Consider the following 56,063-nt stretch of genomic DNA (forward strand, 5'->3'; position numbering starts at 1 on the left):
CGCTCAGCGCGCGGGCGAGGTTTTCCACCTCGGCCTCTTCCACCATCAGCTCGCTGTTGCGGGTGACGCGGAACTGGTAAGACCCGGCTACCTTGAAGCCGGGGAACATCAGATCGACGAAACCCTGCAGCAGTTCGGCCAGGAAAATGTAGTGCTCGCCGCCGTCGCACACTTCGCTGGGCAGGCGGATGATGCGCGGCAAGGAGCGCGGCGCGCGCACGAGTGCCATATGGCCTTCGCGACCGAATGCATCGCGGCCCTTCAGCACCACGGCGATATTGAGCGTCTTGTTGAGGATGCGCGGGAACGGATGCGCCGGATCCAGGCCCAGCGGCGACAGCACCGGCATCACTTCATTCTCGAAGTAGCCCTGCAGCCACAAGCGTTGGCGCGGCGTCCAGCGATCGCGCGTTAGAAAGTGGATGTTCTCGGCATCGAGCGCGGGGCGCAGTTCGGCCTGCCAGGTTTCGTACTGCAGGTCGACCAGATCCAGCACGCGCTTGCGGATGCAGGTGAGCAATTCGCCGGAGGAGATGCCGTCCGGGCCGGGCGCGGCCGAGCCGAACATGTGGTGGTGCTTGAGCATGGCCACGCGCACCTCGAAGAACTCGTCGAGGTTGTTCGCCACGATGCTCAGGAAGCGCAGACGTTCCAGTAGCGGAATACGCTCGTCGCGCGCCTGCGCCAGTACACGGAAATTGAATTCGAGCGCAGCCAGCTCGCGGCTGAGAAACAGCTCGGGAGCAGCGCGGTCGATGACGGGAGGAGGGGTGGCAGGCTTGCGACGCATTCGTGCATTCTGGCCGATCCCGCACTTTGTTACATGGCGCAGTGCCGCGTAGTGTGACGGCCGTTCAGCTGAGACGCCGGGGCGCCCGCGGATACCGCTTATTCAGGGTCGCCCACGCCCGGCGCGAGCAGGCGTTCGGCGCTGAACCAGCAGGCAAAAGTCGAGCCCTGTCCCGGTTCGCTCTGGATGTCCAGGCGCGCCTGATGCAGGTTCAGCACGTGCTTGACGATGGACAGGCCCAGGCCGGTGCCGCCGCTTTCGCGTGAGCGGCTGGAGGAGACACGGTAGAAGCGTTCGGTGAGACGCGCCAGGTGCGAAGCCGGAATGCCGTAGCCGGTATCGGTGACGGAGTAGACCGCGCCCTCGGACGTGCGGCGCCAGCGGATGGTGATGCGGCCGCCGGTGGACGTGTAGCGCACGGCATTGCTCACCAGGTTGGAGAAGGCGCTGTGCAGATCCTTCACCGAGCCGAGCAAGTCGGCTTCGGCGGTGGATTCCATGGTGATCTGGTGGCGGCCCTGGCTCAGCGCCTCGGCCTCCTTGCGGATGGTGGCGAGCAGCGGGGTCATCTGCACGCGCTCGTCCTGCACGTGCTCCTGGGTTTCCAGGCGCGAGAGCGTGAGCAGGTCTTCGACGATCTGACCCATGCGCTTGGATTGCGCACGCATTTCGTTGAGCACGGGCGCGAGTTCCGGCACGTCTTCCGGATCGATCAGTTCGAGATAGCCGTGGATCACCGTCAACGGCGTGCGCAATTCGTGCGACACGTTGGCGACGAAATCGCGGCGGATCTGTTCCAGGCGCGTGAGATGGCTGATGTCGCGTGCCAGCAGCAGGCGCTGGCGACGACCGAACGGCAGCAGCGTCACGTTGATGTGGCGGTTGGGATGGCCTGGCGCGGCCACGTCGTTGAGCGGCTCGCGTGCGCCTTCCTTCAACCAGGTGGCAAGTTCGGTGGTGCTCAGGCGTTCGTCCAGATGCGCACCGCGATCCTGCGGACGGCGCAGGCCGAGCAGGTCTTCGGCAGCATGGTTGAACCAGCGGACGTGTTGCTCGTTGTCGAGCAAGACGACCGCATCCGGCAGACTGCCGGCGGCACTGCGCAGGTCGCGCAAACTGGAAGCGATTCGGCGGGAGCGCGTCATGAAACGGTCATGCTGGAGAGAGGTCAGCCTAGGATCTTGCGTCATCATGAGCTGCGCTTGATGACGGATTCGGGTCACTAAAAAGACGATTTCCACGACGGCGACCAGCGCCAAACCCGTGGCTACGTGGCCTCCCGCAAGCCAGCCGGCGACAGCGCCCAGCAGCAGTCCGGCGCTCAGCGCGGCCGGCAGCTTCCAGGGTCGGTCGAAGGTTGTTGGCATAGGGAGGATTCAGTCGTGCCGGGCTGGCGGTGCGCCAGCATCGGCAAAAGCCTGCGATCCCGCAATAGGAAAGTCAGACGCTGGCGGAGAATCGATAACCCGCTCCGCGCACGGTCTGCACCATGTCATCGAGCTTCCATGGTTCGAGCGTCTTGCGCAGGCGGCGGATATGGACGTCCACGGTGCGTTCTTCCACGTACACGCTGCCGCCCCACACATGGTCGAGCAGCTGTGCGCGCGAATATACGCGTTCGGGATGCGTCATGAAGAAATACAGCAAACGATATTCGGTGGGCCCGATGGTCACCGGCTCATCGCCGGCAAACACGCGGTGCGCCGGACCGTCGATGCGCAGGCCACCCAGCTCCACCATGCCCGAGCCGTCGTCGCCCTGGCTGCGGCGCAGTACCGCTTTGATGCGCGCCACCAGTTCGCGGGTGGAGAAAGGCTTGACGACATAATCGTCGACGCCGGCCTCCAGCCCGTTCACGCGGTCCATTTCTTCGCCGCGCGCCGTGAGCATGATGATCGGAACCTCGCGGCTCAGCTCCTCTTTGCGCAGGCGGCGGGCCAGTTCGAGGCCGCTGGTACCCGGTAGCATCCAGTCGAGCAGGATGAGGTCGGGTACCTGTTCGGCAATGGCCAGTTGTGCCGCACGCGCGTCAGCGGCGTGGATGGCGTCCATGCCGGCCTTGCGCAGGGCAAAGGCGACCATGTCGCGGATCGAAGCTTCGTCTTCGACAATCAGAATGCGCTTATGCACGCTTGAGGTCCGCTGGGGGAGGGGCTGTGACGCATTTATTGCAGCGGTCCAATGTTACGCCCGGATGACATTTCACGCGGTCGCAACAACATGGCGTGTCTAGCGTCTCAGGTTTGGCTGAAATCAGCGCACCGAATTGGTGGCGCCAAAGCAGAGCCGGCCCCGGCAATTCACGTTGTTTTGCAGCTGCTGGCTGCGGCCGTCGGGGTTGTCGTCGGTCTGCACGCGGCGCTTGCGCAGTTCCATCACCAGGGGCGTCAGGTCGTTGATGCGGGCCTGGATGCGGGCTCGGGCGTAATAGTCCAGATCGGGGCGTTTGAGCAGGTTCTTGAGCTGTTCCATGGCGTCGAAGGGGCGGCCGGACAGGTAGGAGGCATCGGCATAGGCCTCACCGGAGCGCACGCTGTCGCCGGCTTTATCCGCCGCACGAGCATAGGTGCGGTAGAGCTCGGGCTCGTCGTTGTTGTCCAGCATCGGCAGCACCATGCTGGCCGCCTGCTTGGCTTCATCCTGCGAACCGCCCTCGGTCAGTGCCTTGGCATAAGCCATGGCGATGGCTCGATTGCGTGGCGATTGCTGGTTGAGCTCGGCATACAGGGTCAGAGCCTCCGCGCGGCGGCCCGCCTGCAGCTTGGCGTCGGCCATGGCCAGGCGTACCACCTGGCTGTCGGGATGCGCGCTGAGCACCGGCTGCAGTTCGTCCACGGCTTTGGCGCCGCGATTGCTGCGGATGAGGGCCAAGGCATAGCCGTAGCGATTGGATGGCGTATCGAAGCTGCGCTCGTTCTGCAGGTTGGTGGCGTAGTAGGTGGACAGCTGGCCGGCGTCGCCGGAAAGCACGCGGACGCGCTCGCGCATCAGCAGGTACACGTCGAGACCGCCCTTGTTGTCGCGGGAGGCGATCGCGGTAGGGTCTTTGACAAAGGAGATGGGCGCCGTGCTTTTTTCCCACTGCGCCTTGTCCAGCGTGGGGCCGTTCGGCCGCTGCTTTTGCTGGGCGATCAAGGTGCCGGCGCGCGCCTTGGCGTCGCTGATGCGGTCCATGCTGACCGGATGGTCCTGCAGCAGCGCGGGTACGTCGCCGAGGTCGCCGCCGGAACCGACGCGCAAGGTGTCTTCCATGCGGCCGAAAAACGAGGCCATGGCGTTGGGGTCGTAGCCGACGTTGGCCAGCGTCTGGATGCCGGCGCGATCCGCTTCGATTTCGTCCTTGCGGGTGAAATTGATCTGGCGCTGCATCAGCAGCCCCTGGCCGCCCATCATGATCGCACCCGCCGCATCGCCCGCACCGGCGCCGGCGCCGGCCGCAATGGCGCCAAGCAGGATCAGCGCCATCAACGGCGTGTCCTTCTTGGAGGCTTCGAAGGCGCGTTGCAGGTGGTTTTGCGTGATATGGCCGATTTCGTGGGCGATCACGCCGGCCAGCTCGCTCTCGCTGTTGGTGATGATGATCAGGCCCGAGTTCACCGCGATATAGCCGCCAGGCGCGGCAAACGCGTTGATCACGTTGTCATTGGCGATGAAGAACTGGAAATGTTCCTTCGGTTTCTCGCTGCCGGAGACCAGGCGGTAGCCCAGGTCGTTGATGTAGTCGTCCAGCATGGGGTCGTCGACCACCATGTTCAGCGCACGCATCTGGCGCAGCATGGCGGCGCCGTAGTCCTGGGCTTCCTGCGGCGAGATCAGGGCGTTCGCCGAACTGCCCAGATCGGGCAGGCGCACGTCCTTGTCCTGCGCGGCGGCGCTCAGCGTCAGGCCGGCGCAGAGCAGGGCGGCCAGCAGGCGGGTGGGCGTGAAGCGGCTCATGGGCGTCCCGCCCGCGGGCTGTGCGTCGTCATTGTTCCGTTTTCGTTAGCCCGCCCTGCGGCATTCCGCCCCCGTTTTACGGGGAAACGGATTGTCTCCGGGGAGGGGCGTGGTGCCATGCGCATAGGTCAGCGACAATAGCATTAGTGACACCAGCTTACGGTGTCAGTTCACTGTTGTTTACACCCCTGGCGGACCCCATGTAGGGCTGCCGTAGGGTTCCCGGATTTTCGAGGTGTGTTGTGCCCAAAATTGAGGTCTATTCCACGGCGGTATGCCCGTACTGCGTGTCTGCCAAGAACCTGCTCAAGTCCAAGGGGCTGGAGTGGAGCGAAGTACGCATCGATACCGACCCGGCGCAGCGTGACGCCATGCTGGCCCGGAGCGGCGGTCGTCGCACCGTGCCGCAGATTTTCATCAACGACCACCATGTGGGCGGTTTCGACGATCTGGTCGCAGCTGACCGCAGCGGCAAGCTTGCCCAACTGCTGGAGATCAATGCATGAGCCACCTGAAGGACGAGGCCGGCAAGGACCGCGTTGCCGAATTCACCGCGTTTCGCCAGCGCATGAACGAGCGCATTTTGTCGGAGGACAACCAGGTCGTCCGCCGCTTCTTTGCGCTCGATACGCAGACCTACAAGCCCGGCGCGCTGGACGTGAAGACCAAGGAGCTGCTCGGCCTGGTCGCCTCCATGGTGCTGCGCTGCGACGACTGCATCAGCTACCACGTGGCCCAGTGCAAAGAAGCGGGCGTCACGCGCGAGGAATTCTTCGAAACCTTCAGCGTCGGCCTGGTGGTGGGCGGCTCCATCGTGATCCCGCACCTGCGCCGGGCGGTGGACTTCCTCGATCAGCTGGAATCGGACCAGGGCGCCACGCCGGCTGCGGACTGCGCCAGCCACGCCTGATATTGCTTCGGGGCGGCTCCCTCCTTGCCGCCCCGTTGACGCATGCGAGTTTATTCAATGCTGCGTGCGAGGATTTGCAACGGCGGCCAGGGCTTGTGCTCTGGCCGCTTGGCGACGCATCGGGGATAATCGACGGGTTTTATAACCCTGTCGTACCCCGCCACAGGGTTGCTCGATTCATATCCCAAGGAGTGTCCCCATGAGCAAGACCATTGCCGTGCTTCCGGGCGACGGTATCGGCCCCGAGATCATGAACGCCACGTTGCGCGTGCTCGACGCCCTGGACTGCGGCCTGTCCTACGAGTTCGTCGATGCCGGCATGGTCGCGCTGGAAAAGAGCGGCGACCTGCTGCCGCAGCCGACGCTCGACGCCATCGCCAAGCACAAGGTGGCCCTGAAGGGCCCGCTGACCACCCCGGTGGGCGGTGGCTTCACCTCGATCAATGTCACCCTGCGCCGTCATTTCGACCTATACGCCAACGTGCGTCCGGCGATCAGCTTCCCGGGCACCAAGGCGCGCTTCGACAACATCGACATCATCACGGTGCGCGAGAACACCGAAGGCGCATACCTGTCCGAAGGCCAGTCGATTTCCGAAGACGGCGAAACCGCCATCTCGATGATCCGCAACACGCGCAAGGGCTCCAGCCGCATCGTGCGCTACGCCTTCGACCTGGCCGTGAAAAAGGGCCGCAAGAAGGTCACGGCCGTGCACAAGGCCAACATCATCAAGACCGCCTCGGGCCTGTTCCTCAACGTGGCACGCGAGATCGCCAAGGAATACCCGCAGATCGAGTTCAACGAGATGATCGTGGACAACGCCTGCATGCAGCTGGTGATGAAGCCCGAACAGTTCGATGTGATCGTCACCACCAACCTGTTCGGCGACATCCTCTCGGATCTGTGCGCCGGTCTGGTCGGCGGCCTGGGCCTGGCCCCGGGCGACAACATCGGCACCGAAGCGGCGATCTTTGAAGCGGTGCATGGTTCGGCGCCCGACATCGCCGGCAAGGGCATCGCCAATCCGTGCGCACTGCTGCTCGCCGCGGCCGACATGCTCGATCACCTGGGCATGGTGGAGAAGGGCGACAAGGTACGCAACGCCATCCGCGACACCATGACCAACGACCGCGACAGCGTCACGCCGGACATCGGCGGCAAGGGCACCACGTCGAGCTTCGGCGACGCCATCGTCAAGCGCGTCAAGGCTTGATTGGCTTCATGCCATAAGGAAAAAGCCCCTCAGCGAGGGGCTTTTTTTGCTTCAGGCCACCTGTTTCGCCGCCGGCTTATAGCTGCCGGCCGGCGTCTGGAACGCTACGTTGATGCGGTTCCAGGTGTTGATCAGGCCTACCAGCAGGGTGAGGCTCAGCAGTTCCGCTTCGCTGAACGAGGCACGGGCGCGCTCGTAGACGGCGTCGGACACACCATGCTCGCCGAGGCGCGTGACTGCCTCGGCCCACTCGAACGCTGCGCATTCGCGCTCGCTGTAGAACGACGCTTCGCGCCAGCCCGGGAGGACGTAGAGGCGCTGCTCGGTTTCGCCGGCGGCGCGCGCATCCTTGCTGTGCATATCCATGCAATAGGCGCAGCCGTTGATCTGCGACACGCGCATCAACACCAGCTCCACCAGCGGGGCTTCCAGGCCGCTTTCATGCATCGCCGCACTGAAGTCGAGCAGCGGCTTGAGGGCCTGGGGGTACTTCATAAACGAAAGACGCTTGGACATGACGGGTTCCTTGGCATGCGGCCACCGTGGCCGCTCATGACAAAGACGTACCAGCCTGCGGATTCGTGACAGCTTCCAGGCGCGCGAGTTTGTCCGGGTTGCGCAGCGAGTGGATGCTGGTGATGCGCTCGCCGTCCGTTTCGATCCACGCGACCGTCGAGAGCTTGGTATTCACCCAGGTCAGCAGCGCGGGCGCCCCGTTGAGCCACTGCAGCCGGTGCACGATCGAATAGTCGCGATAGCGCTGGGCGATGATGGCGTACAGCCGCACGATGCGGTCAGCGCCATGCAGCGGGCGCAGCGTGGCGCGAGCCTTGCCGCCGCCATCGGCCAGGTGGACGGCGTCTTCGGCAAACAGCGCCTGCAGGGATTGGACGCTGGCGCTTTCCAGCGCATCGCGAAACTTGGCCAGCAGGCGGCGCTGCACGTCCGGCGCATGGGTGAAGCGCGGGCGTCCTTCGCGCAGGCGCTGGCGTGCGCGATGGACGCGCTGGCGGCAGGCGTCTTCGCCGATCTGCAGCATCTGGGCCGTTTCGCCGTGGCTGTAATCGAACACCTGGACCAGCAGGAAGGCGGCGCGTTCTTCCGGACTCAGGCGTTCTAGCAGGGCGAGGAAGGACAGGCTGAGACTTTCCGTGCGCTCCAGCACCGCTTCCGGCTGCTGCGTCTCTTCCACCAGCGGCTCGGGGAGCCAGGGGCCGGTGTAGTGCTGGCGTTCGGTCTTGGCGCGGCGCAGGCGGTCGAGCGACAGCCGGGTGGTCACCGTGACCAGCCACGCCTCGGCGTCGTCCAGGGCGGTGGCGTCCTGCTGGTGCCAGCGCAGCCAGGCGTCGTGCAACACGTCCTCGGCATCGGCCTGGGTGCCGAGCATGCGGTAGGCCAGGCCCAGCAGGCGCGGACGGTGGTGCTGGAAGGTGGTGGTGGCAGCGTCCATGACGTTCTCCGACAGGAAGACACCTCAAGGACGCGCGAGTATCGCGATTCGTGACCGCTCAGCGAAAGAACGGCCAGGGCGCCAGGAAGATGATCCAGATCAGCACCAGCATGCCGATGTATTTTGCCGTGCGGAACAGCTTGGGATGTTTCTTCTTGAACGCGCGATTGCGATCGCGGCTGCGCTGGTTGAGCGCAAACATGCGGTTGACGAAGCCGGTCTTTTCTTCCGGCGATTCGGTGTTGGGGGACGCGGTGATCTTGCCCATGAAGGCACCCACGCGGTGATTGATGGCATTCATGAAGCGCGTGCGCAACGGACGCTCGACGTCGGCGAACAGGATCACGCGCGTCTGGTCGGTGCGGTTCTCCGCCCAGTGCACGTAGGTTTCGTCGAACACCACGTCCTTGCCATCGCCCCAGCTGTGCATCTCGCCATCGACAAAGATGCGGCAGTCTTCGGAGTTGGGTGTGATCAGGCCCAGGTGGTAGCGCAGCGAACCGGCGAACGGGTCGCGATGCGGGTTGAGCTTGCTGCCGGGCGGGAGCAGGGCAAACATCGCCGCTTTCACGCTGGGAATGGCATTGAGCAGGGCTACTGTCCGGGGGCACAGCGTTTCGGCCGAGGCCAGCGGCTCGCCGTACCACTTCAGATAAAAGCGCTTCCAGCCCTGCTTGAAGAAGCTGTTGAAGCTGGCGTCGTTGTTCTTTTCCGCGGCGCGGATAAAGCCCTCGTCGAACAGGTGCAGTGCTTCTTCGCGTATGGCCTGCCAGTTGGCCTGCAGCAGATCGAGCTGGGGAAAGCCGCGGCGATCGAGGATGGGGGTGGCGGGCACTGCCGAGAACGCGTACATCAGCAGGTTGTACGGCGCGAACACCGCCGAGTGATCCACCAGTTGACGATCGAAGCGCAGCCTGGCGCGACCGCGCAGATGCACCAGCAGCACGCACAATGCGAACAGTGCGAACAGGATCAACAGTACGAGGCGCGGGGCAAGGATCATGGACGAGTCATGGCGGCGAGCGGAAGCCGCCATTCTACTCCCTGGGGCCGTACCCACCCGGACGCCGATTCAGCGACCGTGCGGATTGGCCGCATCAATGGCCGAGCACGTGAACCTCGCCGCCGCCCGGGCGATAGCTGCGTTCGAGCGCGCGCTGCACGTAGGCCACGGCGCGACGCACGGCCGAGCGCGGCGCATGGCCCTTGGCCAGCTCCGCCGCGATGGCCGAGGCCAGCGTGCAGCCCGTGCCATGACCTTCGATGGGGAGACGCCGATGGCGCAGCTCCATCACGCCGCTTTCGTCGTAGAAACGGTCGATCACCTGGCGTTCGTCCGAATGGCCGCCTTTGAGCAGCACGGTACGGGCGCCGAGCTTGAGCAGGGCCTTGCCGGCACGGTCGAAATCCTGCGCCTTGCGCAATTTTTTACCCAGCAAGGCTTCTGCCTCGGGCAGGTTGGGCGTGAGCACATCGGCCAGCGGAATCAGTTCTTCGACCATGGCCTCAACCGCGTCCTCATCGAGCAGTCGCGCACCGCTGGTGGAAATCATCACCGGGTCGACCACCAGCCACGCGGGTTTGCGTGCGCGCATCTCCTTCGCCACGAGCCTGGTCACCGAGGCGCTTCCCAGCATCCCGGTCTTCACGGCGCCGATGGCGAAGTCGTCGAACACGGCGTCCAGCTGACTGCGGATGTGTTTCAGCGGAACCGTGTGCACGGCGGTAACGCCTTGCGTGTTCTGCGAGGTGATCGCCGCGATCACCGAGAGGCCATGCACTTCGCGAGCGTGGAAGGTTTTGAGATCGGCCTGGATACCGGCGCCACCACCCGAATCGGAGCCGGCGATGGTGAGGGCGATGGGCGGGGCGATGTGGGGCATGGTGTGTCTTGGATTTGGATATGGGTGTCTTCGAATTCTGCTGCGCGCCAAATGACGGGCGTGTCGAAGAACAGCGCATCATAGGCGCTAATTGTGGGAGCGCACCCTGTGCGCGACAAGCCTACGGAGCGGTGACGACCGGAGTGCCGTCGCGCACAGGGTGCGCTCCCACAGTGAGGGAAGTTGCTCCGATGGTCGTCGGAGCAACTCGGTTTCTCTTACAACGCTTCCGACGCAAAATCCGCCAGGCGCGAACGCTCACCGCGACGCAAGGTGATATGCGCCGAGTGCTCCCAGTGCTTGAATCGATCCACCGCGTAAGTGAGGCCCGAAGTGGTTTCCGTGAGGTAGGGCGTGTCGATCTGCTCGACGTTGCCCAGGCAGACGATCTTGGTGCCGGGACCTGCACGCGTAATCAGCGTCTTCATCTGCTTGGGCGTGAGGTTCTGCGCTTCGTCGATGATCAGATAGCGCGAAAGGAAGGTGCGGCCGCGCATGAAGTTCAGCGAGCGGATCTTGATGCGTGAGGCGAGCAGGTCGTTGGTGGCCTGGCGTCCCCAGCTGCCGCCTTCCTCCGGATTGGCGAGCACTTCGAGGTTGTCGGTGAGCGCTCCCATCCACGGCGTCATCTTTTCTTCTTCCGTGCCGGGGAGGAAGCCGATGTCTTCGCCCACCGAGACGGTGGCGCGCGTCATGATGATTTCGCGATAGCGCTGCTGGTCCATCACCTGCGCCAGGCCGGCGGCAAGCGCGAGCAGGGTCTTGCCGGTGCCGGCGGTGCCGAGCAGGGTGACGAAGTCGACATCCGGGTCCATCAGCACATTGAGCGCGAAATTCTGCTCGCGGTTTCGCGCCGCGATGCCCCACACGGCGTGATTGGCGTGGCTGTGATCGTCCAGCAACACCAGGGTGGCCTTGGCGTCGTCCACATGCAGCACGCGCAGTTCCACGCTGTTGTCGCCAGGCAGGAACAGGCACTGATTGGGATACCAGTCTTCATCGTCGCGACGGTCGAGTTTGTAGAAGGTGCGACCGCGTTCGTTCCACGACTGCACTTCGGGGTGCTTGTCCCAGAAATCCTCGCCCAGCTCGGTGGAGCCGGTGTAAAGCAGCGCGAAGTCATCCAGCGCGCGGTCGTTTTCATAGTCTTCCGCATCGATGCCGTAGATCTTGGCCTTGATGCGCAGGTTGATGTCCTTGCTGACCAGCACGACCGAGCGGTCGGGATTCTGGTCGCGCAGTTCGATCACCGCCGACAGGATCAGGTTGTCTGCCTTGCCGTGGCCGTTGGTGGTGCGCTGCTGGAAATACAGCCTGCCTACCGCGCCGCCGCGTTTGAGATTGACCCCTTCGGGGTTGGACAACTCCAGGCCGTTGCTGATGCCGTGGCCGTTGCCACGCACGATCAGTTCATTGAGGAAGCGGCTGACTTGACGACCATTGCGCGAAACCTCGGAGGCGCCCTTTTTCTTTTCGTCCAGTTCCTCCAACACCGTCATGGGGATGAAGACATCGTGTTCTTCAAAGCGGAACAGCGAAGTCGGATCGTGCAGCAACACATTGGTGTCGAGAGCGTAGATGCGCTTGCTTCCGGTCATACGGAAGAAACCTCTTGAGAGTGCGAGGTGGAAGAACCGCGGCATGCGGCGTGCCGCGGGAAGTCGGCCGATGGGCCGGGATGCCATGCACGATAGGGAGTCGTCCCGGCGGGACGGGCAGCGGCATGGCGAAAAAGGAGATCGCGGGTCACTGGGCGGGGATGGCGTCGAGCACGGCCTGGGCGTGCCCTGGGACTTTCACGTTGCGCCATTCCTGGGCCAGCCTGCCTTCGGGATCGATCAGGAAGCTGCTTCGTACAACACCCATATGACGTTTTCCGTACAGCACCTTCTCGTGGATCACGTCGAAAGCGTTGCACCAGGTCTCATCAGGGTCGGAAACCAGAGGAAACGGCAGTTCCTGCTTGGTGGCGAAGTTGGCGTGGGATTTCACCGAATCACGCGAAACACCGATGATCTGCGCGTGACGCTTTTTGAACTTCGGGTAGAGGTCGCGGAAATCCTTGGCCTCATTGGTGCAACCGGGGGTACTGTCCTTCGGGTAGAAGTACACCACCACCCACTGGCCTTTCAGGCTGTCCAGCTTCAGTTCGCTGCCATCGCCGGTGAGGCCTTTGAGTTTGGGGACTTTCTTGCCAACTTCGGGCATAGGTTCTCCTGCGAGGCCGCGGCCGGCTTCGACTGGGTGTCGTCAATCAAGGGAAACGAGACAGCGGAGGTGGGTGCAAAGGCGGTCAGGGCTCGCCCTGCGATCGGTGCAAATCGACCCGCCTGCTGCATGCCATCTCTCCGGTACTGCTCTTGAGGTCAGAGACTAGCGCTTGCCGTGTAGGGAATGACAGTCCTTGCAGCAGGGCGCCTCAGGGAGCATGCTCAAGGACCCGGCGAGCACGCCGGAAAACCGGTTTTCCGCGCGACATCCGCCGCTCAGAATTTCACCGGATCCATGATGGCGTCGAGATTCAGGCCATCGCAGAACTCCAGGAAGTCATCGCGCAGCGCGGCAATATGCGTGGCCGCCGGAATGCCGATGGTGATCTGTGCCTGGAACATGTCCGCACCCGTCTGCATCGCCTGGTAACGCAGCGAGCTCAGCTGCTCGATGACGATGTCGCGGCGGTCGAAGAAGTCGATGATCTTCACCAGGATGCCCGGGCGATCGGCCGAGATCACCTCGATCAGATACGGAAGCAGGTGCGAGTGGTGCTCGCGCGGACCGGTGCGATAAAACGACAGGCGCAGATCTTCGTCCCGGGCCGTCTTGGCCAGCGCGGTTTCGAGTTTGGCCACGGCGTCCCATGCGCCGGTGGCGAGCAGGGTCAGCGAGGTATCGGCGCCGATCGCCGACACCCGCGCATCGGCGAGGTTGCAGCCGGCTTCGGCAATACGCTTGGCCAGCGTCAGCAAGGGCGCGCTTGTGGAGGGAGTCAGGGTCTGGATCAGCAGCTGGTTGTCGCTGCCGGTGCGCGCGGAAGAACGATTCAAGGAGTCCACCTGTGGCGCTCCCGCACGATGCGGGTCAAGAAAGCACGTCGGTTGAGCTTACTTGCCGCTGCCAGAGACTCGCAAGTAAGTCCTCTGGCCGGCTGAAAGTCGCTTTTTGACTGCCTGCCAGGCCGGGCGTAACATTTTGGCGGTCGCGCCGCCGTCCTAGGGGCTCATCAATGGGGAGCGGATTATGAAGCACGTGCATGCGTGGTTGATGGTTGCCGCCATGGCAATCCCGTTTTCGCAGGCGCTGGCGTATGCCAAAAATCCAACGCCGCCGGACGTCAAGGCAGATACCAAAGAGAAGTTCGAAGGGGTCATGGACCATGTCCATCAGGAGATGGGCGCGGGCGGACGTTTCGAGTTCCTGACCGCGGAAGAGCGCGAGACGGTCGAGCACGATATGAATGACATGCATGGCTTGTTCGACCGCTTCGGCAAGGTCGATGCGATGGACGACAAGTCCAAGATCCAGCTCTACAACGATCAGTCGGAAGTGAACGCGCTGCTCACCAGGCGCGACGGCGAACGCGAAATCTGCACGCACGAGCAGCCGACGGGATCTCATCTTCCCAAGACCACCTGCCGCAACTACGCCCAGATAGAGCGCGAGCGGCGGGACATGCTCAACATGAAGGATGCCATGCTGCATACGATGCGAGAGGCGGCTCCGTCCTCGGCGCTGGGTACGCATTGACGCATCGGGATGGCGTTTGTTTCGGCTAAGACAACCAGGGGGTTAGATCATGAAGTTGGTGCGTGCGCAGCTTGCTGTTGCGGTATTGGTGTTTCTTGTTCCTGCGACTTCGCTGCTGGCGAAGAGCCCGCCACCGCCTGACGTCAAGGCCGATACGAGGGATACATTCGCCCCTGTGGCCGACCACGTGCGCGAACAGATGCAGGCAGGCGGCCGCTTTGAGTTCGTCAACGCTGAGGAGCGCGGCACCGTCACCAAGGACCTTGGTGATATGCAGTCGCTCCTGGATCGGTTCACCAAGGTCGACGCCATGGACGACAAGTCCAAGATCCAGCTCTACAACGACCAGTCCGAGATCAATGCGATCCTTACCCGCCGCGACGGCGACAAAGAGATCTGCGTACACGAACAACCCACCGGGTCCCATCTTCCGAAGACCACCTGTCGCAAGTACAGCGATATGGAGCGCGATCGCGCGGCCACGATGCAGATGAAGGATGAGATGTTGCATACCACCATCCCGAAACCCCTGCTGATCGGTCCGAACGCCCATTGAGGGGAAATCCAGGACTGCGCCCGCTCCATGGTCTTGGGCGGGCCGTCCAGGGTGAATTCGGACGCGGGATGGCGCTGGCAGGGCCGGCCCAGGGCTCTGTATTGGCTGAACAAGCTTTTCCGGTAACATGCCGGGTTTGAGTTTCAGGCGGAGCCGGTCTTGAACATTCGCGGAAGCATCTGTGCGCTGGTCACGCCGTTCGCGGCGGACGGGGCGCTTGATCTTGCGGCTTTCGCAAAGCTGCTTGACTACCAGATCGACGGCGGAACCGAAGGCGTGGTCGTGGCCGGTTCAACCGGCGAGGCCCATATGCTCGAGCACGACGAATACGAGCGCCTGCTCGCGTTTGCCGTGGAACGGGTGGCCGGCCGCATGATGGTCCTTGCCGGTACCGGCGAGGCGGGCACGGCCAAGACCGTGGCGCTCACGCGGCGTGCGAAAGCGCTGGGTGCTGATGCGGCCCTGGTGGTGGCTCCGTATTACGTGCGACCGACCCAGGAAGGCCTGCGTCGCCATTTCCTCGAAGTGGCTGACCATGGCGGCCTGCCGGTGGTGCTGTACAACGTGCCGGCGCGCACGGGTTGCGACCTGCTGCCGGCAACGGTGGCTGAACTGCGCGACCACCCGGCCATCGTGGGCCTCAAGGAAGCGCTGGGCACCGATGAAAGGATTCGCGCCATCGCGGAACTTGCGCGGCCGGATTTCGTCTATCTGTCCGGTGACGACGGCACGGCCTGCAAGGCGATGCTCGCTGGCGCGGCGGGGACGATCTCGGTGGTAGCCAATCTGGTGCCTCGCGCGTTTCGCATGTTGTGCGATGCCGCCACGGCAGGCGATCGGGCTGAAGCACAGCGTTGCGACGCCGTGCTGGCGCCGCTGGTTTCGGCGCTCAACTGCGCGCCGAACCCGATTGCTGTGAAAGCCGGATTGCCGCCGCTGGGCTTGGGATTGGCGGCGCCACGCCTGCCTTTGGTTGAATTGGAGGATGGTCCGGACCGCGCGCGACTTCGCGAAGCGCTGGCGGGTCTGGCATCCTTGGCGAATGCGGCCTGACATTTCGGGCAACTGATACTCCTACGGAATCTGCTTACATGAAGAAATCCCCGCTTGTCGTGGCCCTGCCGGTACTGGCCCTGTCTGCCTTGCTGCTCTCCGGCTGCGGCATGTTCCGTTCGCAGAAGGCCTGGGAAACGGCCAAACAGGAGTCGCCGCTGGAAATTCCGCCGGGCCTGGATACGCCTTCCACCAGCGCCGCGCTGGTCATTCCGGAAGCGGGCGCCAACAACCCGACCTCCAATGGTGCGACCGCTCGGGTCGGCAGCAGCAGCGCCCAGATCGCTGACGGCTTTGTGCTGAACGACAGCATCGACAACACCTATCGTCGCGTGGGTCAGGCCCTGGAGAATGGTGATATTGGCCAGGTGGTGGGGCACGACGATGACGCGCACACCTATACGCTTAGCGTGGTCGCATCGGATCAGCCGACCCAGAAGAAGGGCTTCTTCAGCAGCATGTTCAACGGCAAGTCCAAGGAGTCTGCGGATGCCCCGGGCGCCAAGCCGCGCCAGGTGCTGCTGACCGTGGGCACCAGCGGCGAGAAGGCCAGCGAAGTGCGCGCCCAGGGCGATGCCGCCGCGGTGGCCAAGGTGATCGATACCCTCAAGGGTCGCATGGGCGGCGGTTGATCCGTTGCCTTACGGCCAATAAAAACGCCGCCTCAAGGGCGGCGTTTTTTTATGCGCGAACCGGGGTGTCCTGCGGAGGGGTACAGCGTCCGGGACGGCGTTCAGCGTTCGAGCAGGTCGAGCTTGTTGGGCTTGTTTTCCCAGTCCTTGGCGTCGGCGAGGCCGTCCTTGCGCTCGGTGATGACCGGCCAGCTCTTGGCCAGCGCCGCGTTCAGCGCAGTGAAGCTTTCCTGTCCGGCGGGCACGTCGTCTTCCGGATAGATCGCGTTGATCGGGCACTCCGGCTCGCACAAGGTGCAGTCGATGCACTCGTCCGGATCGATCACGAGGAAGTTGGGGCCTTCGTGGAAGGCGTCGACGGGGCAAACTTCGACACAGTCGGTGTATTTGCACTTGATGCAGTTGTCGGTGACGACAAAAGTCATACGCTCTCGTGCCTGTCTTGAATGAGCCGGGGCCCGTGCCAGGCCGGAAGTGGCGCTCCCTACGAGGTTCGAACTCGTGTTCCCGCCTTGAGAGGGCGGTGTCCTAGGCCACTAGACGAAGGGAGCGAAATGCACCGGAGCGCGCTAGTATAGCGGAATTGCTTCGCCCGGCAATGCCCTCAGGGGCTCAAGGACCGACCGGGCGGACGGCCACCGGCCCTATGGGGCATGGTGGAATGTGGAGGCGGCGGAACGATGCCGCATTGATCGCTTTGAATGGCGCTAAGCGCCTGCAAGGATCCAGACCGCTTGAATCACGACGCAAGGACCAACGCCACGCCTGCATTGCGCATCATCCCGCGCGAGCAGCACGTGATTTCGCGCAAGAACATCAGCAAGGCAGCGCTGCGCGTGCTCTATCGCCTCAACGAGGCCGGCTACCAGGCCTATCTGGTGGGAGGCGCCGTTCGCGACCTGCTGCTGGGCGGTCATCCCAAGGACTTCGACGTGGCCACCAACGCCACGCCCGACGAGGTCAAGAAACTCTTCCGCAATTCGCGCCTGATCGGCCGCCGTTTCCGGCTGGCCCACGTGGTGTACGGTCCGGAAATCATCGAAGTGGCCACCTTCCGTGGCACCGGCGAAGAAGAAGGCGAGGGCGATCGCCACATCGTCGACGGCCGCATCGTGCGCGACAACGTGTGGGGCTCGATCGAAGAGGACGCGATCCGTCGCGACTTCCGCGTCAACGCGCTGTACTACGACATCAGCGATTTCTCGGTGCGCGACTATGTCGGCGGCATGCAGGACGTGCAGGACCGCGTGCTGCACCTGATCGGCGATCCGGAAACGCGCTACCGCGAAGATCCCGTGCGCATGCTGCGTGCCGTGCGCCTCGCGGCCAAGCTCAATTTCCGCATCGACGCGGCCGCCGCGGCGCCGTTCGACGAGCTCGGGCCACTGCTGGCCGACGCTGCGCCGGCGCGCTTGTTCGACGAGTCGCTCAAGCTGTTCCTGTCAGGGCATGGCCTCAAGAGCTTCCACATGCTCGAACAGACCGGCCTGCTGAAGTTCATGTTTCCGGCCACGGCACGCGCGCTCAAGCGCGGCGACAAGGCGCTGCGTGCGCTGATCGAGCAGGGCCTGGCCAATACCGATGCACGCGTCGCCGAAGGTAAGTCGGTGACGCCGGCCTTCCTGTTCGCCGTGCTGCTGTGGGGCGAAGTGCGCGATCTGGCGCATACCTGGATCACCAAGGGCATGGAGCCAGTGGCCGCGTGGGAACGCGCCGCCACCCACGTCATCGTCGAGCAATGCCAGCGCGTGGCGATCCCGCGTCGTTTCACGCTGACCATGGAAGAAATCTGGGGCATGCAGCCGCGCTTTGAACAAGTGCAGCGCAAGCGCGTATTCCGCCTGATGACGCATCCGCGTTTCCGTGCCGCCTTCGACTTCCTGCTGCTGCGTGCGGAGGAATCCCCCGCGGTGCGCGAGCTCGGCGCATGGTGGCAGCACGCGCAGCAGTTGCCGCACGAAACGCTGGCGGCGGCCTTGTCGGGCAGCGCGTCGGGTTCGGCAGTGGAAAGCGCTGCGCCGGCCGCCAAGCCGCGCAAGCGCCGTCGTCGCAAGCCGAGCTCGAAGGCGGGCAACAAGTCGGATCCCGCGTGACGGTTGCGTTCATTGCGTTGGGCAGCAATCTAGGCGACGCGCAAGGACACGTGCTGGGCGCGTTCGGCGCGCTGGATGCACTCCCGCAAACCCGCTTGCTCGCCCGCTCAGCGCTGTATCTCACGCCTCCCTGGGGCGTGCTCGATCAACCTGCCTTCATCAATGCGGTCGCTCAGATCGATACCGGACTGACGCCGCACCAGCTGCTCGATGCCTTGCTGAAGATCGAGCGCGATGCCGGCCGGGTGCGCGATGGCGAGCGCTGGGGCCCGCGCACGCTTGATCTCGATGTGCTGCACATGGACGGCGTCGTGCTATCGGACGATCGCCTGACGCTGCCTCATCCGCGCATGGCTGAGCGTGCTTTTGTACTGTTGCCACTGAACGACCTGGCGCCGACGCTGGAGTTGCCGGGCCAGGGCAAGGTGGCGGATCTGCTGGCAGGCATCGAAACCACCGGTTGCGAGCGTCTGCCTTGAGCCCTTCACGCCACACGCGGGATAATCCGCGCCTGCCTCCGTTCTAGGGAATTGTCGTGTACTCGCAAAAAGCGAACGCCCCCACGCGCAAGCCGGTCACCGTGCCGGCGTTGCGCGCGATGAAGGAAGCAGGCCAACGCATCGTCATGCTCACCTGTTACGACGCGAGTTTCGCGGCGCAATTGGAAATGGCTGGCGTCGACGTGGCGCTGGTGGGCGACTCGCTTGGCATGGTGATCCAGGGCCACAAGAGCACGCTGCCGGTGACGCTGGACCACATGGTCTATCACACCAGCATCGTGTCGCGCGGACTCAATGCCACTTTGCTCATCGCCGACTTCCCGTTCATGGCCGATCGCGATGTCGCCCACGCGTTGGAAGCCGGCGCGCAGCTGGTGGGCGAGGGTGGCGCTGCGATGGTGAAGATCGAGGGCGCCTCGCCGCATATTCTCGAAGTGATCACCGCGCTGGTCGAGCGCGCCATTCCGGTATGCGCGCACCTGGGCCTGACGCCGCAATCGGTGCACAAGTTCGGCGGTTTCCGTATCCAGGGCCGCGCGCAGGACGCCGCCGACCGCCTGGTCGAGGACGCCAAGGCGGTGGAAGCCGCGGGCGCCGACCTGCTCGTGCTGGAAGGCATTCCCACCGCACTGGGCGAGCGCATCACGCAGGCTGTGTCCATTCCTACCATTGGCATCGGCGCCGGCCCGCATTGCGACGGGCAGGTGCTGGTGATCCACGACATGCTGGCGGTGACGCCCGGCAAGCGACCCAAGTTCAGCAAGGATTTCCTCGCAGGACGCGACTCTGTGGCTGCGGCGATCGCGGCCTATGCCGAGGATGTGCGCAGTGGCGCCTTCCCGGCGCCGGAACATTGCTTCGACTGAGGCAGCAGAGCTCAAAGACATGCAGACTGTGCAAGATGCCGCGGCGCTCCGCGCCACCATCCGCGGCTGGCGCGGCCAGGGCCTTACGGTGGGTTTCGTGCCCACCCTGGGTAACCTGCACGCCGGTCACCATTCGTTGATCAAACTGGCCCGAGCCCGCGCCGATCGGGTAGTGGCCAGCGTGTTCGTCAATCCCACCCAGTTCGGCCCGAACGAAGACTTCGAGCGTTATCCGCGCACCCTGGTGCAGGATCAGGTGGGGTTGGCCGAACAGGACTGCGACCTGCTGTTTGCCCCGGAAGTGCCCACGCTGTACCCGTTCGGCGCGCAGAACAGCGTGAGCATCCATGTGCCGCAACTCACCGAAACGCTCGAGGGTGCCCATCGCCCGGGGCATTTCGACGGCGTGGCTACGGTGGTGTGCAAGCTGTTCAACCTGGTGGAGCCGGATCTGGCCGTGTTTGGCCAGAAGGATTTCCAGCAGCTCAAGGTGATCGAGCGGATGGTTCGCGATCTCTCGCTGCCGGTGAAGATCATTGCGGCGCCCACGCTGCGTGCCGAGGACGGCCTCGCCTTGAGCTCGCGAAACCAGTACCTCTCGGCCGAGCACCGCACCCTGGCGCCGCAGATCTACGCCACCCTGCAGCAGATGCGCGATCTCATCGCCAAGGGGCACGCCTGGTCGGTGGTGGAGCAGGCGGCGGCTTCCAAGCTTGCCCGGGCCGGTTTCGACCCTGATTACGCCGTCATTCGGCGCTCCGAAGACCTGGCTGAACCGGTCGACGGCGAGACCGAAGGCCTGGTCGCCCTGATCGCGGCCCGGCTGGGCTCGACCCGCCTGATCGACAACTTGCCTTTCGACTGACCGACCCCATCAAGGGCCTGCCGGGACCCCATGTTGCGACGCGGCGCGTCTCGGCGGGATAATAGTGGGCTACGCGGGCAATTCCTGCCGGAAACTGAAGTCATGAACCTGAACATGCTCAAGGCCAAGATTCACCGTGCGACGGTGACCCATGCCGAGCTCCATTACGAAGGCTCCATCGCCATCGACGGCCTGTTGCTCGATGCCTCCGGCATTCGCGAGTACGAGCAGATCCATGCGTGGAATATCAACAACGGCAAGCGCTTCGTCACTTACGCGCTGCGCGCCGAGGAAGGCTCGGGCATCATCTCGGTGAACGGCAGCGCCGCGCACCGCGCACAGCCGGGCGACCTGGTGATCATTGCCGCGTTCTGCCAGCTGTCCGAGGCCGAGCTCGAGCAGTTCCAGCCGACCCTGGTGTACGTGGACGCCAACAACGCCATCTCGCACACCAATCGGTCGATTCCCAAGCAGATGGCCGCGGCCTGACGCTTTGCGCCTCGCCTCAGGGCGGGGCCTGGGTGCGGTGCAACAATCTGCTGGCAAAGGGTGCGCGAAGCTGCGTAAGATCGACGTCCCCCTTCGCCGAGCATGAGTTCCCATGTCGTCCGAGCGCCGTCCGTCTTTTCTCGCAGAACACGTTGACCGGCTCGCAGGCACGCACCTGCGGGAATTGCTGAAGGACGCCGCCCGCGGCAAGCGCCTGCGCCATCGCCTCGGGCCAATCCTGCTGGACCTTAGTCGCCAGAAGCTCGACCAGGCCGCGTTAGACGCTCTCGGCGCGCACGTCGAAGCCAGCGGCTGGCAGGTAGCGCGCGATGCGATGTTCTCCGGCCAGCCCATCAATACCTCCGAAGACCGTGCGGTGCTGCACACCGCGCTGCGCGCCGGCGGTTCGCAATTGCCTTCGCCCGCACCGCGCGATGCGCTCAAGGAAATCGACGCCACGCTCAAGCGCATCGATGCGCTGGTCAAGGCCGTGGAGCTCGGCGACGCCAGCGCCTTCGGCGTGGCGCCCGGCATCACCGACATCGTGAACATCGGCATCGGCGGCTCGGACCTCGGGCCGCGCCTCGCTGCCCGCGCGCTCACGCCGTATCACGTGCCGGGGCTGCGCAGTCATTTCCTCACCAATGTGGACGGCCAGTCCGCCTACGAGCTGATGCATCAGCTCGATCCCAAGCGCACGCTGGTGATCGTGGTCTCCAAGACCTTCACCACGCAGGAAACCTTGCTCAACGGCAACGTGATGCGCGAGTGGATCAGCCGCGCCTACGACGGCGACCAGGCTGCCGTGTCGCGCCACTTTCTCGCCGTGAGCGCCAATGTCGCCGAGGCGGAAAAGTGGGGCATTCCGGCGGCACAGGTTTATCCGATGTGGGATTTTGTCGGTGGCCGCTTTTCCGTGTGGTCGGCCGTGGGCCTGTCGCTCGCGCTGGCGATTGGTTCGTACAACTTCCATGAGTTGCTCAAGGGCGCGGCGCTCGTGGACGACCATTTCCGCAGCGCGGCGTGGTCGGAAAACCTGCCGGTGCTGTTGAGTCTGGTCGAGTACTGGAACCGCGACGTGCAAGGTCGCGGCAGTCGCGCTGTCATCCCGTACGCGGACCTGCTGACTGATCTCACCTCCTATCTCCAGCAGCTCGAAATGGAGAGCCTGGGCAAGCAGGTCACCAAGCAAGGCCAGCCGGTGGCGCAGCCGACCTCGGCGGTGGTGTGGGGCAGCGTGGGCACCAATGCGCAGCACGCGTATTTCCAGTCCCTGCACCAGGGCACCGATGTGGTGCCGCTGGAGTTCATCGGCGTGGTGAAGCCGGCGCACGATCTCACCGCAAACCACGAGGCGCTGTTGTCGAACTTGCTCGCCCAGGCGGCTGCGCTTGCGCTGGGCAAGACGTTCGACGAAGCGCTCGCCGAAGCGAAGTCGGGTACTGACGAAGAGCGTCGCGTGCTGGCCGCGCAGCGCACTTTCCCGGGCGATAGACCCAGCACGGTGATGCTGCTGGACGCGCTCACGCCGGAAAGCCTCGGTGCACTGATCGCGTTGTACGAGCACAAGGTGTTCATGCTTGGCCACCTGTGGGGTGTCAACGCGTTCGATCAGTGGGGCGTGGAGCTGGGCAAGTCGATTGCGCGGCAGATTCTGCCGGCGTTGGAAGAGGGCGGGGCGAAGAAGGTCGCAGGACTGGATTCGTCCACGCAGGCGCTGATTGAAGAAATCCAGGCACGCCGCAAGGTCTAATAAATAGGAACTGTGGGAGCGCACCCTGTGCGCGACAGGCCCGATCCCGCACTTCATCCGAATGAGGCGCATTGCCCAGCGCCACCGCGATATTGCGCAGCCAGCCTTCGTAACCGGTGCGACGGATGGCCATGCCTTCCGTGCGCTGCAGAAATTCCTGCTCGCTCCAGCCGAACAGCTCCACCAGCTTCGCGCCATCAAGCCGATGACGCGGCGCGAAATCCGGTTCAGTCGCATCCTGCGCAAACTTGTTCCAGGGACAGATCAGCTGGCAATCGTCGCAGCCGAAAATGCGGTTGCCGATCGGCTCGCGTAGTTCCTCGGGAATACTTCCGCGCAATTCGATGGTGAGATACGAAATGCAGCGTCGCGCATCGAGCTTGTATGGCGCGACGATCGCCTGGGTAGGGCAGATATCGATGCAGCGACGGCAGCTCCCGCAGTGCGCGCTGGCAGGTGCGTCCACCGGCAGTGGCAGATTGGTGTAGAGCTCGCCGAGGAAGAAGTACGAACCGGCGCCGCGGTTGATCAGCACGGTGTGCTTGCCGATCCAGCCCAGTCCCGCATTTCGGGCGAGCGCTTTTTCGAGCACGGGGGCCGAATCGACGAAGGCGCGATAGCCGAAGTCGCCGATGGCGCCATGAATGCGCTCGGCCAACTTCTGCAAGCGGTTGCGCATGAGCTTGTGATAGTCGCGGCCCAACGCATAGCGCGCGACATAACCAGCCTCGGCATCGCCCAGGACATTCCACGCGTTGCGCGTGCCCGGCGGAATGTAATCCATGCGCACGGAAACGACGCGAAGCGTGCCCGGTTCCAGTTCCGCCGGACGGCTGCGTTTGTCGCCGTGGCGGGCCATGTAATCCATCTCGCCGTGATGGCCGTCGTCCAGCCAACGCTTCAGGTGCACCTCGTCCTCGCCCAGCTCGGTGCCGGCGATGCCGCAATCGGCAAAGCCGAGCTCCTGCGCCCAGCGCTTGATATCGAGCGCAAGCGCAGCGTAGTCGGCAGGTGGAGCGGCAACGGAGGACATGCGGCTATTGTAGGCGGTATGTGCGCTAAGGCCTGCGCCGGCATGCCTATAATTCCCCGCATGACTGCCCACGCCCATCGTCACGAGCTCTATACCGTCGAACAGGTGCGAGCGCTCGATCGCCGCGCCATCGAAGAGCTCGGCATTCCCGGTTACGAACTGATGCAGCGCGCCGCCGCTGCCGCGCTGGTATGCCTGCGCCAGCATTGGCCGCAGGCGCGGCGCATCGCGGTGTACTGCGGCCCCGGCAACAACGGTGGCGACGGCTTCCTGCTGGCGGCGCTGGCGCGTGAGGCCGGACTGCATGCCGACGTTTTTGCGCTGGGCGAGAGCCGTGGCGACGACGCTGGTCGCGCGCGTCGCGAGTTCGAGCACGGCGGCGGTACGGTGCACGTGTGGAGCGACGCCGTCGCGCTTCCGTCGGTCGATGTGCATGTCGATGCCTTGTACGGCACCGGCCTGCAACGCGCGCTGGCAACCGAGGTCGCTGCGCTGGTCCGGCACATACATGCGACCGGCGCGCCGGTGTTGGCGTTGGACGTGCCCTCGGGCGTCAATGCCGATACCGGTGATGTGCCGGGCGAGGCGGTGCAGGCCAGCGTCACCGTGACCTTCATCGCGCCCAAACGCGGGCTCTATACGGGGCTGGCGCCGGGCTATGTGGGAACCGTGCAGTTGGAGTCGTTGGGCTTGCCGGAAACGCTTTGGCAGCACGCCCGTGCGGATGCAGAACTGATGCAGCCGTGGACGCTGCCGCCGCGTGCGCGACAATCGCACAAGGGCAATAACGGGCACGTGCTGGCCATCGGCGGCGATCACGGCACGGCCGGTGCGATCCGCTTGTGCGGCGAAGCGGCCCTGCGCGGTGGCGCCGGACTGGTCAGCGTCGCGACCCGTGCCGAACATCTGATCGCACTCAACAGCGCCCGGCCGGAGCTGATGGCCCATGAGGTAAACGGGCCGCAGGCGCTGGAGGCCTTGCTGCCGCGTGCCAGCGTGCTCGCCGTGGGACCCGGACTGGGGCAGGGAGCGTGGGGGCATGCACTGTGGTTGACCGCGCTCGACGCCGATCTGCCGCTGGTGCTCGATGCGGACGGCCTGAATCTGCTCGCGCTTGAGCCGTGCGAGTTCTCCCGCCCGGCGGTGATCACGCCGCATCCCGGCGAGGCAGCGCGCCTGCTGGGATGCGATACCAAGGCCATCGCGGCCGACCGTTTTGCGGCCGTGCGCGAACTGGCCAGGCGCTATCGGGTCGTCGCGGTGCTGAAGGGCGCAGGTAGTCTGGTGGCCGATCCGCACGGGCGTGTTGCCGTATGTCCCTGGGGCAATCCGGGCATGGCCAGCGGCGGCATGGGGGATCTGCTGACCGGCATCGTCGCCGCGCTGCTGGCGCAAGGCTGCGACGCCTGGCAGGCCGCGACACTGGGTGTTGCCCTGCATGCCCGCGCGGGCGATCTGGCGGCCCGTCACGGCGGTGAGCGTGGATTGATCGCCAGCGACTTGCTGGAGCCGCTGCGCCGGCTGCTCAACGGAATCGACGCATGACGGAACCGAGCTGGAATCTCCCCGACGAAGCCACCACCGCCGCGCTGGCCACCCGCCTGGCCGGCGCGCTCGATGATGGCCTGGTGGTCTATCTGCATGGCGACCTGGGCGCCGGCAAGACCAGCTTTGCCCGTGCACTGCTCGGCGCCCTGGGCGTGGGCGAGCGCATCAAGAGCCCGACCTATAGCCTGGTCGAGTCCTATCGCGCCAACGGACGGCCGGCCTGGCATCTGGACCTTTACCGCATTGCCGATCCCGGTGAGCTGGAATGGCTGGGTCTGGACGCGCTGTCCGATCCCTCGGCCCTGGTGCTGGTGGAATGGCCCGAGCGTGGTGCAGGCGCCTTGCCGGCCCCTGACCTGGTCGTGCACCTCAGTTATGCCGGGAGCGGGCGCCATGCCCGCATGGAAGTGCGCACCCCCCGCGGCGCGGCGGTCACCTCGCGTCTGGCCTGACGTAAACGCGGCCCGAATCACCTAAGTATCGGTACTTGCTGAGATTTTTTCCTCGGCAGGCATAAGGGAATTCGCCTTCAGTTTGCGTGGCTTGCGGCCGATAGCTGGATGTCGCCTGACAAAACTTACGCAGGTTATGGATATTCAAGGGAAAACCTATTGCAATCCCCGGGCGGGTGGGCTTCAATTCCGCTCCATGAAGGGATATAGGACGCATCCTGCTCTGCTCAGTGCCGTGGCCATGCTGGCCATGGTGCCTTTTTGCGTGGCCAGAGCGGCCGATGTGAAGTCCGCCCGCGTCTGGGCAGGCCCCGAATACACCCGCGTGGTGCTCGATGTTTCCGGCCCGGTCACCTACAAGGTCGACCAGGACGGCGACGAGCTTACGGTGGACATCAACGGCAGCTCGGTCGTTGGCGGCTTCAATTACCCGGCGGCCACGGGCCTGTACAAGGGCATGAGCGGCGCCAAGCAGGGCAATAACGTCCGCCTGACCGCCAAGGTCGATCCCTCGAGCAACGTCAAAAGCTTCCTGCTCAAGCCGCAGGCGGAGTACGGCTACCGCTTGGTGGTCGATCTTTATCCGGGCAGCGGCTCGGTGGCTAAGGCCTCGTCGCCGGAAAAGCGGCCTGTACCGAATATTCCCATCCCGGCTGCCGCCCCATCGGATGACGACGGCGACAGCGCCTCCGCCTCGGCTGCCGCAGCGCCCGAAGCTGCTCCGCCACCGGCTGCCATGCCGCCGCCGGCACCCATGCCCGAGTCGCGCAGCTCGACCCGCTCCTCGTTGAAGCCGACCCAGAGCGGCATGGCCTCGACGCGTGCGGCAGCCAGCCTGCTCAATGGCGAGCGCAAGGTGGTGATCGCCATCGATGCCGGTCATGGCGGCGATGACCCGGGCGCTCACGGTCCGGGCGGAACGCTGGAGAAGAACGTCACCCTCGCGGTGGCGCGCCAGCTGGCGGACCAGATCAACCAGCAGCCCGGCATGCGAGCTGTGCTCACCCGCAACGCCGACTTCTTCATCCCGCTGGCGCAGCGTTACCAGATCGCGCGCAATAACTCGGCCGACCTGTTCGTCTCGATCCACGCCGACGCCTTCATCAACGGCGACGCCAAGGGTTCGTCCGTGTGGGTGCTCTCGCCACGCGGCAAGACCAGCATGGCGGCGCGCTGGCTGGCCGACGGCCAGAACCGGGCCGACCTGATCGGCGGCGTGACGCTGGACGACAAGAACGACGGCCTGGCGGCCGTGCTGCTCGACCTGCAGCAGGGTTATTCCATGCAGGCCAGCGAATCGGTGGCAGGCAACGTGCTGAAGGCGCTGGGAAATCTCGGCCCCACCCATCGCGGCTACGTGGAGCGCGCCAACTTCGTGGTGCTGCGCTCGCCGGATGTGCCCTCGATCCTGGTCGAGACGGCCTTCATCAGCAATCCGGACGAAGAGCGCAAGCTGCGTGATCCTTCGCACCAGTCGCGCCTCGCCGCGGCGGTGATGACGGGCGTGCGCGGCTATTTCGAGGCGACGCCGCCGCCGGGCAGCTGGTTTGCCGCGCAAGCCTCGCGTCGCAACGGCATGGCGAATGTCGCCAGCTCGCAGGGCGACGACGAGACCGCTGCCAAGGCCACACGTGCCGTGGCACAGGCGATGGCCTCCACTCCCGGTGCCGGGAGTCGCGCCGATGATGGTGTGCAGGACCTGCACCGGGTGGAGCGGGGCGAAAGCCTGCGCAGCATCGCCAAGCAGTACGGCGTCAGCGTCAACGCGATCAAGAACGCGAACAAGTTGGAAAGCGATAGTTCGGTACGCGTGGGCATGATGCTGGCCATACCCGCCGGCTGAAGCGGCTGCTCAAGGAATCACCAACAACGCCGCCTCCGGGCGGCGCTCTGCTTTCGCCGGGGGCCGTCAGGTTCTAAGCTTCGCCGATGCCAGTCATTCGTCCCCTGCCTCCCGAACTCATCAATCAGATCGCTGCCGGTGAAGTGATCGAACGGCCTTCTTCCGTCGTGAAGGAACTGGTCGAAAACAGCCTCGACGCCGGCGCCACGCGGATTGAAGTGGATATCGAACAAGGCGGTTCCCGCCTGATCCGCGTGCGCGACGACGGTTGCGGCATCGTGCCCGACGAGCTGGCGCTGGCGGTGGCCTCGCACGCCACCAGCAAGATCGGCAGCTTCGACGATCTCGAACACGTGGCCAGCATGGGTTTTCGCGGCGAAGCGCTGGCTTCGGTGTCCTCGGTGGCTCGTTTTGCGCTGACCTCGCGCGCGCAGGGACTGGACACGGCGTTCCGCATCGAAGTGGATGGCGGCAAGCTGCAGGCGGCACGTCCCGCGCAGCATCCGCAGGGCAGCAGCGTGGAAGTGCGCGACTTGTTCTACAACGTGCCCGCACGCCGCAAATTTCTCCGCGCCGAGCGCACCGAATTCGCGCATATCGACGATCTGCTGAAATCGCTCGCCCTGGCGCGCGGCTCGGTGGAATTTCGCCTGAGCCACAACGGCAAGCCGGTGCGCATGCTCAAGGCCGCGCGCGACGAAAGCGCCGCCTTGCAGCGCGTGGCCGAAGTGCTGGGCGAGGAATTCCCCGCGCAAAGCCTGCGTATCGATCATGCAGCGGCCGGGCTGCATCTGTCGGGCTGGGTGGGTCTGCCCACCGCCTCGCGTTCGCAAGCTGATTCGCAGTACTTCTACGTCAACGGCCGGCTGGTGCGCGATCGCATCGTGGCGCATGCGGTGCGCCAGGCCTATGCGGACGTGCTGTTCCATGGCCGTCATCCGGCGTTCGTCTTGTATCTGGAACTCGATCCGGTGGGCGTGGATGTGAATGTCCATCCGGCCAAGAGTGAAGTGCGTTTTCGCGAACAACGGCTGGTGCACGACTTCCTGTTTCGCACCCTGCACGAAGCGCTCGCGCAGACGCGTGCAGGCAACGTCGGCCTGCCTGCTGCCGAGTCGCCGATGGCGGGAGCGGCGCCGTCGTACAGCTACAGCATGGCCCCGTCGTCGGGATCGGCCAGCGCCGCGCCCGCATGGCCCAATGCCTTGAGCCAGAGCCGCTTGAGCCTGGGCGTGCGAGACGAGCCGCTCGCTGGCTACGCCGCGCTACTGGGCGAACCCGCGACCGTGTCCACGCCGTTGTCGTTCGCTGCCAATGCGCCGATGCCGGACGCGTCCGAAGAGGAAGCGCCGCCGCTGGGCTTCGCCATCGCGCAGCTCAAGAGCATCTACATCCTGGCCGAAAATGCGCATGGCCTGATCCTTGTGGACATGCACGCCGCGCATGAGCGCATCACCTACGAAAAGCTCAAGGCTGGTCGCGTCTGCAGCAACCTGCGTTCGCAGATGTTGCTGGTGCCGATGAATGTGGCAGTGAGTGCGAAAGAGGCCGCCGCGGCCGAGGAACACGCCGAGGCCTTGGCGGAATGGGGCATGGAGCTCTCGCGCAGCGGTCCGTCCGGTGTGGTGGTGCGGCGCATTCCCGCCCTGCTGGAAGGCGCCGATGTAGCGCAGCTCTGTCGCGACGTGCTTTCCGAGCTGGCCCAGCACGGCAGTTCGCGTCGCCTGCAGGAGTTGGAGAACGAGCTGCTCTCGACCATGGCCTGCCATGGCTCGGTGCGTGCGGGGCGCCGCCTCACCATTCCGGAAATGAACGCGCTGCTGCGCGAAATGGAAGCGACGGAGCGCTCCGGGCAGTGCAATCACGGACGTCCGACCTGGACCCAGCTGAGCCTGCCCGAGCTGGACAAGTTGTTCCTGCGCGGTCGCTGACGAGTTTCTGTACCGAGCGGCGCTTGCCCGGTTTGTAAATGGACGGCCATACTGCTGTTTCATTCCGACGGGGCCTGCCATGTTGCGTACCGCCGTTCTTGCCTTTGCCTTGAGCCTTGGAGTTGCCACCGTGCAAGCTCAGACCCCTACCTCCGCTGCGGCGACGGATTTCTCCCAGCAAAACGTCAACTGGCAGAACAAGCGTCTTGCCGGCCTCACCGCACCCAATGGCTGGCTCAGCCTGATCGGCCTGGAGTGGCTGAAGGAAGGCGCCAATCGCGTGGGCAGCGCGGCCGACAATGACATCGTGCTCACGGCCGGTCCGGCCCACCTGGGCGTGGTGACCCTGGCCAAGGACGGCAGCATGCACATCGTGTTCGACAAGCACAGCGCGGCCACCGTGGATGGCAAGAGCGTGCCCGAAGCGGCGCTGGTCGACGACATGCACGCCGGTGACAGCGCGCCGTCCGTGGTGGCATTCGGTTCGGCCAGCTTCCTGGTGATCGAGCGCGACGGCCGCAAGGCCTTGCGCGTGAAGGACAGCAACGCCGACACGCGCACGCACTTCCTGGGGCTGGATTACTACACGCCCGATCCGTCGTGGCGCATCGAGGCTGACTGGGTGCCGTTCGACCCGCCGCACGAGCTGGAGATCGGCTCGGTGCTGGGCACGGTCAACAAGGAAAAGGTGCCGGGCAAGGCGGTGTTCCATCGCGACGGCCACACCTACGAGCTGATGCCGATCCAGGAAGAACCCGATTCGCTGTTCTTCGTCATCGCCGATCGCACGTCCGGCAAGGACACCTATGGCGCAGCCCGTTTCATGTATGCGGATCTACCGAAGGACGGCAAGGTCGTGCTCGACTTCAATCGCGCCTACAACCCGCCGTGTGCATTCACGCCGTACGCCACCTGTCCGCTGGCTCCGCCGGAGAACCGTCTGGATCTGGCCGTGACCGCGGGCGAGAAGAATTACCGCGGCAGCCATCACTGAGCGCTGCCCGATCCGCGCCATGACAACGACGGCCAGCCCTGCGCTGGCCGTCGCTTTTTGCGTTAGCGACCCTTGAAGTCCGCCTTGCGCTTTTCCAGGAACGCCGTGGTGCCTTCGCGCATGTCCTCGGTGGCGAAGGCCAGCGCGAACGCCTGCGTTTCAAACTCCAGACCCTGATCGATACTCGTTTCGCCACCCTGCAGCACGGCGTCCAGGATGCCAGCAGCGGCGAGCGGCGCGGCGGCGGCCAACTGATCGGCCATGGCGTTGACCGTTTCATCCAGCGCCTCAGGCGCGACCACGCGGGTCACCACGCCCAGCTCATAGGCGCGCTGGGCGTTGATGGTGGCGCCCAGCAGGCACAGCTCCAACGCCGCGCCACGACCGGCCAGGCGCAGCAGGCGCTGGGTGCCGCCGAAGCCGGGGATCAGTCCCAGGTTGATTTCGGGCTGGCCGAACTTGGCCTTTTCGCTGGCCACGCGCAGGTGACAGCACATCGCCAGCTCCATGCCGCCGCCGAGGGCGAAGCCCTGGATGCGCGCGATCACCGGCTTGCCCAGTCGCTCGACCAGGCTCATCAGTCGCTGCCCGGTGCGCGAGAAACTCTGCGCCTGGACAGGCGTATAGCCATTCATCTCGGCGATGTCCGCACCGGCCACAAAGGCCTTCTCACCCGCGCCGGCCAACACGACTACCCGCACCGCATCGTCCTGGGCGGCCTGGGTGAAGGCCAGCGTCAGCTCGTTGAGCGTCTCCCGATTGAGCGCATTGAGCTTGTCCGGGCGATTGACGGTGATGGTGCGCACCGCGCCGCGGTTGGCGATTTCCAGGTTGCGATAGGCCATGATTCGACTCCGGCGGAAAAGGCGCCATGGTAGCAGCGGGAACCTTTGCCGCCTCCGGCGTTCGAAGGCACAGACGCCGGATGGACCGGCGTCGCTGCACGATTCGCCCGGACCGCTTACGATGGCCAGGTTGCAGCCGCAATGGAGGAAGGCATGGCACAACTGCGTTGGCTAGCTCTGGGCATCCTGTGTTGGGGTGGTCTGGCGCATGCTCAGGTCAGTGGCGCCCCGCAGGATCAGTCGCAGGTCAAGCTGGACAAGACCAAGCTGTCCTACGCCATCGGTTTCCAGATCGGCAGCCAGTTCGCCAACGGCGATCCGGACGTGGATATCCCCACGCTGCTGCGCGCGATCCAGGACGCCTACGCCAAAAAGCATCCCACCGTGTCGATGCGCGACATGCACGACCAGCTGCGCGAACTCGACGAGCAGATGCATAGCCAGGCGCTGGCGCAATTCAAGCGCGTGGCGGAAACCAATGCGCGCAAGAGCGCCGATTACATGGCGCGCAACCGCAGCAAGCCGGGCGTGATCCAGCTGCCGTCGGGCATCCAGTACGAAGTGGTGAAGCAGGGCACCGGCACCAGGCAGGTACCGGAAGGCTCGGTGGTCACCGTGAACTTCCGCGCCATGCTGATCGACGGCACCGAGTTCGACAGCTCATGGGCGCATGGTTCGCCGGTGAGTTTCGTGGTGAACAACAAGGTGATCCCGGGCTGGCAGGAAGTGATCCAGCGCATGCACGTCGGCGATCTGTGGAAAGTCACCGTGCCGCCTGCCATGGCCTATGGCATCAAGGGCGATCCGCCGCGCATCGGGCCGAACGAAGCGCTGGTGTTCGAAATCGAGCTGCTCGAGATCAAGTAATGGCATCCGCTTGAACGCTGCCGCCCATGGCGGCGTTCGAATGACGGCCTGCGCCCCTTGCGATAGACTGGGGGCTTCGCTGGCACACTCCGTGCCGCGCTGATAGTTCCTCGCAGCATGACAGCGGCAGACGGCACCCCTGGTCCATCCGGCAATCCCCTCAGTCCTTGCATTGGCATCTGCCGGCTGGACGAACGCGGCTATTGCATCGGCTGCCTGCGCACAGGTGTTGAAATCGCCGGATGGCGGGCCATGGATGACCAGGAGCGACTTCGCTACATGCGCGACGTGCTGCCTCCGCGGAAACGACCGTGATGGGTGAGCTGCTGACCGACTTGAGTCACGCAGTATTGCCCTTGTCGTCACCGCCAACGGGCCGGGGTTGGAATCATTCGGACATGGTCCAGTTGATCGGCGACACGCCGCGTCGCCCGGCCGCCGTACTGGTTGGTGTACGCGACGGCGTGCAGCCGCGACTGGTGTTGACCGTGCGTACCGACCATCTGCAGGATCACGCGGGGCAGGTGGCGTTTCCCGGCGGTCGCACCGACCCCGGCGATGCCGACGCGATTGCCACCGCCTTGCGCGAAAGCGAAGAAGAAATTGGCCTCGAAAGCCGCCTGGTGACACCGCTGGGTTTTCTCGATCGCTTCGAAACCATCAGCGGTTACAGCGTCACGCCGGTGGTCGCGCGCATCGACGGCGACGCGCGCCTGTATCCCGCGCCGGCCGAAGTGGCCGAAGTATTCGAAGTGCCGCTGTCGTTCTTCCTTGAACCGCGCAATCTCAAACGCTACACCATGGATTTCCGCGGTCACCGCCGCGACATGGTGGAATTCGTGCATGGCGGCCACCGCATCTGGGGTGCCACTGCCGCCATGGTGTTCAATCTCCTGCAGAGGATGGGACGCGCATGACACTCAAGACCACCTTGATCGACGTCAAGGAACTGGTGGCGCTTGCACCAGCCGATGTGTTGATCGTCGATTGTCGTTTCGACCTGATGGCGCCCGGTAGCGGCGAACGTGATGTCGGCAAGGGTGAGCGTGATTATCGCGAAGGGCATATCCCTGGCGCGGTTTACGCGAGTCTGGACAGCGATCTATCCGATCTCTCGCGCAAACCGCTGGGTTTGGGGAGACACCCCTTGCCGCTGGAAGCCGCGTTCTCCGAATCCCTGTCGCGCTGGGGTTGGCGCGAAGGCATGCAGGTCGTGTGCTACGACGCCGCCAACGGTTCGCTCGCTGCCGCTCGCCTCTGGTGGCTGTTGCGCCTCTCTGGCATCCGCGACGTTGCCGTGCTCGATGGCGGTTTCCAGGCCTGGGTGGCTGCGGGCATGCCGGTCGAGTCGGGCGATGTGGTTCGCGAGCCGCAACCGGTCAGCCTCTATTTCGATGCCGAACAAGCCATCGTCGATCACGCCGCGCTGCGCGGCGATGCGCAGCGCGTGTTGCTCGATGCGCGTGCTGTTCCGCGTTATCGCGGCGAGGTCGAGCCCATCGATCCGGTAGGTGGCCATGTGCCCGGCGCGCTCAATCGGCCCTTCTCGGAAAATCTGCAAGAGGATGGCCACTTCAAGTCGGCCGATGTCCTGCGCCAGGAATTCCAGACACTGCTCGGCGCGCATGCGCCCAGCGACGTCGTGCATATGTGCGGCTCGGGCGTCACCGCCTGCCACAACCTGCTAGCGATGGAGCATGCAGGCCTCACCGGCTCGCGTCTTTACGCGCCGTCGTGGAGCGGCTGGGTGAGCGATGCGAGTCGGCCCGTAGCCAAGGGCGCTGAGCCCGGCTGAGCCTCGGTTTTTGTAGGAGCGCACCCTGTGCGCGACCCGGCGCCGCATGGCGCCGTTCGCGTACAGGGTGCGCTCCTACAAGGTCAGTCTTTCTTCTTCAGCCGCGCAACCAGCTTTTCCAACACAGCCTGCGTTTCCGGATGGAAATACGCATCGAGGAATCCATCGATCGGCAATTGCTCCGGACGCGCCCATACGGCCGTAAGGTCGGCACGTGCAATCGCACGCGTCTTGAGCATGGCGTTGGAGGGCAGGGCGAGCATGCCCTGCATCCACACCACGGCACGCGTCACCACCTGTTCGACATTGGTGAGTTCGTCCACCAGGCCGACCGCCAGCGCTTCGCTGGATTCGATCATGGCGCCCGCCACCATCAGGCGTTCGGCGCGATACGGTCCAACGATGCGACGCAGCGCCATCTGGATGCTTTCCGGCACCACCAGGCCTACCTGCACTTCGTTGAGACCGATCTTGAACGGACCTTCGGCCATCACGCGGTAGTCGCAGAATAGCGACAGCACCGCGCCGCCGGCCGGACTGTGGCCGGTGATGGCCGCAACGATGGGAATCGGCGACATCGCCAGGGTCGACGCCGTCTGGAAAAACTCGCGCCAGAATTCACGCACGCCGTCGCGATCGCGACCCAGCAGCGAAGGCACATCCACGCCAGCCGAGTACATGCCAGGCTGGCCGGACAGCACGATGCCGCGCGCGCCGCCGGCAACAGCGTTGTCCACCGCATCGCGCAGCGCACGAAGCAAGTCGACATTGAGTGCGTTTACCGGCGGACGTGCCAGGTTGATTTCGACGATGGCGTCGTGCGTGATCAGGTTGAGCATGGCAGTGGCCGGATGAGTTGGCAGGAGTGGAGGACGAGAGTAGCAAAGACGGCTGGCCGCCGCTTTCCCTTGCTACTCGCGCCTCTTCACTGGCAGCTCACCCTTGCGGATGCTCGTCCGCCATCCACTGGTAGCGCACCGCGTAATCGAGCGTGGCCTTGCCGTTGGCCGGCACCGTCACCTTGAACTCCAGCGTGTCGGTGGTCTGCGCACTCGGTTTGATGCTGGAGGAGGCGAGCGTCCACTGGCGCCAGCGCTGGGGATGCTCGCGCACAGTGACCACGCGCGGCGTGTCGCCGGCATTGGTGAGCGTGATGCGGAAGGCCTCGTCCAGGCGGTGGCCGTTCTTGTCCACGGTGAAAGTGGTGCGCTCGCGGCTGGCGCGCAAATCGAACGCCATGCCCAGGGTGATATGCGCGTCGCTGCCCTTGGGCGTGTCGTTGACGCGACCGCTGCCAATGAGTTGCGGCGTGCCGTTGCGATCCATCGACAGCACGCGCAGGTTGCCGGCGGGGATGCTGTCGAATGCGCGGAATTGCAGCGTGCTGGAAATGCCTTCAGGGCCGCCGTTGGTGAAAACATCCTGGCCGATCATGGGCTGCGGTGGGACCCAGGCGGTCCCCGTTTCAAACAGCGACGTGCGTTCGCAGGCGATGGTCCGCGTGTCGTACAGCGGTACCTGGCTCACGCTGCCATCGGGCAGGTCGACCGTGCCGGGCAAGCTGTAGGTGCGGTAGTCGGCCAGCGTGGATTGCTCGGGCAGCGCGGCATCGGCCGTCTTGGCGCGCGCGTTGAACATCATCGGGCGCGGTCCCGAGGATTGGGCCAGTTGTGGCTCGCCGGCCACCAGCATCAGCTGCACGTTGTTCCAGTCGCGACCGCTGCGATTGGCGATGCTGGCGCGCGATTCGAACTGCATCTTGCAGCCGTCGCCTGGCGCCAGCGTGCCGACGTAGGCGGCGCGCCAACCCAGGCCCGAGGTGGAATAGCTCAACGTCGCATTGGCCTTGCCGGCGCGACTGGCATCCACGCGCAGTTGCAGGCCGGAGCCCACCTGGAACACGCCGCGCGCCTTGACCGCGCCGTATTCGTGGATCAATGCAACGCGTTCGTTGGCGCTGGACGTGTCGCGCACCATCAGGCCGCTGGCGTCGGCGCGCAGCAGGGTGCCGCTGGCCAATACTTCGCCATTCGTCCCATACACGTCGACGGGTTGTCCGATCAGGCTGCCCAAGGCGGCGTACTGGCCCTGGCCCAGGCGTAGACGTTGCGACAGCACCTTGGCGGCGTCGCCGTCGACGGTCAGTGCAATGGCTTCCGGGTCGACGTATTGCGGCAGTCCATCGAGGCTTATGTCCTGTGTGCCGGCCTTGAGTTCGAGCTGGCGCGTTTCGCGCGCCACGGCATGGCCCGATGGCACGGAGCCGTTGTCGCCCGCGCTGTACAGCGCGTTGTCGTCGCTGCGATAGAGCGTCAGTGAGGTTGCCGCCGGTGCGGCAAGGGCGCCCGCGCTGGTGCTGGCGAGGATGGCAAGGGCGAGGGTGCGAAGCGAAACAGGGATCACGGTCGAACTCCTTTCGGGTGGTCGCCGCTGATAGTACGGATGCCGCATGAAGCTGCGGCATCCGTGGTGCCGGTGGGCTTAACCCCGAATGCCGGCTGGGTCGTTCAAGCGCCGGCTTGCGCGGCGTCGCGGATCGATGGCGGCAACGGCACCGGCTTGCCGGTGGCGGGATCCATCCATACCAGCACGACCTTGCCGTCGCTATAGAGCGCATCGTTGCTGGCGTCGACGATGCGGTGCGCCAGCGTGATCGAGCTGTTGCCGAGCCGCTCGCAGAACAGCTGCACGTTCAACTGCGCAGGCCATTCGATCGGGCGGCGATAGTTCACTTCGCTGGCGGCCAGCACCGGCATCGAGTGCTCGTTGAACCAGCCTGGCACGTGCTGCAGCCACTGCAGACGCGCTTCTTCCAGGTAAGTGAGGTAGTTGGCGTTGTTGACGTGATTGAACGCGTCAAGATCACGCCAGCGTACGCCAATCGGGGCGACGAACAACGGCGTGTTCGTCGCCTCGGTGGCCTGGGCATCCGTCACGGCCGCGGCGCTTTCCTGCGTCGTGGCCTTGCGCGTGCGCTGCTCAGGCACGGGTTGGGTGGAACTCATGCAGTCTTCTTCCGTAGTGCAGGTTTGCTCTTGCCATTGCTCTGGGCCTTGGCCGCCTTGGCGGGCTTCATGTCCAGATGCGGGGCAAGGAAGTGTCCGGTATGCGAGCCTGCTGTGGCAGCCACGGTTTCCGGCGTGCCGGTGACCAGGATGCGACCACCGCCGGCGCCGCCTTCCGGGCCCAGATCGACCAGCCAGTCGGCAGTCTTGATCACATCGAGATTATGCTCGATCACCACTACCGTGTTGCCCTGGTCCACCAGCTTATGCAGCACGTCGAGCAGCTGCTCGATGTCGTGGAAGTGCAGGCCGGTGGTCGGCTCGTCAAGGATGTACAGCGTGCGGCCGGTATCGCGCTTGGACAATTCCTTGGACAGCTTCACGCGCTGCGCTTCGCCACCCGAGAGCGTGGTCGCGCTCTGGCCGAGCTTGATGTAATCCAGGCCCACGGCGCGCAGCGTTTCGAGTTTGCGTGCGATGGTCGGCACGTTTTCGAACAGCTTGAACGCATCTTCCACCGTCATGTCGAGCACGTCGGCAATCGTGTGGCCCTTGTAATGCACTTCCAGCGTTTCGCGGTTGTAGCGCTTGCCGTGGCAGACGTCGCAGGGCACGTACACGTCCGGCAGGAAGTGCATCTCCACCTTGATCATGCCGTCGCCTTCGCAGGCCTCGCAGCGGCCGCCGCGCACGTTGAAGCTGAAGCGGCCCGGCGTATAGCCGCGCGCACGCGCTTCGGGCACCTGCGCAAACAGTTCGCGCAGTGGCGTGAACAGGCCGGTATACGTGGCCGGGTTGGAACGCGGAGTGCGACCGATCGGCGACTGGTCGATGTCCACCACCTTGTCGAACAGTTCCAGCCCTTCGACCGACTTGTACGGAGCAGCCTGCTCACTCGAACCATTGAGTTCGCTGGCGGCGAGACGGAACAAGGTGTCGTTGATCAGGGTCGACTTGCCCGAGCCGGACACACCGGTGACGCAGGTGAACAAGCCCGCCGGAATGGCCAGGTCGACGTTCTTCAGGTTGTTGCCGCTGGCGCCCTTGAGGTGCAGCCACGAATCGGCATCCAGCTGCTGGCGGCGTTCCTCGGGCACACGGATGCCACGCTTGCCGGACAGGAACTGGCCGGTGATCGAACGCGGCGACGCAAGCATGTCCTTGAACGATCCCTGCGCCACGATCTCGCCGCCGTGCACGCCGGCGCCGGGACCGATGTCGAGCACGTGGTCGGCCATGCGGATGGCGTCTTCATCATGTTCGACAACGATCACCGTATTGCCCAGATCGCGCAAACGCGTCAGCGTGCCGAGCAGGCGTTCGTTGTCGCGCTGGTGCAGGCCGATGGACGGCTCGTCGAGCACGTACATCACGCCGACCAGGCCGGCGCCGATCTGCGAGGCGAGACGAATGCGTTGCGCCTCGCCACCCGACAGCGAATCGGCCTGCCGATCCAGCGTGAGGTAGTTGAGACCCACGTCATTGAGGAAGGTAAGACGCTCGCGAATTTCCTTGACGATCTTCACCGCGATCTCGCCGCGCCAGCCGGTGAGCGTCAGCTTCTCGAAGAACGCCAGCGTGTCATCGATCGAGCGCGAGGTGAGCGAGGGCAGCGCGTGGTCGGCGACGAACACATTGCGCGCCGAACGGTTCAGGCGCTGGCCTTCGCAGTCGGGGCAGGGACGGTCGCTGATGTACTTGGCCAGTTCCTCGCGCACCGCCGGCGACTCGGTTTCCTTGTAGCGGCGATCCATGTTCGGGATGATGCCTTCGAACGCGTGCTCGCGCGTCACCCGGCCACCACGTTCGGTGATGTACTTGAAGGCGATCTTGTCTTTGCCGCTGCCGTACAGGATGGCCTTCTGGACGTCCGCAGAGAGCTTGCGCCACGGCGTGTCCACGTCGAAGCCGTAGTGCGCGGCGAGCGACAGGATCAACTGGAAATAATGCGCATTGCGGCGATCCCAGCCGCGCACGGCGCCACCGGCCAGCGACAGCTCCGGATGCGCCACCACGCGGGCAGGATCGAACACCTGGGTCACGCCCAGGCCGTCGCAGGTGGGGCAGGCGCCCACCGGCGAGTTGAACGAGAACAGGCGCGGCTCAAGCTCGGGCAGCGAGTAATCGCACACCGGGCAGGAGTAGCGCGAGGACAGCAACTGCTCGGGCGCCTTCGCATCATCCATGTCGACCACGATCGCGATACCGTCGCCCAGGCGCAGCGCGGTTTCAAACGATTCGGCCAGGCGCTGCTTGATGTCGTCGCGCGGACGGAAGCGATCGATCACCACTTCGATGGTGTGTTTCTGGCGCAGCGTCAGCGGCGGAACGGCATCGAGGTCGTAGACAGTGCCGTCGACGCGTGCGCGCACGAAGCCCTGCGCGCGCAGCTGATCGAACACCTGCACGTGCTCGCCCTTGCGCTCACGGATCACCGGTGCGAGCAGCATGAAGCGCTTTTCGCCATCCAGCGCGAGCGTGCTGTCCACCATCTGGCTGACGGTCTGCGCTTCGAGCGGAATGCCATGGTCCGGGCATCGCGGCGTGCCGACGCGCGCGTACAGCAGGCGCAGATAATCGTAGACCTCGGTAATCGTGCCCACGGTGGAGCGCGGATTGTGCGAGGTCGATTTCTGCTCGATGGAAATGGCCGGCGACAGACCCTCGATGTGGTCGACGTCCGGTTTCTCCATCATCGACAGAAATTGCCGGGCGTAGGCCGACAACGATTCGACGTAGCGGCGTTGACCTTCGGCATAGATGGTGTCGAAGGCCAGCGATGACTTGCCCGAACCGGACAGGCCGGTGATGACGATCAGCTTGTCACGCGGCAGATCGAGGTCGATGTTTTTGAGGTTGTGCGTGCGCGCGCCGCGAATGCGGATCGTATCCATATCGCCCGGAGTCGTTGGGGGAGGGAAAACTGTACTATATCAAACTTGTCAGTACGCTTATTACTGACGGATGCCACCCAACAAACTCTTAAGAGAAGATCCGGCCGAGTATGGCTTAATGGAATCTTTGGCCGGTTTCCGGCCGACCTGCGAACAGAGAGTGCGGATGGGCAAGCTGAAGAGATGGGGTGTTGCCATGGCGCTTGCAATGGGCATGGGACAGGCCATGGCGTCGTCGGCGCCGGCTACGGAAGATCAGGTTCGGCAGCTGATGGAAGTCGTCGGTGTCGGCAAGATGCTGCTGCAGATGAACACCCAGGCGGTGACCACTTTGCAGCAGTCCATGCCTTGCGTGCAGCCTGAGTTCTGGCAGAACTATATGGACGCCAACCAGACCCAGCTGTTCATCGGCCGGCTGGTGCCCGTCTACCAGAAGCATTTCACCGCTGACGAGATGTCGGGCCTGCTGAAGTTCTATCGTTCGCCGCTGGGCCAGAAGGTCATCAACGAGATGCCTACCACCATGGCCGAGGCCAACCAGGCCGGCCAGCAGTGGAGCCACGAGCGCAGCGACCAGATGGTCAGCGAGCTCAAGCAGATGGGCACGCTGGACGGTTCGGGCCGCTGCCCGGGCAAGGTATCCACCACGCCGATCACGGGTACGGCGCTGGAGGGTGCGGCGGCGATCCAGGCGGCCGAGAACGGCGAAAAGATCAAGCCCAGGCAGGCGACCGAAGGCGGCGATAAGGCCGAGGCCAAGCCGGCGGCGAAAGCCTCTTCACACGCCAAAGCCCCGGCCAAGAAGACCACCAGGCCCGCCCCGAAGAAGACCACGCCAGCCAAGGCGCCGGCCAAGCCAGCCGCCAAGACCCCGGCCAAGACCGAGGCCAAGACCGAGGCCAAGCCTGCGCCGGCCAAGACCGACACCAAGCCGGCGGCCGCGACTGGCGGATCGACTGGTCAGTAATTGACCAGGCCGCCAGGGCTTCGTTATACTCCCGAGTTCACCGGTGCCTGATGGGTCCGGTGAACCCAAGAGAATAACGACAGAAGGGATAATCCCATGAGCTATGCAGTCATCAAGACCGGCGGCAAGCAGTACCGCGTTCAGCAGGGCGATGTCCTGCGCGTGGAGCTGTTGAACGCCGAAGAAGGCGCCGCCTTCACTTTCGATCAGGTCCTCCTGGTCGGCGCCGGTGAGTCGATCACCGTCGGTGCGCCCATCGTGGCCGGTGCCACCGTCAGCGCCACCGTGCGCAAGCACGGCCGTGCCGACAAGATCCGCATCATCAAGTTCCGCCGCCGCAAGCACCACAAGAAGCAGCAGGGACATCGTCAGCATTTCACCGAAGTCGAGATCACGGGCATCAACGCCTGAGCAACTGGAGCATTGAGTCATGGCACATAAAAAAGGCGTAGGTTCCAGCCGCAACGGTCGCGATTCGAACCCGAAGTATCTCGGCGTGAAGATCTACGGCGGCCAGGCTATTGAAGCCGGCAACATCATCGTGCGTCAGCGCGGCACCAAGTTCCATGCCGGTACCGGCGTGGGCCTGGGGCGCGACCACACGTTGTTTGCGCTGGTCGACGGCACCGTCGAGTTCAAGGTGCGCGGCGAGAACAACCGCCGTTTCGTCAACGTCATCAAGGGTTAATTCCCCTGCGACGTTGCAGCGAAGGCCCCGCTTCGGCGGGGCTTTTGTTTTTTGAGAGCAGGGCATAGGGAATAGGGAGTAGGGAATCGGCCGGGCCGCTTCGCTATTCATCACGGTCCCGAGAACCCTGCTTTTACTACTCTCTATCCCCTATTCGCTCCCCCAGGCACCCCATGAAATTCGTCGACGAAGCCATCATCAATGTCAAAGCCGGCGACGGCGGCAACGGGTGCATCAGCTTCCGTCGCGAAAAATTCATTCCCTTCGGCGGCCCCGACGGCGGCGACGGCGGCAGCGGCGGCTCGGTGTGGCTGGTGGCCGACGAAGGCCTCAACACCCTGATCGACTTCCGCCACCAGCGTTCGTTCAAGGCCGAGCGCGGCCAGAACGGCATGGGCAGCCAGATGTACGGCAAGGGCGGCGAAGACACCTATATCCGCGTGCCCGTGGGCACGGTGGTGATCAACGTCGACACCGACGAAACCATCGGCGACCTCACCGTCAACGGCCAGCGCCTGCTGGTGGCGCAGGGCGGCAAGGGCGGCCTGGGCAATATCCACTTCAAGAGCTCGGTGAACCGTGCGCCGCGCAAGTCCACGCCGGGTACGCCGGGTGATCTGCGCGAGCTGAAGCTGGAGCTGAAGCTGTTGGCGGACGTGGGCCTGCTGGGTTTTCCCAATGCCGGCAAGTCCACTTTCATCCGCGCCGTTTCCGCCGCCACGCCGCGCGTGGCCGATTACCCGTTCACCACCCTGCATCCGAACCTCGGCGTGGTCAGTCTGGGTACGGATCAGAGTTTCGTGATCGCCGATATCCCGGGCCTTATCGAAGGTGCGGCGGATGGTGCGGGCCTGGGCATCCAGTTCCTGCGTCATGTGTCGCGCACGCGACTGCTGCTGCACGTGGTGGATATCGCGCCGATCGACGGTTCCGATCCGGTGGAGCAGGTGCGTGCGATCGAGCAGGAGTTGGAGAAGTTCGATCCCGAGCTGCTCGAGCGTCCCCGCTGGCTGGTGATGAACAAGGCCGACGTGCTGCCTGAGGATGAGCGCCAGGCTGTCGCGGCTGACGTTATCGCCCGGTTGGAATGGAAGGAGCCGTCGTTCCTGGTCTCGGCCATTTCGCGTGAGAACACCATGCCGGTGTGTCAGCAGGTGTGGCATTTCCTTGAGGCCGAACATATGGCGCGGATGGAGCGCGACGATATGGTGCTGGGGGATGTGAGGTTGCGTGGGGAGTGAGGTGGCGGGTTTCGCCTTCTTCTAAAAAAAGCGGCCTTTGGGCCGTTTTTTTTGGGGTCGCGGAAGTGGTTCTGTCTTGCCGTTTCGGTTTTTGCTCGACCTTCCGGTGTAGCCCGGATTTGCTCGTCATCCCGGCGCAGGCCGGGATCCAGAGCCTCGGTATTTGGTTGTCGCCTCTCCGCCAGCGTGCCGCCTACGCGGCGGGCGTTTCGATCGGCTGCCGCCGCTCGAGTCACTTTTCTTTTGCTGGCCCAAAAGAAAAGTAACCCAAAGAAAATGGCCTGATGACGCCCGCAGCATCGTGCTGGGATAAGCCCGAACGCTTGAGGTGCGTCGTTGTGGGACAACCTCCGAGGGTAGACAGGGGATACTTCAATGCGCTGCGCAACGCGCCCGAATCGCTGAGGACTTAAAGCGGGGCCTCGCTGCGCTTTGGCTTTATCCCATGCATGACGCACTCGTGCCGCGCCTGGCGCTTGCCTGTGGGAGCGCACCCTGTGCGCGACAGCCACGCTGGGGTGTACCGCTCCGTTGGTTTGTCGCGCACAGGGTGCGCTCCCACAAAGAGCCGATCGATACCGGCCTGCGCGATCCCTTGTAGGAGCGCACTTGTGCGCGACCGCGGCGCTCGGATGTACCGCTCCGTCGGTTGGTCGCGCACAAGTGCGCTCCTACAAAAGACCTGCCCGACCCAGTAGCGCCTGGCGTTGTTCGGCTCTTGATGTGGCTCTTCGCCCTCGGGGTCCCCGTAACCCGCCCGCGCACCTGGAGGGCCGCAGGCCCGGAAGGCGCGTCATCCGGGGTGCCGTTTCTTTTGGTTACTTTCTTCTTTGGGCAAGCAAAGAAAAGTAACTCGGGCCGCGGCAGCGGCACGAAAGCCCGCGGCAGGCGAGCCAGATCGCGGGAACACGACAACCAAAACCGAGGCTCTGGATGACCAGCTGTTCGGCTGTTGAAGAGCGCTTCCGGCCTGCGCCGGTATGACGAGCAAGGACTGAGGCTCAGGATGCCCAGCTATTCGGCTGTTGAGGGGCAACCTCCGGCCCGTGCCAGGGCGCCAGGCAAAAGAAAACCGGCTAGTGCCGGCCACTTCCCCAGGCACACAAAAAAGCCGGCTTCCGCCGGCTTTCTCGCCAACCCGAGATTCAGGTAACGAAGCTGGCTTACGCCAGCTCGTGGATCTTTGCGTTGAGGCGGCTCTTATGGCGAGCAGCCTTGTTCTTGTGGATCAGGCCGCGGGCAGCGTAGCGGTCCATGACCGGCTGGGCAGCGGCAAAGGCTTCAACGGCGGCAGCCTTGTCCTTGGCCTCGATGGCCTTGACGACCTTCTTGAGGGCGGTGCGCACCATGGAACGGGCGCTGACATTGCGCAGGCGGCGCTGCTCGGACTGGCGCGCGCGCTTCTTCGCGGACTTGATGTTGGCCAAGGTAGAACTCCGAAATGAATTGCTGGGTTGGAAAAAGACGGCAAGTATGCGGCTAATGAGCCGTTGCGTCAACAGCTTAGCCGTTTGTCAAGGCGCTCCGCGGGGCGCCATGCCACCGCCATGGTGGCCAAGGGGAACGGTCGGCCTCGATTATGCCACGTCTGCGCTGTCATCTTTCCATTCGGGGCTGTCAAACTACGCGCCTTTCGCCGCCGGGGCAGAGGGGCTCCGGTGCGCAGCGCGTCTCACCAGCATAGGTACGGCCTCAAGGCATGAAGTCTCCCAGCATGTTCCGCGGGCTGCTGTCATTCAGCAGCATGACCATGATTTCACGCGTACTCGGGCTGGTCCGGGACATGTCGATCAATGCCACCTTCGGCGCCAATGCGGCCACCGATGCGTTCTGGGTGGCGTTCCGCATTCCCAACTTCATGCGCCGCCTGTTTGCCGAGGGCTCGTTCTCGACGGCCTTCGTGCCCGTTTTCACGGAAGTGAAAGAGAAGCGCAGCCATGAGGATCTGAAGCAGCTGATGTCACGCGTGTCCGGCACGCTGGGCGGGGTGCTGCTGGTGATTACGGCGCTCGGCGTGATTTTCGCGCCCCAGGTCGCTGCGCTGTTCTCGCAGGGTGCTGCCGACACGCCGGAAAAGTTCGCGCTGACGGCGCAGCTGCTGCGCCTGACGTTTCCGTTCCTGCTGTTCGTCTCGCTGACGGCACTGTGCGGCGGGGCGCTCAACAGTTTCCACAAGTTCGCCTTGCCGGCGCTCACCCCGGTGATCCTCAACCTCTGCATGATCGGCGGCGCGCTGTGGCTGTCGAAGTTCGTGCATCCGCCGATCATGGCGATGGGTTGGGCGATCCTGCTGGCGGGCCTGCTGCAGTTGCTGTTCCAGCTGCCGTCGCTGCGCGGACTGGACCTCCTGACGCTGCCGCGTTGGGGCTGGAGCCATCCGGATGTGCGCCGCATTCTTACGCTGATGGTGCCGACGCTGTTCGGCTCGTCGATTGCGCAGATCAATCTGTTGCTCGATACGGTGATCGCGGCGTATCTGATGACGGGTTCGCAAAGCTGGCTGTCGCAGGCCGACCGTTTCCTTGAATTGCCGCTGGGCCTGTTCGGCGTGGCGCTGGGCACGGTGATCCTGCCGTCGCTGTCGCGTCACCACGTGACCACCGACAAGGACGGTTTCTCCAAGGCGCTGGACTGGGGCTTGCGCATCACCTTGCTTATCGCCGTGCCGGCGATGTTTGCGCTGATGCTGCTGGCCAAGCCGCTGGTGGCCACCTTGTTCCAGCATGGCCAGTTCACGCCGTTCGATACGCGCATGGCGACGCTGTCGATCACGGCGCTCAGCTTCGGCCTGCCGGCATTCGCCTTGGTGAAAGTGGCGCTGCCTGCGTTCTATGCACGCCAGGACACCCGTACGCCGGTGCGCGCCGGCGTGGCCTCGCTGGTGGCGAACATGGTGCTCAATGTGATTTTTGTGGCGATGCTTTACGTGTTGTGGGCCACGCCGGCACAGCGCGAGCTGCCTCGGCTGGATGGCATTGCCGCGGTGCCGGGCCTGCACATGGCGCTGGGCATGGCCAGTGCGCTGGCGAGCTATATCAACCTGGGTCTGTTGTGGCACTGGTTGCGCAAGGCCGGCGTGTATCAGCGTCAGCCCGGATGGGCTCGTCACATGTTGCGGCTGGTGCTGGCATGCGCCGTGATGGTCGTCGTGCTGGTGGCAGGCATGTGGGTGTGGCCGGACTGGACCGAGGCGGGCAAGTGGACCCGCGCGTGGCACCTGGCCGTGCTGGTGGCGGCGGGCGGCGGCGCCTATGCCGTGACGCTGTTTGCGGCCGGGTTCCGCTTGCGCGAATTGCGTGGCGTCTGAGGCTTCGTTCGAGCCGAAACACCCAGCTTCAGCCGCTATACTCGCCCGATGATGAGACTTTCCAGGGATGTCGCCGGCCCCAGTCTGGCGCCCGGCGGCAGCGTCGTAGCCGTCGGCGCGTTCGACGGCCTGCACCGCGGTCACCAGGCCCTGCTTGCGCAGGTGCATGAACGCGCCGCCAAGCTTGGGCTCACGGCTATCGTGGTTAGCTTCGAGCCGTTGCCGCGCGCTTTTTTCTCACCGGAGCCGGTGGCCAGGCTGTCCAGCGTTCGCGAAAAACTGCGCGGGTTCGACGAAGCTGGCATGGGGCAGGTGCTCTTGTTGCGCTTCAATCGAGCCCTCACCTCTATGTCGGCGGAGGATTTCATTCGCCGCGTACTGGTGGACCGGCTGAACGCGCGCGAGGTGTGGGTAGGGGCGGATTTCCGCTTTGGCCATAAGCGCAGCGGCGACGTGGCGATGCTGGAGCGGGTGGGTCCCGAACTGGGATTCACCGCCCGCACCATGCCTTCGGTGCTGCTGGATGGCGCGCGGGTATCGGCCACGCGGGTCCGCATGCTGCTGGCAGCCGGCGAGTTTTCCGGCGCGGCGCCGCTGCTGGGCCGGCCGTTCGTGATCGAAGGCAAGGTGGAATACGGCAAGCAGTTGGGTCGCCAGTTGGGCTATCCCACCGCCAATATCCACCTGCGCGACCGCAGCAGCCCGGTACACGGCATTTTTGCGGTACGCGTGGGCCTTGGCGAGAGCGAGTGCAGCTGGCCCGGCGTGGCCAGCCTCGGCGTTCGTCCCACCGTGAACGAGGTGCCGGAGCCGCTGCTGGAAGTGCACTTGTTCGACTTCGAGGGCGATCTCTACGGCCAGCGCATGGCGGTGGAATTCGTCGCCAAGCTGCGCGATGAGCAGAAATTCGACAACCTGGACGAGTTGACCGTCCAGATGGCCAAAGACGCGCGCCAGGCCCGTGAGTTGCTGGGCATGAATCCGCGTCTCAGCGAGGCGTAACTGCCTCAAATCCGGTAACGTTGGCGCTTTCGCCGTGATGGTTGAAGCGCCGGCCCCAGGGCCATGGCGCTGCCGAGGCGACACCCGACAACCCGACGATCAGAGCATCCCCAGGCAATGACCCAGGATTACAAGAACACCATCAACCTACCGCAGACGGAATTCCCGATGCGCGGCGACCTCCCCAAGCGCGAGCCCAAGTGGCTGGCCGATTGGCAGCAGGTGGGCCGCTACGAGCAGATTCAGGAGCGCGCCGCCGGCCGCGACAAGGTGTTTGTACTGCATGACGGCCCGCCGTACGCGAACGGTGCGATCCACCTGGGTCATGCGGTGAACAAGGTGCTCAAGGACGTGGTGGTGAAGTCGCGCTTGCTGGCCGGCTTCCGCGCGCCCTACGTGCCTGGCTGGGATTGCCATGGTCTGCCGATCGAAGTGGCGATCGAAAAGAAATTCGGTCGCGTGGGCGACAAGCTCGACGCCGCTGCGTTCCGCCAGAAGTGCCGCGAGTACGCGCAGCAGCAGATTGATCTGCAGCGCACCGACTTCAAGCGCCTGGGCGTGCTGGGCGATTGGGAACACCCGTATCGCACGATGGACTTCAAGTACGAAGCGGACATGGTGCGTGCGCTGGCCAAGATCGTGGGCAACGGTCACGTCGTGCGCGGCGCCAAGCCGGTGTACTGGTGCTTCGATTGCGGTTCGGCGCTCGCCGAAGCGGAAATCGAATACGCCGACAAAGTCTCGCCGGCCGTTGACGTCGCTTATGACGCGGTCGACCCGAAAGCGCTGGCACAGAAGTTCGGTGTCGATGCGGGCGATGCCATTGTCGCCATTCCGATCTGGACCACCACGCCGTGGACGCTGCCGGAAAGCCTGGCGGTGTCGCTGGGTGGCGAACTCGAATACGCGCTGATCGAAGGTCCGGCGCGCGAGGGCCAGCGCGTGCTGCTGGTGATCGCCAGCGCGCTGGTCGAAAAGGCCGCGCATCGTTACGGCATCGAAGAGCCGAAGGTGCTCGGCCATGTGGCAGGGCAGACGCTGGAAGGCGTGCTGCTCAAGCATCCGTTCTATGCACGCGAAGTGCCGGTGTTGATTGGCGACCACGTGTCCGCCGAAGACGGTACCGGCGCCGTGCACACCTCGCCCGACCATGGCGTGGAAGACTTCGTCGTCTCGCGCAAGTACGGCATCGAAACGCTGAACTACACCGAGGCGCGCGGTACGTATCGTGCCGATACGCCGGCCGCGCTCGATGGCACCGTCATCGCGGGCAAGCATCTGTGGAAGGCCAACGACGAAATCGTCGAGCTGCTGCGTCGTCGCGGCGTGCTGCTGGCGTTCGCCAAGATCGAACACAGCTATCCGCATTGCTGGCGCCACAAGTCGCCGGTGATCTTCCGCACCACGCCACAGTGGTTCATCAGCATGGAGAAGGAAGGCCTGCGCAAGACCGCGCTCGATGCGATCAAGCAGGTGCGCTGGGTGCCGGGCTGGGGCGAAGAGCGCATCGCCGGCATGGTGGGCGATCGTCCCGACTGGTGCATCTCGCGTCAGCGCACCTGGGGCGTGCCGATCGCGCTGTTCATCAACAAGAGCACGCAGGAACCGCATCCCGATTCCGTCGCGTTGCTGGAACAAGTGGCCAAGCGCATCGAGCAGGGCGGTATCGACGCGTGGTACGCGCTCGATGCGGCCGAGCTGCTCGGCGATCAGGCGAAGGACTATGAAAAAGTCCTCGACGTGCTCGACGTGTGGTTCGATTCCGGCGCCAGCCACTTCACCGTGGTGGGACAGCGTCCCGAACTGCAGCAGGGCAATGCGAGCAGCTACAAGGTGATGTACCTGGAAGGTTCGGATCAGCATCGCGGCTGGTTCCAGTCCTCCTTGCTCACCTCGTCGGCGATGTTCGCCAAGGCGCCGTACAACGACGTGCTCACCCATGGTTTCACCGTGGATGCGCAGGGTCGCAAGATGTCCAAGTCGATGGGCAACGGCATCGAGCCGCAGGACATCATGAAGAACCTGGGCGCGGACATCCTGCGCCTGTGGATCTGCTCGACCGATTACCGCAACGAGATGTCCTTGTCGGACGAAATCTTGAAGCGCGTATCGGATACGTATCGCCGCATCCGCAACACCGCGCGCTTCCTGCTCGGCAACCTCGACGGTTTCGATCCGGCCAAGCATCTGGTGCCGGTGGAAGAAAGCACGCTGCTCGACCAGTGGGTGGTGCAGCAGGCGTACGACGTGCAGCAGGCGGTGACGGCGGCATACGACCGCTACGATTTCCCGGAGATCGTCCAGCGCGTGCAGAACTTCTGCACCAACGAGCTGGGTGCGCTGTATCTGGATATCACCAAGGATCGGCTGTACACGATGCCGACCGAAAGCCATGGCCGCCGCAGCGCGCAGAGCGCGATGTACCGCATCGCCGAAGCGCTGGTGCGCTGGCTGGCGCCGGTGCTGACGTTCACGGCCGAAGAAATCTGGCAGCACATGCCGGGCAAGCGCAGCGAGAGCGTGCTGTTCGAAACCTGGTATGACGGTCTGGCAGCCACGCAGGGTTCGCCGGAGCAGCGTCGCTACTGGTCGGATCTGCTGGCGATCCGCGATACCGCGTCGCGCGTGCTCGAAGGCATGCGCAAGGCCGAGCAGATTGGCGCATCGCTGGAAGCGAAGGTGGCGATCCATGCCGATGCTGCCGTGGTTGCGCGCTATCAGCCGGCGGCGTCGGAACTGCGCTTCTTCTTTATCAGCTCGGATGTGCGCCTGGATCTGGCCGGTGGTCAGCCGGCGGACGCGGTGCTGACCGAGCTGGAAGGTGCGGACGTATGGGTGTCGGCAACGGTGAGCGACGCGGCCAAGTGCGTGCGTTGCTGGCAGCGTCGCGATGATGTCGGCACGCATGCGGCGCATCCGGAACTGTGCGATCGCTGCATCAGCAATGTGGAAGGGCCGGGCGAGAATCGTCGCTGGTTCTGACCTCAGTACGACACTTCTTCCTCTCCCCGGCGGGGAGAGGACCGAGGTGAGGGGCGGGTGCTCGCGGTATGGCTGAAAAATGCCGTGTCGCACGCTTCAACGCTCTCGCAAGATGGGCCCCTAACCCCAACCCTCTTCCCGCAGGGGAGAGGGAGTATCTGCGCAAGATTTGGCTACTCATGAAACCTAAACCCAACGCTCTCTCCTGGCTCGTGCTCTCCCTCGTCGTCATCGTGCTCGATCAACTGAGCAAATGGTGGGCGCTCTCGGCGTTGCAGCCAGCCGGAACCCCGCACCCGGTGATTCCCGGCTTCCTCAACTGGACGCTGGCATTCAACACCGGCGCAGCCTTCAGCTTCCTCGCCACGGGCGACGGCTGGCAGCGCTGGTTCTTCGTGCTGCTGGCGGTGGTGATCAGCGGCGTGCTGGTGGTGTGGCTGTCGCGCACGCCGCGCGGCGACTGGAAGACGGCGATGCCGCTGGGCCTGATCGTGGGTGGCGCCTTGGGCAACCTGATCGATCGCCTGCACGCCTCGCAGGTGACGGACTTCATCCACGTGTATTTCCGCGAGTGGAATTATCCGGTGTTCAATCTCGCCGACTGTGGGATCACTGTGGGCGCCGTGATGCTAGTGGTATTTGGCTTATTTCAGGGCAAGGCCAAGGCCTGACCCCGCCCTCACGTACGGTGGTACCGGCCGTGCGATAATGCCTACCAGTCAGTCTGCCAGGTCCGGAGCTTCCGTGGACATCCTGCTCGCCAATCCCCGTGGTTTTTGCGCTGGTGTGGATCGCGCCATTGCCATCGTCGAACGCGCGCTCGAATCCTATGGCGCCCCCATTTATGTGCGCCACGAAGTGGTGCACAACCGCTACGTGGTCGACAAGCTGCGCGCCGATGGCGCCGTGTTCGTCGAAGAACTGCACGAAGTGCCCGACGGCGCCACCGTGATCTTCAGCGCGCATGGCGTGTCCAAGGCTGTGCGCGAAGAAGCCGACCAGCGTGGCCTCAAGGTGTTCGACGCCACCTGTCCGCTGGTCACCAAGGTGCATATGGAAGTGGCGCGCCTGGGTCGCATCGGCCGCAGTGTCGTGCTGATCGGCCACGGTGGCCATCCCGAGGTCGAGGGCACCATGGGACAGTGGAATCCTGCCAATACGGGCGAGATCCTGCTGGTGGAATCGGTGGAATGCGTGGCCACGCTGGAGCCGAAGTTTCCGCACGAATTGTCGTACGTGACGCAGACCACACTGTCGGTGGACGACACCAAGGCGATCATCGAAGCGCTGCGCGCGAAATTCAGCGACATCGAAGGTCCGCGCAAGGACGACATCTGCTACGCCACTCAGAATCGTCAGGATGCCGTGCGCCGCCTGGCCGCCTCGGTGGATCTGATGCTGGTGGTGGGCTCGGTCAACAGCTCCAATTCCAACCGCCTGCGCGAACTGGCGGAGAAAGAGGGCGTGCGTTCCTTTCTTATCGACGGGGCGGAGCACATCGAGCGCAGCTGGCTCGACGGCGTCACCCACATCGGCCTCACCGCAGGCGCATCGGCGCCGGACAAGCTCGTGCGCGACGTGATCGCGCGCCTGCAATCGTGGGGCGCCGGCACGGTGCGCGAACTCGACGGCGAGCCGGAGACGATCACCTTCGCGCTCCCTAAGGAACTGCGTCTGGTCGGCGGCGTTTCCGCGAGTCTTTGAGCGCCGACATCTTGCGCGGTTCGGCTGCGCTCCGTAGAATTGGCGGTTCCTCGCCGGAATAGCTCAGTTGGTAGAGCGGCGCATTCGTAATGCGTAGGTCGTAGGTTCGATTCCTATTTCCGGCACCAGCATCAAGAAAAAGGGCCTGCGCAAGCGGGCCCTTTTTTTTGTTTCCCGCGAACGCCAACAGCAGCGCTCCGGTTCGGGCGCCATCTCGCTTGCGTAATAAATTGCGAGCCAGCGGCTTGCCTCGCTGATGCGACCATAACTGCTAGAACAGTTATATCTATATGATTCTATAAGGCTTGGACGAAAAAATGCGGCTCCGATCACAGGGCCCAAGCCTTCGTCTACCGCTCATCGGCAAGTTCTTACCGTCCATCACGAAAGAATTTACGAAATGTTTTGTAGGCCCTAGGCTGAATCTCAAGTAGTCAGAAGGGGCTGACCATGTGCGTAAGAGCGATAGGGGGCGCCGGCAGCGGTGCCGGGCGTGCTCAAACCGGCTTCACGCTGGTCGAGTTGATGGTGACGCTTACGGTGATCGTGGTGTTGACCGCCATCGCCGTGCCGAGCTTTCGCAGCCTCACACTTTCCAATCGCCTGACCGCTTCGGCCAACGAGATCGTGGGCACCATCCAGGTAGCGCGGATGGAAGCGATCAAGCGCAACGCGCGCACACAGCTGTGCAGCAACTCCACCACCAGCAACGCTGCCGACGCCTTGGGCCAGGCCTGTGGAACAGCGCTGGGCGCTGTGGTGGCCACGACGGCGTCGGGTCCGGTGGTGGTGCGTGAGAGTCAGCTCGATCTGACCGGCTCGGTGATCGTGGCGGGCAACATGACGGCGCTGCGCTTCAACGCACAGGGCATCGCGCACGCCACCAGCAGTTCCGCCCCGTATGCAGGCCAGGTCATCGATATCTGTACACCGGCGCTGCGTGCCGAGAATCATCGGGTGATTCGAATGGTGGCCGGCTCGGTCGTGCAGACCGACACGACAACGACAGAGTGCTCCTCATGACGACGTATTGTTTTCGCATTCGCCGGCCTTGCCGTCGCGCCCATGAACCTGGCGCCGCGCGCGCGCAGCGTGGCGTTGGTCTCATCGAGGTCCTGGTGGCGGTGTTGCTGCTGTCCATTGCGTTCCTCGGCGTCGCGGCATTGCAGGCCAAGTCGCTGTCCACCAACAACAGTGCGATGGCGCGCAGCATGGCGACGATGGCCAGCTATTCCATCCTCGATGCGATGCGGGCTGACTACGACTTGGCTCGTTCGGGCGGCTACAACACCTCGTCGCCGATGAAGGCCAGTGCTTGCCCTGCTGCCGATACGACGGTCAAGAACACGCAGTTGAACGACTGGTGCGTGCAGCTGGGCCAGACGCTCGGCGCGAGCGACACCACGACGGGCAGCATCGCCTGCACCGGCACGCGGGGTGACTGCACGATCACCATCACCTTCGACGACAGCCGCGCCGGGAAGGGTGGGGCTAGCAACCAGACCGTCGTGACGAGGGGCATGCTATGACGCCGCGACTGCTCCGTTCTGCGATGTATCGTCGTCACGCCGTGCGCGGCTTCACGCTCATCGAGCTGATGGTGGCCATGCTGCTGGGCCTGGTCGTGATGGCTGGTGTCGGTAGCGTGTTTCTTTCCAACCAGCGTGTGTATCGCACCAATCGCGCGCTCAGCGATGTGCAGGACAACTCGCGCGCAGCGTTCGAGCTGCTGGCGCGGGACATCCGCAATGCAGGCCTGACCGCTTGCAGCAATAGTGGTCGCGTTGCCAACGTGCTCAATATCGGGCCGGTCAACGGCGGCACGACCTGGTGGGGCAACTGGTCCAATGCCGTGCGTGGATTCGAAGGCAACGACACCGATGTCGCCGCCGGCACCGGCGATGGCGATCGCATTGCAGGACAGGCCTCGCTGCAATTGCTCGGTGGCGAAGATGCGAGCTATAGCGTCGCGTCGCACGATCCCAGCACGGCGACGTTTGCATTGAACGAAGCCAGCACGGATCTGTCGGCAGGCGATGTATTCATCGTGTGCGACTACGATCACGCGGCCATCTTCCAGTCCAACAGCTATAGCGCCACGGCCAAGACCATCGGCCACGCAACCACCGGCGGCAATTGCTCGACCGGCCTGGGCTTTCCGACGTCTTGTGGCTCGGCCAACTTCTACACGTTTGGCGCCAACGCTTATGTCACGCGCCTGAATGTTTCGGACTGGTACGTCGGCAAGAATCCGGCCGGCACCCGGTCGCTGTATCGATTGGGCCGCGCGGGCGGCACACCGACACGCCAGGAAATGGTGCGTGGCGTGTCCGATATGCAGCTCAGCTATCACCAGAGCGATCTGGCGGGTACCCCGTTCGTCAAGGCCAATAACGTCACCAACTGGGGCAACGTGAATGCGGTTCGCGCCACGCTGACCATGCAGAGCGCCGACGATCGCGCGAGTACGAGCAATACCTCGCTGGTACGCAGCTTCACCGTGACCACCACTGTGCGCAACCGGGTGCTGTGAGATGAGTGCCATGATTCCTCAAGCGGTATTTCCCCAGAGCATCAACTCGAACCGGCGCATGCGCGTGATGCGGGCATCGCCCAGGCGCGAGCGAGGTGTCGTGCTGGTGGTGGCCTTGCTGCTGCTGGTGGTCGTGACCCTGGTCGGCTTTGCCGCCGTGCGCGGCACCATCATGCAGCAGAAGATGGCCGCCAATCATTACGACCGGCAGATCGCGTTCCAGAGCGCGGAGGCCGCGCTGCGTGCCGCGAAACTGCGAATCACCGGCAATCCCGGCGACATCGCGCGCAACTGCCGTACCGGTTCGAGCGCATGCCTGTCCAATCCGTTCAACGATCCGAATTTGCCGTCCGGCAGCATCCATGATGTTGCCGAGGGTACGGCGGATGGCCAGTTCACCAAGGCATCCGTGGCGGCCAGCCAGCCGCAGTACGTGATCGAAAACATGGGCAACTGGGCTGATCCGACTTCCGATACCGGTTTCGATCAGAGCGCCAATTCCTACAACTACGGCAACTCCGGCGGTTCGACCACGGCCGTCTACTACCGCATCACGGCGCGCAGCGGCGATCCGGCGGCGGTGGGCGATCGCGCGGTCGTGGTTTTGCAGGCCATCGTCAAGCAACGCTGAGTTTCATCGACGCGGCGCCGGTGGATCGTGCGCCGTTCACCTTCAGGGCGGATCGATATGAAAAATCATTCCAGCTTGCGCGCCCGCGCAGGCCGCTTCACGGGCAGGCTGCTGTCGGTCGGCCTCATGGTGCTGGCGCTTGGTGTGCTCTCCACGCCCAGCATGGCGGCGGTGACGGTGGACCAGCAGCCGTTGATCATCCAGAAATCGCTGCCGCCCAACATCGTGCTGATGTTCGACGATTCCGGCTCCATGGCCTGGGATTTCATGCCCGATGCGAAGTTCCTGCCCGGTGCAACGACCAACAACGGCGTCACGCTGGTGGATCTCGATGCACTGCGCTATTCGGGCAACAACGGCACCTACTACAACCCGGGCGTGACCTATACGCCGCCGGTGAAGGCCGATGGCACGAAGTACACCACGCCCACTGGCATCGATAGCGCCTTCGTCGATGGCTTTCGCAGCGCCACCACCACGGATGTGACGCAGTACGCGTCCGATAGCTTCTGCGATTACAACAACGTCAGTTCGCGCAACTGTACGAGCGGAAACAGCACGTCTTACCACTACTTCAAGTACTACTCGGTCATCACGACGACATCGAACAACACCAGCACTTACGCGGCCACCCCCACGTGCAGCGGTAGCGATACGCTGGTGAAGGACGGCAGCGCCAATAACGGCCTGTGCAAGCGAACCAGTGGTGGCAACACGACCTATCGAAACCCCTCCACCACCGGTTGCACGAGTCCCGACACCTATCTGCCGGCCAGCCTGCTGTGCCAGAAAATCACCCAGGTCACCACCAATACCAATCTGTTTACCTATACCGTGCCGGGAAGCAACGGAACCTATACGCGCAAATACATCGGCAAGACCGGCGCCTGCACGGCCGCGAGCCTTACCTCGGCGACCTGCGACGACAGTACGACGGCGCAGCAGAACGTGGCCAACTGGTTCTCGTATTTCCGCACGCGCATCCTGATGGCCAAGAGCGGCCTGATGAACTCGTTCTCGGGACTGGATACCACTTTCCGCGTGGGCTTTGGCTCGATCGACGGCAAC

At 64.2% G+C, this 56,063-nt stretch carries 54 protein-coding genes, 2 tRNA genes and 1 pseudogene (2 of these 57 cut by a window edge); 37 read left to right on the plus strand and 20 right to left on the minus strand.

Going from position 1 to position 56,063, the window contains the following annotated elements:
• The 4 genes from ppk1 to AC1DE1_RS14510 form a co-directional block, all read right to left on the minus strand.
• On the minus strand, positions 1 to 790 hold the 5' end (the start) of the coding sequence (ppk1, locus tag AC1DE1_RS14495) for a polyphosphate kinase 1 (RefSeq protein ID WP_477176363.1). Its footprint begins 1,313 nt before the window's first position; only the first 790 of its 2,103 coding nucleotides appear in the window; its start codon is at positions 788 to 790; the stop codon falls past the left edge of the window.
• 98 nt (positions 791 to 888) lie between these two features.
• Complete coding sequence (gene phoR / locus AC1DE1_RS14500; protein ID WP_477179121.1) at positions 889 to 2,157, minus strand: phosphate regulon sensor histidine kinase PhoR; 1,269 nt, start codon at positions 2,155 to 2,157, stop codon at positions 889 to 891.
• A 73-nt stretch (positions 2,158 to 2,230) separates the two neighbouring features.
• On the minus strand, positions 2,231 to 2,920 hold the full coding sequence (phoB, locus tag AC1DE1_RS14505; protein ID WP_046971852.1) for a phosphate regulon transcriptional regulator PhoB: 690 nt from the start codon (positions 2,918 to 2,920) through the stop codon (positions 2,231 to 2,233).
• 123 nt (positions 2,921 to 3,043) lie between these two features.
• Positions 3,044 to 4,726, minus strand: a complete 1,683-nt coding sequence (locus AC1DE1_RS14510) for a M48 family metalloprotease (protein ID WP_477176364.1) — start codon at positions 4,724 to 4,726, stop codon at positions 3,044 to 3,046.
• 242 nt (positions 4,727 to 4,968) lie between these two features.
• Here AC1DE1_RS14510 and grxC point away from each other — a divergent pair, with 242 nt between their 5' ends.
• The 3 genes from grxC to AC1DE1_RS14525 all read left to right on the plus strand — a co-directional run bounded on the left by grxC (position 4,969) and on the right by AC1DE1_RS14525 (position 6,849).
• The gene (grxC, locus tag AC1DE1_RS14515; RefSeq protein ID WP_441605156.1) at positions 4,969 to 5,232 is read left to right on the plus strand and encodes a glutaredoxin 3; all 264 of its coding nucleotides are present in this window, start codon (positions 4,969 to 4,971) and stop codon (positions 5,230 to 5,232) included.
• Positions 5,229 to 5,636 carry a carboxymuconolactone decarboxylase family protein gene (locus tag AC1DE1_RS14520; protein ID WP_441605157.1) on the plus strand — a complete coding sequence of 136 codons (408 nt, stop codon included), beginning with the start codon at positions 5,229 to 5,231 and terminating at the stop codon, positions 5,634 to 5,636. The genes grxC and AC1DE1_RS14520 overlap by 4 nt, the downstream gene beginning before the upstream one ends.
• A 199-nt stretch (positions 5,637 to 5,835) precedes the next feature.
• A complete protein-coding gene (locus tag AC1DE1_RS14525) occupies positions 5,836 to 6,849 on the plus strand; it encodes an isocitrate dehydrogenase (protein ID WP_477179122.1) in 1,014 nt (337 codons plus the stop codon).
• A gap of 51 nt (positions 6,850 to 6,900) precedes the next feature.
• Here the strand turns inward: AC1DE1_RS14525 and AC1DE1_RS14530 are convergent, their stop codons facing one another.
• The 7 genes from AC1DE1_RS14530 to AC1DE1_RS14560 form a co-directional block, all read right to left on the minus strand.
• Positions 6,901 to 7,365: a carboxymuconolactone decarboxylase family protein gene (locus AC1DE1_RS14530; RefSeq protein WP_477176365.1), complete on the minus strand. Its 465-nt coding sequence runs from the start codon at positions 7,363 to 7,365 to the stop codon at positions 6,901 to 6,903.
• A 34-nt stretch (positions 7,366 to 7,399) separates the two neighbouring features.
• Positions 7,400 to 8,299 (minus strand): RNA polymerase sigma factor SigJ, encoded by a 900-nt coding sequence (gene sigJ / locus AC1DE1_RS14535; RefSeq protein WP_441605161.1) that lies wholly within the window; start codon positions 8,297 to 8,299, stop codon positions 7,400 to 7,402.
• A gap of 58 nt (positions 8,300 to 8,357) precedes the next feature.
• Positions 8,358 to 9,302, minus strand: a complete 945-nt coding sequence (locus tag AC1DE1_RS14540) for an aspartyl/asparaginyl beta-hydroxylase domain-containing protein (RefSeq protein WP_441605162.1) — start codon at positions 9,300 to 9,302, stop codon at positions 8,358 to 8,360.
• Positions 9,303 to 9,396: 94 nt separating this feature from the next.
• Positions 9,397 to 10,182, minus strand: a complete 786-nt coding sequence (gene thiD, locus AC1DE1_RS14545) for a bifunctional hydroxymethylpyrimidine kinase/phosphomethylpyrimidine kinase (protein ID WP_477176366.1) — start codon at positions 10,180 to 10,182, stop codon at positions 9,397 to 9,399.
• A 218-nt stretch (positions 10,183 to 10,400) separates the two neighbouring features.
• Positions 10,401 to 11,780: a PhoH family protein gene (locus AC1DE1_RS14550; RefSeq protein ID WP_121881422.1), complete on the minus strand. Its 1,380-nt coding sequence runs from the start codon at positions 11,778 to 11,780 to the stop codon at positions 10,401 to 10,403.
• Between the two features lie 148 nt (positions 11,781 to 11,928).
• Positions 11,929 to 12,390 (minus strand): peroxiredoxin, encoded by a 462-nt coding sequence (locus AC1DE1_RS14555; RefSeq protein WP_477176367.1) that lies wholly within the window; start codon positions 12,388 to 12,390, stop codon positions 11,929 to 11,931.
• 278 nt (positions 12,391 to 12,668) lie between these two features.
• The gene (locus AC1DE1_RS14560; RefSeq protein ID WP_046971840.1) at positions 12,669 to 13,235 is read right to left on the minus strand and encodes a glycine cleavage system transcriptional repressor; all 567 of its coding nucleotides are present in this window, start codon (positions 13,233 to 13,235) and stop codon (positions 12,669 to 12,671) included.
• A gap of 184 nt (positions 13,236 to 13,419) precedes the next feature.
• Here AC1DE1_RS14560 and AC1DE1_RS14565 point away from each other — a divergent pair, with 184 nt between their 5' ends.
• The 4 genes from AC1DE1_RS14565 (at position 13,420) to AC1DE1_RS14580 (ending at position 16,167) form a co-directional block, all read left to right on the plus strand.
• On the plus strand, positions 13,420 to 13,926 hold the full coding sequence (locus tag AC1DE1_RS14565; RefSeq protein ID WP_477176368.1) for a hypothetical protein: 507 nt from the start codon (positions 13,420 to 13,422) through the stop codon (positions 13,924 to 13,926).
• Between the two features lie 49 nt (positions 13,927 to 13,975).
• Positions 13,976 to 14,482, plus strand: coding sequence for a hypothetical protein (locus tag AC1DE1_RS14570; RefSeq protein ID WP_441605166.1), 507 nt, complete (start codon positions 13,976 to 13,978; stop codon positions 14,480 to 14,482).
• 159 nt (positions 14,483 to 14,641) lie between these two features.
• Complete coding sequence (gene dapA, locus AC1DE1_RS14575) at positions 14,642 to 15,535, plus strand: 4-hydroxy-tetrahydrodipicolinate synthase (RefSeq protein WP_477176369.1); 894 nt, start codon at positions 14,642 to 14,644, stop codon at positions 15,533 to 15,535.
• Between the two features lie 38 nt (positions 15,536 to 15,573).
• Complete coding sequence (locus AC1DE1_RS14580) at positions 15,574 to 16,167, plus strand: hypothetical protein (RefSeq protein WP_477176370.1); 594 nt, start codon at positions 15,574 to 15,576, stop codon at positions 16,165 to 16,167.
• Between the two features lie 101 nt (positions 16,168 to 16,268).
• Here the strand turns inward: AC1DE1_RS14580 and fdxA are convergent, their stop codons facing one another.
• Complete coding sequence (gene fdxA, locus AC1DE1_RS14585; RefSeq protein WP_441605169.1) at positions 16,269 to 16,592, minus strand: ferredoxin FdxA; 324 nt, start codon at positions 16,590 to 16,592, stop codon at positions 16,269 to 16,271.
• 50 nt (positions 16,593 to 16,642) lie between these two features.
• A tRNA-Glu gene (locus AC1DE1_RS14590) sits at positions 16,643 to 16,718 on the minus strand.
• A gap of 183 nt (positions 16,719 to 16,901) precedes the next feature.
• Here AC1DE1_RS14590 and pcnB point away from each other — a divergent pair.
• The 6 genes and pseudogenes from pcnB to pgi all read left to right on the plus strand — a co-directional run.
• Positions 16,902 to 18,260, plus strand: a complete 1,359-nt coding sequence (gene pcnB, locus AC1DE1_RS14595) for a polynucleotide adenylyltransferase PcnB (RefSeq protein ID WP_477176371.1) — start codon at positions 16,902 to 16,904, stop codon at positions 18,258 to 18,260.
• Entirely contained in the window at positions 18,257 to 18,739 is a 483-nt protein-coding gene (gene folK / locus AC1DE1_RS14600; protein ID WP_441605171.1) for a 2-amino-4-hydroxy-6-hydroxymethyldihydropteridine diphosphokinase, read from the plus strand. The genes pcnB and folK overlap by 4 nt, the downstream gene beginning before the upstream one ends.
• Before the next feature lie 56 nt (positions 18,740 to 18,795).
• A complete protein-coding gene (gene panB, locus AC1DE1_RS14605) occupies positions 18,796 to 19,626 on the plus strand; it encodes a 3-methyl-2-oxobutanoate hydroxymethyltransferase (protein WP_477176372.1) in 831 nt (276 codons plus the stop codon).
• Positions 19,627 to 19,645: 19 nt separating this feature from the next.
• Positions 19,646 to 20,491, plus strand: a complete 846-nt coding sequence (gene panC, locus AC1DE1_RS14610) for a pantoate--beta-alanine ligase (protein WP_441605173.1) — start codon at positions 19,646 to 19,648, stop codon at positions 20,489 to 20,491.
• 102 nt (positions 20,492 to 20,593) lie between these two features.
• On the plus strand, positions 20,594 to 20,980 hold the full coding sequence (gene panD / locus AC1DE1_RS14615; RefSeq protein WP_046971832.1) for an aspartate 1-decarboxylase: 387 nt from the start codon (positions 20,594 to 20,596) through the stop codon (positions 20,978 to 20,980).
• Between the two features lie 112 nt (positions 20,981 to 21,092).
• Positions 21,093 to 22,664, plus strand: a pseudogene (gene pgi / locus AC1DE1_RS14620) (glucose-6-phosphate isomerase); the annotation flags it as partial.
• Here the strand turns inward: pgi and queG are convergent.
• A complete protein-coding gene (gene queG, locus AC1DE1_RS14625) occupies positions 22,579 to 23,766 on the minus strand; it encodes a tRNA epoxyqueuosine(34) reductase QueG (protein ID WP_477179123.1) in 1,188 nt (395 codons plus the stop codon). The pseudogene pgi and the gene queG overlap by 86 nt on opposite strands.
• Before the next feature lie 60 nt (positions 23,767 to 23,826).
• Between queG and AC1DE1_RS14630 the strand changes: the two genes are divergently transcribed.
• The 5 genes from AC1DE1_RS14630 to AC1DE1_RS14650 all read left to right on the plus strand — a co-directional run bounded on the left by AC1DE1_RS14630 (position 23,827) and on the right by AC1DE1_RS14650 (position 30,534).
• Positions 23,827 to 25,311 (plus strand): NAD(P)H-hydrate dehydratase, encoded by a 1,485-nt coding sequence (locus tag AC1DE1_RS14630; RefSeq protein ID WP_477176374.1) that lies wholly within the window; start codon positions 23,827 to 23,829, stop codon positions 25,309 to 25,311.
• On the plus strand, positions 25,308 to 25,766 hold the full coding sequence (gene tsaE / locus AC1DE1_RS14635; protein WP_441605177.1) for a tRNA (adenosine(37)-N6)-threonylcarbamoyltransferase complex ATPase subunit type 1 TsaE: 459 nt from the start codon (positions 25,308 to 25,310) through the stop codon (positions 25,764 to 25,766). Before AC1DE1_RS14630 ends, tsaE begins: the two co-directional genes overlap by 4 nt.
• A gap of 196 nt (positions 25,767 to 25,962) precedes the next feature.
• Complete coding sequence (locus tag AC1DE1_RS14640) at positions 25,963 to 27,609, plus strand: N-acetylmuramoyl-L-alanine amidase (protein WP_477176375.1); 1,647 nt, start codon at positions 25,963 to 25,965, stop codon at positions 27,607 to 27,609.
• 86 nt (positions 27,610 to 27,695) lie between these two features.
• On the plus strand, positions 27,696 to 29,540 hold the full coding sequence (mutL, locus tag AC1DE1_RS14645; RefSeq protein WP_477176376.1) for a DNA mismatch repair endonuclease MutL: 1,845 nt from the start codon (positions 27,696 to 27,698) through the stop codon (positions 29,538 to 29,540).
• 79 nt (positions 29,541 to 29,619) lie between these two features.
• Complete coding sequence (locus AC1DE1_RS14650) at positions 29,620 to 30,534, plus strand: DUF1684 domain-containing protein (protein WP_477176377.1); 915 nt, start codon at positions 29,620 to 29,622, stop codon at positions 30,532 to 30,534.
• A gap of 62 nt (positions 30,535 to 30,596) precedes the next feature.
• Here the strand turns inward: AC1DE1_RS14650 and AC1DE1_RS14655 are convergent, their stop codons facing one another.
• Positions 30,597 to 31,379 (minus strand): enoyl-CoA hydratase-related protein, encoded by a 783-nt coding sequence (locus AC1DE1_RS14655; RefSeq protein WP_441605181.1) that lies wholly within the window; start codon positions 31,377 to 31,379, stop codon positions 30,597 to 30,599.
• A gap of 153 nt (positions 31,380 to 31,532) precedes the next feature.
• Between AC1DE1_RS14655 and AC1DE1_RS14660 the strand changes: the two genes are divergently transcribed.
• From AC1DE1_RS14660 to AC1DE1_RS14675, 4 genes are all read left to right on the plus strand, one after another.
• On the plus strand, positions 31,533 to 32,246 hold the full coding sequence (locus AC1DE1_RS14660; RefSeq protein ID WP_441605182.1) for an FKBP-type peptidyl-prolyl cis-trans isomerase: 714 nt from the start codon (positions 31,533 to 31,535) through the stop codon (positions 32,244 to 32,246).
• A gap of 117 nt (positions 32,247 to 32,363) precedes the next feature.
• On the plus strand, positions 32,364 to 32,561 hold the full coding sequence (locus tag AC1DE1_RS14665; protein ID WP_441605183.1) for a DUF1289 domain-containing protein: 198 nt from the start codon (positions 32,364 to 32,366) through the stop codon (positions 32,559 to 32,561).
• Between the two features lie 83 nt (positions 32,562 to 32,644).
• Positions 32,645 to 33,163: a CoA pyrophosphatase gene (locus AC1DE1_RS14670; RefSeq protein WP_441605184.1), complete on the plus strand. Its 519-nt coding sequence runs from the start codon at positions 32,645 to 32,647 to the stop codon at positions 33,161 to 33,163.
• On the plus strand, positions 33,160 to 34,041 hold the full coding sequence (locus AC1DE1_RS14675) for a sulfurtransferase (RefSeq protein WP_477176378.1): 882 nt from the start codon (positions 33,160 to 33,162) through the stop codon (positions 34,039 to 34,041). Before AC1DE1_RS14670 ends, AC1DE1_RS14675 begins: the two co-directional genes overlap by 4 nt.
• An 83-nt stretch (positions 34,042 to 34,124) precedes the next feature.
• Here the strand turns inward: AC1DE1_RS14675 and AC1DE1_RS14680 are convergent, their stop codons facing one another.
• From AC1DE1_RS14680 to uvrA, 4 genes are all read right to left on the minus strand, one after another.
• Positions 34,125 to 34,880, minus strand: a complete 756-nt coding sequence (locus AC1DE1_RS14680; RefSeq protein WP_477176379.1) for an enoyl-CoA hydratase/isomerase family protein — start codon at positions 34,878 to 34,880, stop codon at positions 34,125 to 34,127.
• Positions 34,881 to 34,977: 97 nt separating this feature from the next.
• On the minus strand, positions 34,978 to 36,444 hold the full coding sequence (locus tag AC1DE1_RS14685; protein WP_477176380.1) for a DUF4139 domain-containing protein: 1,467 nt from the start codon (positions 36,442 to 36,444) through the stop codon (positions 34,978 to 34,980).
• A gap of 104 nt (positions 36,445 to 36,548) precedes the next feature.
• A complete protein-coding gene (locus AC1DE1_RS14690; RefSeq protein ID WP_441605188.1) occupies positions 36,549 to 37,046 on the minus strand; it encodes an acyl-CoA thioesterase in 498 nt (165 codons plus the stop codon).
• A complete protein-coding gene (uvrA, locus tag AC1DE1_RS14695) occupies positions 37,043 to 39,940 on the minus strand; it encodes an excinuclease ABC subunit UvrA (RefSeq protein WP_477176381.1) in 2,898 nt (965 codons plus the stop codon). Before uvrA ends, AC1DE1_RS14690 begins: the two co-directional genes overlap by 4 nt.
• Positions 39,941 to 40,136: 196 nt before the next feature.
• On the opposite strand from uvrA, the gene AC1DE1_RS14700 reads away from it, so the two are divergent.
• From AC1DE1_RS14700 to cgtA, 4 genes are all read left to right on the plus strand, one after another.
• On the plus strand, positions 40,137 to 40,907 hold the full coding sequence (locus AC1DE1_RS14700) for a DUF2059 domain-containing protein (protein ID WP_477176382.1): 771 nt from the start codon (positions 40,137 to 40,139) through the stop codon (positions 40,905 to 40,907).
• A gap of 96 nt (positions 40,908 to 41,003) precedes the next feature.
• Complete coding sequence (gene rplU, locus AC1DE1_RS14705; protein WP_038616498.1) at positions 41,004 to 41,318, plus strand: 50S ribosomal protein L21; 315 nt, start codon at positions 41,004 to 41,006, stop codon at positions 41,316 to 41,318.
• 19 nt (positions 41,319 to 41,337) lie between these two features.
• Positions 41,338 to 41,595, plus strand: coding sequence for a 50S ribosomal protein L27 (gene rpmA / locus AC1DE1_RS14710; protein ID WP_477166100.1), 258 nt, complete (start codon positions 41,338 to 41,340; stop codon positions 41,593 to 41,595).
• 173 nt (positions 41,596 to 41,768) lie between these two features.
• Complete coding sequence (gene cgtA, locus AC1DE1_RS14715) at positions 41,769 to 42,836, plus strand: Obg family GTPase CgtA (RefSeq protein ID WP_477176383.1); 1,068 nt, start codon at positions 41,769 to 41,771, stop codon at positions 42,834 to 42,836.
• Positions 42,837 to 43,999: 1,163 nt separating this feature from the next.
• Here the strand turns inward: cgtA and rpsT are convergent.
• Positions 44,000 to 44,263 carry a 30S ribosomal protein S20 gene (gene rpsT / locus AC1DE1_RS14720; RefSeq protein ID WP_008213299.1) on the minus strand — a complete coding sequence of 88 codons (264 nt, stop codon included), beginning with the start codon at positions 44,261 to 44,263 and terminating at the stop codon, positions 44,000 to 44,002.
• Positions 44,264 to 44,535: 272 nt separating this feature from the next.
• Here rpsT and murJ point away from each other — a divergent pair, with 272 nt between their 5' ends.
• From murJ to AC1DE1_RS14775, 11 genes are all read left to right on the plus strand, one after another.
• Entirely contained in the window at positions 44,536 to 46,143 is a 1,608-nt protein-coding gene (gene murJ / locus AC1DE1_RS14725) for a murein biosynthesis integral membrane protein MurJ (RefSeq protein ID WP_477176384.1), read from the plus strand.
• A 48-nt stretch (positions 46,144 to 46,191) separates the two neighbouring features.
• A complete protein-coding gene (locus AC1DE1_RS14730; RefSeq protein WP_477176385.1) occupies positions 46,192 to 47,145 on the plus strand; it encodes a bifunctional riboflavin kinase/FAD synthetase in 954 nt (317 codons plus the stop codon).
• A gap of 117 nt (positions 47,146 to 47,262) precedes the next feature.
• Positions 47,263 to 50,127 carry an isoleucine--tRNA ligase gene (gene ileS / locus AC1DE1_RS14735; protein WP_477176386.1) on the plus strand — a complete coding sequence of 955 codons (2,865 nt, stop codon included), beginning with the start codon at positions 47,263 to 47,265 and terminating at the stop codon, positions 50,125 to 50,127.
• A gap of 179 nt (positions 50,128 to 50,306) precedes the next feature.
• Positions 50,307 to 50,798, plus strand: a complete 492-nt coding sequence (gene lspA, locus AC1DE1_RS14740; protein ID WP_477176387.1) for a signal peptidase II — start codon at positions 50,307 to 50,309, stop codon at positions 50,796 to 50,798.
• A gap of 73 nt (positions 50,799 to 50,871) precedes the next feature.
• Positions 50,872 to 51,831, plus strand: a complete 960-nt coding sequence (gene ispH, locus AC1DE1_RS14745; RefSeq protein WP_441603585.1) for a 4-hydroxy-3-methylbut-2-enyl diphosphate reductase — start codon at positions 50,872 to 50,874, stop codon at positions 51,829 to 51,831.
• Between the two features lie 52 nt (positions 51,832 to 51,883).
• Positions 51,884 to 51,959 (plus strand) — tRNA-Thr (locus tag AC1DE1_RS14750).
• Between the two features lie 322 nt (positions 51,960 to 52,281).
• A complete protein-coding gene (locus AC1DE1_RS14755; protein ID WP_441603586.1) occupies positions 52,282 to 52,854 on the plus strand; it encodes a GspH/FimT family pseudopilin in 573 nt (190 codons plus the stop codon).
• Positions 52,851 to 53,360 carry a type IV pilus modification protein PilV gene (pilV, locus tag AC1DE1_RS14760; RefSeq protein ID WP_477176388.1) on the plus strand — a complete coding sequence of 170 codons (510 nt, stop codon included), beginning with the start codon at positions 52,851 to 52,853 and terminating at the stop codon, positions 53,358 to 53,360. Before AC1DE1_RS14755 ends, pilV begins: the two co-directional genes overlap by 4 nt.
• Positions 53,357 to 54,364 (plus strand): PilW family protein, encoded by a 1,008-nt coding sequence (locus AC1DE1_RS14765; protein WP_477176389.1) that lies wholly within the window; start codon positions 53,357 to 53,359, stop codon positions 54,362 to 54,364. The genes pilV and AC1DE1_RS14765 overlap by 4 nt, the downstream gene beginning before the upstream one ends.
• Positions 54,365 to 54,374: 10 nt before the next feature.
• The gene (locus AC1DE1_RS14770) at positions 54,375 to 54,995 is read left to right on the plus strand and encodes a pilus assembly PilX family protein (protein WP_477176390.1); all 621 of its coding nucleotides are present in this window, start codon (positions 54,375 to 54,377) and stop codon (positions 54,993 to 54,995) included.
• A gap of 57 nt (positions 54,996 to 55,052) precedes the next feature.
• Positions 55,053 to 56,063, plus strand: partial view of a pilus assembly protein gene (locus AC1DE1_RS14775; protein WP_477176391.1) — the start only. It continues 2,727 nt past the right edge of the window; 1,011 of the gene's 3,738 nt are visible here — the first part of the coding sequence; its start codon is at positions 55,053 to 55,055; its stop codon lies off the right edge, out of view.

The organism is Dyella sp. 05T440 (genome assembly GCF_056395965.1).

Bases quoted from the DNA above. Each gene is read 5' to 3' on its own strand.
- phoR (WP_477179121.1), bottom strand. From the start codon at position 2,157: ATGCCAACAACCTTCGACCGACCCTGGAAGCTGCCGGCCGCGCTGAGC.
- AC1DE1_RS14510 (WP_477176364.1), bottom strand. From the start codon at position 4,726: ATGAGCCGCTTCACGCCCACCCGCCTGCTGGCCGCCCTGCTCTGCGCC.
- AC1DE1_RS14520 (WP_441605157.1), top strand. From the start codon at position 5,229: ATGAGCCACCTGAAGGACGAGGCCGGCAAGGACCGCGTTGCCGAATTC.
- AC1DE1_RS14525 (WP_477179122.1), top strand. From the start codon at position 5,836: ATGAGCAAGACCATTGCCGTGCTTCCGGGCGACGGTATCGGCCCCGAG.
- AC1DE1_RS14530 (WP_477176365.1), bottom strand. From the start codon at position 7,365: ATGTCCAAGCGTCTTTCGTTTATGAAGTACCCCCAGGCCCTCAAGCCG.
- sigJ (WP_441605161.1), bottom strand. From the start codon at position 8,299: ATGGACGCTGCCACCACCACCTTCCAGCACCACCGTCCGCGCCTGCTG.
- AC1DE1_RS14540 (WP_441605162.1), bottom strand. From the start codon at position 9,302: ATGATCCTTGCCCCGCGCCTCGTACTGTTGATCCTGTTCGCACTGTTC.
- thiD (WP_477176366.1), bottom strand. From the start codon at position 10,182: ATGCCCCACATCGCCCCGCCCATCGCCCTCACCATCGCCGGCTCCGAT.
- AC1DE1_RS14550 (WP_121881422.1), bottom strand. From the start codon at position 11,780: ATGACCGGAAGCAAGCGCATCTACGCTCTCGACACCAATGTGTTGCTG.
- AC1DE1_RS14555 (WP_477176367.1), bottom strand. From the start codon at position 12,390: ATGCCCGAAGTTGGCAAGAAAGTCCCCAAACTCAAAGGCCTCACCGGC.
- AC1DE1_RS14565 (WP_477176368.1), top strand. From the start codon at position 13,420: ATGAAGCACGTGCATGCGTGGTTGATGGTTGCCGCCATGGCAATCCCG.
- AC1DE1_RS14570 (WP_441605166.1), top strand. From the start codon at position 13,976: ATGAAGTTGGTGCGTGCGCAGCTTGCTGTTGCGGTATTGGTGTTTCTT.
- AC1DE1_RS14580 (WP_477176370.1), top strand. From the start codon at position 15,574: ATGAAGAAATCCCCGCTTGTCGTGGCCCTGCCGGTACTGGCCCTGTCT.
- fdxA (WP_441605169.1), bottom strand. From the start codon at position 16,592: ATGACTTTTGTCGTCACCGACAACTGCATCAAGTGCAAATACACCGAC.
- panC (WP_441605173.1), top strand. From the start codon at position 19,646: ATGCAGACTGTGCAAGATGCCGCGGCGCTCCGCGCCACCATCCGCGGC.
- panD (WP_046971832.1), top strand. From the start codon at position 20,594: ATGAACCTGAACATGCTCAAGGCCAAGATTCACCGTGCGACGGTGACC.
- queG (WP_477179123.1), bottom strand. From the start codon at position 23,766: ATGTCCTCCGTTGCCGCTCCACCTGCCGACTACGCTGCGCTTGCGCTC.
- AC1DE1_RS14630 (WP_477176374.1), top strand. From the start codon at position 23,827: ATGACTGCCCACGCCCATCGTCACGAGCTCTATACCGTCGAACAGGTG.
- tsaE (WP_441605177.1), top strand. From the start codon at position 25,308: ATGACGGAACCGAGCTGGAATCTCCCCGACGAAGCCACCACCGCCGCG.
- AC1DE1_RS14640 (WP_477176375.1), top strand. From the start codon at position 25,963: ATGAAGGGATATAGGACGCATCCTGCTCTGCTCAGTGCCGTGGCCATG.
- mutL (WP_477176376.1), top strand. From the start codon at position 27,696: ATGCCAGTCATTCGTCCCCTGCCTCCCGAACTCATCAATCAGATCGCT.
- AC1DE1_RS14650 (WP_477176377.1), top strand. From the start codon at position 29,620: ATGTTGCGTACCGCCGTTCTTGCCTTTGCCTTGAGCCTTGGAGTTGCC.
- AC1DE1_RS14655 (WP_441605181.1), bottom strand. From the start codon at position 31,379: ATGGCCTATCGCAACCTGGAAATCGCCAACCGCGGCGCGGTGCGCACC.
- AC1DE1_RS14660 (WP_441605182.1), top strand. From the start codon at position 31,533: ATGGCACAACTGCGTTGGCTAGCTCTGGGCATCCTGTGTTGGGGTGGT.
- AC1DE1_RS14665 (WP_441605183.1), top strand. From the start codon at position 32,364: ATGACAGCGGCAGACGGCACCCCTGGTCCATCCGGCAATCCCCTCAGT.
- AC1DE1_RS14670 (WP_441605184.1), top strand. From the start codon at position 32,645: ATGGTCCAGTTGATCGGCGACACGCCGCGTCGCCCGGCCGCCGTACTG.
- AC1DE1_RS14675 (WP_477176378.1), top strand. From the start codon at position 33,160: ATGACACTCAAGACCACCTTGATCGACGTCAAGGAACTGGTGGCGCTT.
- AC1DE1_RS14680 (WP_477176379.1), bottom strand. From the start codon at position 34,880: ATGCTCAACCTGATCACGCACGACGCCATCGTCGAAATCAACCTGGCA.
- AC1DE1_RS14690 (WP_441605188.1), bottom strand. From the start codon at position 37,046: ATGAGTTCCACCCAACCCGTGCCTGAGCAGCGCACGCGCAAGGCCACG.
- uvrA (WP_477176381.1), bottom strand. From the start codon at position 39,940: ATGGATACGATCCGCATTCGCGGCGCGCGCACGCACAACCTCAAAAAC.
- AC1DE1_RS14700 (WP_477176382.1), top strand. From the start codon at position 40,137: ATGGCGCTTGCAATGGGCATGGGACAGGCCATGGCGTCGTCGGCGCCG.
- rplU (WP_038616498.1), top strand. From the start codon at position 41,004: ATGAGCTATGCAGTCATCAAGACCGGCGGCAAGCAGTACCGCGTTCAG.
- rpmA (WP_477166100.1), top strand. From the start codon at position 41,338: ATGGCACATAAAAAAGGCGTAGGTTCCAGCCGCAACGGTCGCGATTCG.
- cgtA (WP_477176383.1), top strand. From the start codon at position 41,769: ATGAAATTCGTCGACGAAGCCATCATCAATGTCAAAGCCGGCGACGGC.
- murJ (WP_477176384.1), top strand. From the start codon at position 44,536: ATGAAGTCTCCCAGCATGTTCCGCGGGCTGCTGTCATTCAGCAGCATG.
- AC1DE1_RS14730 (WP_477176385.1), top strand. From the start codon at position 46,192: ATGATGAGACTTTCCAGGGATGTCGCCGGCCCCAGTCTGGCGCCCGGC.
- ileS (WP_477176386.1), top strand. From the start codon at position 47,263: ATGACCCAGGATTACAAGAACACCATCAACCTACCGCAGACGGAATTC.
- lspA (WP_477176387.1), top strand. From the start codon at position 50,307: ATGAAACCTAAACCCAACGCTCTCTCCTGGCTCGTGCTCTCCCTCGTC.
- AC1DE1_RS14755 (WP_441603586.1), top strand. From the start codon at position 52,282: ATGTGCGTAAGAGCGATAGGGGGCGCCGGCAGCGGTGCCGGGCGTGCT.
- pilV (WP_477176388.1), top strand. From the start codon at position 52,851: ATGACGACGTATTGTTTTCGCATTCGCCGGCCTTGCCGTCGCGCCCAT.
- AC1DE1_RS14765 (WP_477176389.1), top strand. From the start codon at position 53,357: ATGACGCCGCGACTGCTCCGTTCTGCGATGTATCGTCGTCACGCCGTG.
- AC1DE1_RS14770 (WP_477176390.1), top strand. From the start codon at position 54,375: ATGATTCCTCAAGCGGTATTTCCCCAGAGCATCAACTCGAACCGGCGC.